The organism is Butyrivibrio sp. VCB2001, assembly GCF_000423965.1.
Taxonomy (GTDB): domain Bacteria; phylum Bacillota; class Clostridia; order Lachnospirales; family Lachnospiraceae; genus Butyrivibrio.
Genome location: NZ_AUIZ01000020.1, coordinates 1 through 57671 on the forward strand (window position 1 = coordinate 1; position 57671 = coordinate 57671).

Here is a 57671-nt window from a genome sequence, read left to right on the forward strand (position 1 = left end):
TTAAGTTCAGAGAACTTATCAAAAACTCACTTCTCAGGCAATCCATGTCCAGAAGAGGAAATTGCTGGGATAATGCTCCACAAGAGAGCTTCTTCGGACATATGAAGGATGAACTTGACCCTTATATAAAGGCCTGGGAGGCATTTGATGATGTCCAGTACAGAATAAATGACTGGATCAATTATTATAATAACGATAGGTATCAGGTGCAGTTGCAAGGAATGGCACCAAATGAATACTATCACTATAAAGTAACCAATCAACTACCATCAGCATTGACAATGAAATACAGCCCAAAATAATTGCGTGTGTCCTTGACATGGGGTTCACTTTACATGAGGCACTACTGTCCTAGAGCAAAATCTTCATATATACCGTAAGGACAGGCTGATGGGCGCTTGAGCGACTACTGTCCTAGATTAAAAATCTTCAACAAGCAGTAATGAATTCGATATACAGTGTCCCATGCTTGATTTTCTCATGTCCCGAAGGCTATAACCTACCGTTCTGCCACAAATTTCAGCCTGGAATAACTCCTTGTGCTTGCTTTTCTCATGTCCCGGAGTCGATATCCTACCTTTCTGCCACAGAATCTACCTTGCCACAATCCCCTTTTAGCCAGCCCCGCTTAGTGACCGTTATGTTCAAAAGGATACCGGAGTCAAGGGACAGTACGCTGGGCGCTGCATTTCAAGCGCCCGGGCAGCCCTTGGCTCCGGTATCCTTATGAACTACAATTTCTTCCAGCGGGGCTGATTGAAGGATTATGCAATAAACCTCATTTAACAGCGCACGGGGCTGAAAAAGCAAAAAAATAAATCCCCCCAGCTGCATCATGCAGCCAAGAGGACTTATAGCAAATTAATGAATCAATTATTTGAGCTGTCGGAAGCACCTGTATCTGATGAGAAGATATCAGCCATGGCTTCCTGAGCACTCTTAATGTCTGTCTTACTAAGTGTATAATCCTGAAGAATGTTGGTATCGAAGGTAACAAGATTGTCTTCCTTGGCTGTTACGCAGGCATATTCTGTGTAGCCTGAATCCTTGTCACCGATCAGGATATATACTTCTTCACCCTTCCTGATATCCATGGTAACTTCCACAACAGCTCTGGATGTCAGAATGGCCTTCTTTGAAAATGTTATTTTATAGCTATCGGGATAAAAATCATCCTGAATCTTTGTCACTGTTCCACCGGAGATAACAGCGCCGTTATCTGTGGTTACAATAAGCTTCTGCGATAATCTCTTATCGCCCAAAACATCACCGGCCTCATTATCCAGATCAATGCCTGCCAGTCCGAGAAGCGCTTCTGTAACTGCGTTATAGGAATCTCCGTCGTTATTTGTGCTGGTCTGTTTATCAGCATAAACTGCAAAACCTGCAAAAGATATGCATCCGATAAGGAACATGACAAGGACTGCAATAGCCGCTTTCCTCGTCCTATTCATAAGACTCTCTCCATTACTTAAACGTTCTAGTCTCAAAAACTTTTATAAGTTTATCACAATTTGGACACAATTAGCAATGGCTTTTATAAAAATAGTTTATAGATTTTTTATATTTGTTATCGTCTCCATGTTTTCGGTTTCATGATTATGAAGAACGGGAGCAGTTCCAGTCGTCCCGCCAACATATCAAACATTAGCACGATTTTGGCGAAATATGAGAACTCAGAATAGTTACCCATAGGTCCAATCATACCAAGTCCGGGACCAATGTTATTCAGTGTAGCAATTACCGATGTAACAGTTGTCTGGTAGTCAAAGTTATCAAGTGAAACGAGGAAAATCGAAACCACCAAAGTGATAACATACAGACCCAAATAAGCTGATACAGATTTAACTGTGGTTCCTTCAACAGCATGGCCGTCCATGAACACCCTCTTTACTGCCTTGGGGTGTACCAGGAAATTCAGCTCGTTTCTGGCATTTCTGATAACGATAAGAGCTCTTGAGAACTTAAATCCACCTCCGGTAGATCCTGCGCAGGCACCTACGAGAGCAAGTCCCATCAAAAGAACTCTTGAAAACTCCGGCCATTTATCAAAGTCCAAAGTTCCGAATCCTGTAGTAGTCATGATTGATGTAACTGCAAACAGTGCGTGGTGGAAACACATTCCTGCTGAATCCAAAACTCCTGCCCTGTAGATATTAATGGCTATAAGACATGCTGCCACAGCCATGGTTCCGAAGTAGTACTTGACCTCATCTATGGCAAAAGCCTCCTTAGGCTTTCTGTTGATGAGGAAATAATAAACGGTAAAGTTAACTCCGCAAAGAGCCATGAACAAGATGATCACAGCCTGCGAAACCGTTGAATATCCACCGATTCCTGCATTTGTTACAGCAAATCCTCCGGTACCTACTGTAGAGAAGGTGATGGTTGCTGCCTCATAAAGTGATAAGCCTGAAATCTTTAAACTGATGATCTCCAATACAGTGATTCCAAAGTAAATAAGATATAGGATCTTAGCAGTATCCTTTACCTTGGGAACAATCTTACCTACAACAGGTCCCGGGCTCTCTGCCCTCATAAGGTGCATGCTGTAGCCGTCCGCCATGGGAACAACTGCAAGAAGGAAGACCAAAACACCCATTCCACCGATCCAGTGAGTAAAGGTTCTCCAGAACTGAACGCTCTTCTCAATCTGCTCAACGGATGTAAGGATACTGCCTCCGGTTGTGGTAAAACCTGATACGGTCTCAAAGCAGGCATCAATATAATTGGGAATTGTTCCTGTTACAACAAATGGGATTGCACCGAGCATACTCACTACTATCCAGGCAAGGGCAGTGATGGTAAAGCCCTCCTTGGCATAGATAACAGTATTTGCCGGCTTTTTGAACGATCCTAAATATCCAATGAGAATGCTGATAAGTATCAGCACAAAAAACGCCTCTGCGCTGTCATATTCCTTATAAATCAGCGCCACCAAAAAAGGCAGTACCAAAAGAGCTCCAAAGACTCTGAACAATCTAAAGAGCACAAATCTGATCATCGAGTAATTCATGTCAATTCTCCAATATGTCGCTTATATCTTTTAATCCTGCCAGTGTGGTTACAACGATGACAGAATCTCTGTCTCTTATAACGCTGTCACCGGAAGGTGAAATGATCTCGCCGTAATGGTTGATGCATGCGATAAGAACGCCCTTCTTGATCTTCATCTGTGAAAGTGGCTTGCCTATAACAGGGCTTCCGTTTCTTACGATGAACTCAAGGGCCTCAACCTTGTCGTCATTGAGCTTGTAAAGAGTCTCAATGTTGCTGTCCTTGGATGCTGACATACCACGAACAAACTGAACAATCCTGTCAGCTGTGATGTTCTTGGGATAAATGATACTTCCAATATTAAGAGAACCGATGATTTCACCGTAGGTAACCCTGTGAACCTTGGTAATGAGCTTGGCCTTGGGGTTGATGCTCTTTACATACATAGAGAGCATGATGTTCTCCTCATCCAGGTTTGTGAGGGATACGAATGAATCAGTTCTTGTTACACCTTCCTCAAGAAGCATATCCTTGTCGGTTCCGTCTCCGTTTATGATAAGTGCCTGAGGCAAAATGTCCGTGAGCTCCTTGCATCTTACAGGGTCCTTATCAAAGATGGTAACCTTAATACCGAGGGCAATGAGCTGCATAGCAAGGTAATAGGCAGTCTCACCTCCGCCGATGATGATGGTTGAATGTACCTTGGCTGAAGGAAGACCCAGCTTTTTAAAGAAGCTTACGGTATTCTTGCTGGATCCGAAGATTGTGATCTCATCCCCTGCTCTTAAGATAAAGTTACCATCCGGGATGTGAACTTCGCCGCCTCTTGTAACAACAGCAATGATTACCTGTTTCTTAAGATCTGATGGTATATCTTTAAGCGCAAGATCACAGAGCCTTGAGTTCTCGTCGATCACAAGGCGCACAAGCTCTGCCCTTCCTCTGGCAAAGGTCTCGATTTTAGTTGCTGATGGAAGTTTAAGGAGTCTGCCTGCCTCAGAAGCTGCTGCTTCCTCAGGGTTGATGACCATGGAAAGTCCAAGCTCCTCCTTGATGAAATTGATCTCGTTGTTATAGACGGGATTGCGGACTCTGGCAATAGTATGACAGTTACCGGCTTTCTTGGCAATAAGACAGCAAAGAAGATTCAGCTCATCTGAATCTGTAACTGCGATCATAAGGTCGGCTGTCTCAATGCCTGCATCCTTCATTATAGAATAACTGGCGCCATTTCCTACGATACCCATGACGTCCAGGTTGTTTACTACCGCCTGTACAACACTGCTCTTTTCCTCGATGACAGTGATGTTGTGGCCTTCCTTGCTAAGCTGCTGTGTAAGTGTAAGTCCTACATTTCCGCAGCCCACAATTATAATCTGCATAACATGCCTCCGCTGATAAACATAATAATACGAATATCATTATAGGCTCAATCAGTGTTTTCTTCAACTTCAGAAGCTTCTCTCTCGTAATCCCTTGCCTGCTCCTCATTACCAAGCTCGTGGTAGCACCTCGCAAGCGCAAGACGTGGAAGGCTTCCGCTCTTTTTTATATCAAGAATACTGCTGCATTCATAGGCTGCATTGTAGTACCATACTATGGCTTCGTCGATATCTTTTTTGCCAAAATAGTAGTCCCCGAGCTCGTAGCACATCTCGCTGCTCATCTCGGTGATCGCATCCTTCAATGTGTACTTAAGAAGCGCTGCCGGGTCATCTTCAATAACAGCGATGTGGGCAAGGACACAGCTGGCTTCCTTGATCTCATCAACTCCCCTTGTGGTATCCAGTGCGGACGCGACAAAAAACTCTTTTGCCTTAAGGAAATCTTCGTCGGTTCCGGCCATAAAGAGCTCCCTAGCATACATTCCGTGAAGTCTCTTGGACAGGCGCCTTCCGCCTGCGATGGTGCGCCTGAAGGTCTCGAGGTCGCGCCCTGCGTGGTTCTCCTTGGGGCTATGGATGATCTCGATCTCACTGTTGCAGATAACAGGATCAAGGATCACCTGCTCATGGATCGGATCTTCCCAAACAAAGTGCCTTACTCTCTTAAATAGCTTAGGGCGAAGTTCTCTGTCAAAGTTGTAAACCGTGCGGTACTGAAGCTGATTGCAGTAGTACATCTGCACGATATCTATATCAAGCTCGGAGAGGTCAGCCTTTAATTCCATAAAGCGCTTCCTGTTGTCCTCATCCAGCTCCTCATCTGCGTCTGCAGAGTATATATAGTCACAGTTTGCCTGGGAAAAAGCGAAGTTCCTGGCATCGCTAAAGTCTCCGGTCCAGGTAAAGTCAAGCACCTTAGCGCCGCACTCTTTTGCAATTTCCTTAGTCCTGTCGGTGGAACCCGTGTCCACCACGATCATCTCATCAACAATGCCCTCCAGACTCTTAAGGCACCTTTCGAGACAACTCTCCTCGTTTTTGACTATCATGCAAAGACTGATCGTAACCATATACACCCTCCTGTCTGGCTAACAACCTATACCCGCTACATTAATCATACCATGAACTTACTATGTTTTGTGCACTTTAGTTGTGCTAGAATAATCATATGCTTACTAGGAAAAAGACATTTCAAATAAATAAAATATTTACCTCTATTGCGACAGGTCTTTTGCTGTGCGTCATGCTTACCTGTTGTGCAAAAGAGCCTTCTGCTCCCGAAAAAGCTGCTCCCTATGACGGAAAAGAGTATCTTCAGGAGTCAGAGCTGACAGCTGCCGGCGAAGATCCTGACAGTGCCTTTGCTTCATACACCGTCGTTAATAACTATGACACAGCCCTGAGTGTTCCGACCTATGTAACCAAAGCTGACGATCTGTGGTTTATCGTTGACTGCTATCACAACAGGATCATCTACACCAAGGAACTTGGAATCCCCTTAAATGAATGGCAGATCATGTGTGATCAGGCAACCCAGCCCCATACCATGGCCAGCGACGGGATCGTCTATATGGTTGAGGATACCGAGAATAACAGGGTCCTGGTCTTTGAGAAAAGAGATAACAAATTCATCAACACTCAATGCTTATATGAAATCGGCAACAGGCCTCACTTTACCGTATATGACGAGATTTCTGACACTTTCTATGTATGGAGTTCTAGCACAGGCGAGCTCTATTGTTTCAGGCATAAGCCGGAAGATACCAGGATGTATCTGACCGAAATCAGAAAGATCGATCAGCTCTCCGGGCTCTACGTCAGGTCTTTTACCATCGTCGGAGACGACATTTACTTCGTATCGGGAGTATCAGCTACAGGTGCTTCGCCACAGATACTTCAGTGCGACCTTAAAACCCTAAATATAAAAAAGAGCTATCCGGTCCCGGACGAGCTTGCCGGAATGGTACAGATAACTCCCATTGACGATATGTTCTACATCACAGTATCCACGGATATAAAGGGCAACCAGGATTATGCAACGCTGATCCGCACCTCTTCCCTTGATAAGCTCTCAAAAGGGGATTATGAGGACATTTACGCAAAGTATTTTGTAGGCGGCGGAACGCCTTATAACATCTCAAAAGTGGATGACACTTACTTTTTAACAGAGCACAGGCTCCAGGGTCATTCCATCTGGAGTTTCAAGGTAAATGGCGGCGAAATAACCGATGTTACTGCGCTCTACTAAATAGCACTCATCACATGACAACGACTTTGTTCTTTCCGGTATTCTTGGCCTTGTAAAGAGCATTGTCCACGTTCTGAAGAGTCTTTGAATAATCACCTGTATAGCATGACACACCTACCGAAATTGTAAATGGTACCGGTGTGTCTTTTGCATTCGCAATGTCCTGCCTGAACTGCTCCATGCGCGCACAGGCATTGTTGACGTCACAGTTTCGTAAGATGACCACGAATTCCTCGCCGCCGTAGCGGATTACATAATCGTTGCCGTGGGTCTCCTTGGAAAGCTTCTGTCCCATGTATAAAAGAGTCAGGTCGCCGGTGTAGTGGCCGTTCTCATCGTTGATCTTCTTAAAGTCATCAATATCTATAAGAGCTACAGCTATATGCTCTCCCGGCATAACGTCTTTGATCGTATTCTCGGAAATGATCTTCTCCAAAAGATGTCTGTTATAAACCTGAGTCAGGGGATCGGTAACCATGGCGAGTTCGAGCTTCTGGGTCACTCTGTAATGGTCAAGATAGTAAGCGGTCATTACGTAATGAACGAACATGATTCCGATGATGATAGGGATCTCAAGCGCCATGATAAGGCTATAGTTTGTATAGTGATTGAAAGTGTTGGTGATCACAATCTCTATGATAAATATGATGCCATTGATTATGGTATCACGCGTGGTCGCAGCAAATCCCACCACAAGCCAGATCAGGTTGACTATGATGATTCCTTCAATGGAATTACTTCTGTCCACGAGATTATACGCCGTCCAGCTGGCTGCGATGACCATACCATGGCCAAGGAAAAAGTCCATGATAACTGTTATTCGGTGATTGTTTGGAAAGTAATGTGTAACAAGAAAGAATATTGCAACATAGATAAGGATCGATAGTCTGGGAATCAGCGTAGGAAGCACTGATCCGTTAATCATATAATCAGAATAGATAAAGAAAATAGTCGTAACCGCAGACACAACAAGGCCAAGCTCTACTATGCCCTGATAGTAGTCACACTTGGACTGATAGAAGTCGGCCTTCTCCTCACGACTCATTGACCTTAAGTCGTTTACAAGGCTCATTATCGTTTTGGCGGCTTTAATTGTTCTCATAATTGATACTCCTTAAATGTAATTGTATCAAAAAATAAATCATAGGTGAATAAAAAGGTAATAAAAAATGCAGCCCTTACGGACTGCATTTTGTCTAAATCGATTAAGCCTCTTCTGTCTCTCCAACAGGCTTACCACCTGTTGCAAGCCACTTAAGATATGCATTTATAAACTGATCAAGGTCTCCGTCAAGTACGCCGTCGGCATTGGATGCCTTGTAGCCTGTACGTGTATCGTTAACCATGGTGTATGGCTGAAGTACGTAAGATCTGATCTGGCTGCCCCAGGCATTATCCATGACATCACCACGGATTCCGGCGAGCTTGGCTGCCTGTTCTTCCTGTTTCATGACAAAGAGCTTGGCCTTGAGCATCTGCATAGCCTTGTCCTTGTTCTGGAACTGTGAACGCTCATTCTGGCAGGCAACTACAACACCTGTAGGGATATGTGTGATACGTACGGCAGATGATGTCTTGTTGATGTGCTGTCCGCCGGCACCACTTGATCTGTATGTATCGATACGAAGATCATCAGGATTGATGTCGATATCAAGGTCTTCTTCGATATCAGGCATTACATCGCAGGATACGAAGGAAGTCTGTCTCTTAGCCTGTGCGTTGAAAGGACTGATACGAACAAGTCTGTGAACACCGTGCTCTGACTTAAGAAGTCCGTAAGCATTGGTTCCTGAAATCTGGAAAGTAACTGACTTGATTCCTGCCTCGTCTCCGTCAAGAAGGTCGAGAGTCTCGATGGTAAAGCCCTTTCTCTCTGCCCATCTTGTATACATACGATAGAGCATGCTCGCCCAGTCACAGGCCTCTGTTCCGCCTGCTCCGGCGTTGAGACGCAGGATTACGTCATATTTATCATAAGGTCCGTTGAGAAGGTTGCTGATACGGATGTCCTCAAGAGTCTTCTCAAAGTCATCAAGCTCAGCTCTTATCTCTGCAGCCATGTCCTCATCATCGACACCCTCGGCGTTCTGCATATCGATAAGATCGATGATATCGCCGTACTGTGTGTTGAGGTGCTCAATGTTTTCAACAAGATCCTGCATGTTCTTGAGGTCCTTGGTCTTCTTGTTGGCCTTCTCTGCGTTGTCCCAGAAGCCCGGCTCCTCCATCTCACGGGAAAGCTCCTCGATGATCTTTTTCTTGGTATCAAGGTCCAGTGAAGCCGTTACTTCTTTTAATGTATCCTGAAGGTTCTGGATCTCAACCTTCATCTGATCTAAAACTACCATAAAAATTACTCTCTCCTATAAATTAACTACTAAGCGCCGGCGCTCAGGCCCTTCCGTGACAGTTCTTGTACTTCTTGCCACTTCCGCATGGGCATGGATCGTTGGGATAAATCTTGGCTTCAGCTCTCTTGATAGGAGCCTTGGGCGCAGAATCATCCTTGTTGGTACCGGTAACCTTGGCTACCTGCTCACGCTCTACTCTCTCTTCAATGTGGACATGGAACAGAAGTCTTACTGTATCCTCCTCAATGTTCCTTGTCATGTCGTCGAACATCTCATAACCTGCAAGCTTGTACTCAAGCTTAGGGTCTCTCTGGGCATATGACTGAAGTCCGATACCCTGACGGAGCTGATCCATGTCATCGATGTGGTCCATCCACTTTCTGTCGATGACCTTAAGAAGGATGACACGCTCGATCTCACGGATGGTCTCGGGCTCAGGGAACTCTGCTTCCTTGGACTCGTAAAGCTTAACTGCTTCTTCCTTGAGCTGCTGCAAAAGACCTGCCTTGGTGAGATTATCAATTCTTCCTCTGGTGATCTTCTTAAGAGGAACAGTAGGAAGAAGAAGTTCATTGAGCTCTGCGATGTTCCAGTTATCGGGATCGTTCTCCTCACCCACAACTGTCTCAACTGAGGACTCAACAATATCTGTGATCATCTTGTAGATGGAATCACGCATGGATACTCCATCCAGAACCTTCTTACGCTCTGCATAGATGATCTCTCTCTGCTCGTTGTTGACCTGGTCATACTCAAGCAGGTTCTTACGGATTGCATAGTTGTTGGACTCGATCTTCTTCTGGGCTGATTCGATAGCCTTTGAAAGAGATGAGTGCTCAATCTCCTGTCCCTCAGGAATCTTCAGTGCATTGAACATTGAAATGAGTCTGTCTGAACCAAAGAGTCTCATGAGGTTATCTTCAAGTGAAAGGTAGAACTTGGACTCACCGGGATCTCCCTGACGACCGGAACGACCACGCAGCTGATTGTCGATACGTCTACTCTCGTGTCTCTCTGTACCGATGATCTTAAGTCCACCAGCTGCCCTTGCTTCGTCATCAAGCTTGATATCAGTACCACGGCCGGCCATGTTGGTGGCTATGGTAACAGCGCCGTGCTTACCTGCATCTGCTACGATCTCAGCTTCCAGTTCATGGAACTTGGCATTTAAGACGTTGTGCTGGATGCCTCTTCTCTTGAGCATTCTTGAAAGCTCTTCGGAAGATTCAATGGTAATGGTACCAACCAGTACAGGCTGTCCTTTGGCATGAGATTCTGCTACTGCATCGCAGATTGCGTTAAGCTTTTCTTTCTTGGTTTTATAAACCGCATCCTGATGGTCAATTCTCTGAACAGGCTTGTTGGTAGGAATCTCGATAACGTCCATTCCGTAGATATCACGGAACTCCTGCTCCTCTGTGAGGGCAGTACCGGTCATTCCGCACTTCTTGTCAAACTTGTTAAAGAAGTTCTGGAAGGTGATGGTTGCAAGAGTCTTGGACTCTCTCTTAACCTTAACGTGCTCCTTGGCCTCGATAGCCTGGTGGAGGCCGTCTGAATAACGACGTCCGGGCATTACACGACCTGTGAACTCATCTACGATAAGTACCTCGTCGTCCTTAACAATGTAGTCGTGATCCTTGAACATAAGGTTATTGGCACGAAGAGCAAGGATAATGTTGTGCTGGATCTCAAGGTTCTCGGGATCAGCAAGGTTCTCTATGCGGAAGAATCTCTCAACCTTAGCAACGCCCTGCGCTGTAAGGTTTACGATCTTGTCTTTTTCATTGACGATGAAATCGCCTGTCTCTTCTCTCTCAACACCCATGATGGCATCCATCTTGGTGAGCTCTTCCATGTCCTCACCACGGGTCATCTGCTTGGCCAGAATGTCGCAGGCCTCGTAGAGCTTGGTAGACTTGTCGGACTGACCTGAAATAATAAGAGGAGTACGCGCTTCATCGATAAGGATTGAGTCTACCTCGTCGATGATACAGTAGTTAAGACCTCTCTGAACGCACTGTTCCTTATAGATGGCCATGTTGTCACGAAGATAGTCAAATCCGAGCTCGTTGTTGGTAATGTATGTGATGTCGCAGTTATAAGCTGCCTTTCTCTCCTCACTGGTCATGCTGTTAAGTACGCAGCCAACAGTAAGTCCTAAGAATCTGTGTACCTGACCCATCTGATCAGCATCACGCTTAGCAAGGTAGTCGTTTACTGTAACAACGTTAACGCCCTTACCTGTCAGAGCCTCAAGATATGAAGGAAGTGTAGCAACAAGGGTCTTACCTTCACCGGTTCTCATCTCGGCAATTCTGCCCTGGTGAAGAATGACTCCGCCTATGAGCTGAACCCTGAAGTGCTCCATACCAAGAACTCTCTTGCCGGCTTCACGCACAACCGCGTAAGCCTCGGGCAAGATGTCATCAAGAGTCTCGCCTTCTGAGAGTCTCTTTTTAAACTCGTCTGTCTTAGCACGAAGCTCCTCGTCTGAAAGAGCCTGCATGGTAGGTCTCAAGGCTTCGATAGAATCAATGATTGGGTTGATCCTGCGAAGCTCCCTCTGTGAATGTGTTCCAATGATCTTATCAAGAATACTCATATTTTATCTCCTAAAAAAGGGCATACTAATCCCTTTATAATAGACAAAGTCTAAAGGACATTGTAGCACAAAAAAGCGCTGTCGGCAAATGCCGGCAGCACTTCTGAAAATCTATCTGTGAGTCAAACTGAAACGTCCCCAGTGACTCATTAAATTAGTAGGTCTGAGCCTTCTCTTCGCCGTTAAGTACGCGGATAGCGCCCTGAGCCAGAGCCAGGAGCTCGTCCTCACCGGGATAAACGGTTACAGGAGCGATCCAGTCTACTCTGTCCTTGATGGCGTCGGTGATAACCTGGCCATAAGCGATTCCGCCTGTAAGGATGATCTGGTCAACCTTGCCCTTAAGAACTGTAGCGCATGCGCCGATGTTCTTGCAGATCTGATAGATGAAAGCGTCACGAACAAGGATTGCCTTCTCGTTGCCCTCTTCGCACATCTTGTTAACTTCTCTCATATCATTGGTTCCAAGATAAGCATTAAGTCCGCCGTAGCCGACGATCTTCTTCTTCATCTCATCATAGGTATATTTGCCTGAGAAGCACATATCTACAAGTGCCTTGGCAGGAATGCCGTTAGCTCTTTCAGGTGAGAATGCACCGTCTCCGTTGAGAGCTGCGTAAACGTCAATCATCTTACCGTTCTTGTGAACACCTGTTGATGTACCGCCACCCATGTGAACTACGATAACGCTGATCTCGTCATATTTCTTGCCGATCTCTTTAGCATATCTTCTGGCAACTGCCTTCTGGTTAAGAGGGTGATCGATTGATACACGCTCGATCTCAGGAACACCTGAAATTCTTGCAACTGGCTCCATCTCGTCAACTACTACAGGGTCAACGATGTATGAAGGAACACCGATCTCGTCACCGATCTCTCTTGCAAGGATTCCGCCAAGGTTAGATGCGTGCTGACCCTGAACGCCCTTTCTAAGGTCCTCTAAAAGTGCATCTGTGCACTCGTATGTACCGCCGGGAATGGGACGAAGAAGTCCGCCTCTTCCTACGATTACGTTAAAGCTCTTAATATCAATGCTCTCCTTCTTAAGGAAATCAAGAATGATATTCTTACGGAAGTCCTTCTGGTCAATGATTGATGCATAGGACTCGATCTCCTCTGTGCTGTGACGGAGAGTCTCTTCCTTAACGAGGGTCTCATCCTCAAAGATGCCGACCTTGGTTGATGTTGAACCGGGATTGATGATCAAACTCTTTATCATTATAAAACTCCCTTCTTCTTATCCTCAGCAACTACTGCTGCGAGTGCAATTGAATTAACCTTAACATCAACAGAATCAGATCTTGATGTAAGGATTACAGGTGCCTTTGTTCCTGTAAGGATGTTACCGTTCTTAACAGTTGCAAGTCTTACGATTGTCTTGTATGTAAGGTTTCCTGCGTGGATATCAGGGAAAAGAAGGATGTCCGCATCACCTACGATCTTACGGTCAAGAGCGCCTGCCTTATGCTTGGCTGCCTCAGGATCGATTGCAAGATCCATTGAAAGAGGTCCGTCAACGATGCAGTTCTTGATCTCACCCTCTTCGCACATTCTGGTGAGCTCAGCTGCCTCAACGGTTACAGGCATCTTGGGGTTAACAACTTCTACTGCAGCAAGAGGAGCTACCTTAGGGCACTCAACGCCACATGCTCTTGCTACTTCTACTGTATATTCAATGATGACCTTTTTATCCTCAAGTGTAGGATATGGCATGAAAGCAACGTCTGTAAGGAAAAGAAGACGGTCGATACCGGGAATCTCAAACACACATACATGTGAAAGAGGACGGCCTGTACGAAGACCCACTTCCTTATCAAGAACGCTCTTAAGGAAGTCCTTGGACTCGAGAGCACCCTTCATGTAGATGTCAGCCTTGCCATCATGAACCAGTGATACAGCACAACGTGCAGCCTCGATATCATCCTTAACATCGATGATCTCGTATCCGTCAAGGTTCATGCCAACTTCTGCTGCCTTCTCCTTAATCTTGTCAAGGTCACCTACAAGGATAGGCTCAACAATCCCTCTCTCCTTGGCTACCTTAACTGCCTCCAGGACATGAGTGTCCTGGGCTACAGCTACAGACATCTTCTTGGTATCAGCTGTCTTAAGCTTAGCTAAAATGTCATCAAAATTCTTACTCATTGCGGAATAACCTCCAAACTATTAAATTGAAAACGCCGACTGACAAAATTTTAACACTATCAATTAATAAATGCAACGAACTATTATTAAGTTTTAGAATCCTTCCATCCTGCGCTGGCGCCTGAGTTCACGTCTCTTCAAAGCGCCCTCCCACTCTGCCTTCTCGCTCTCGGTGCGCACATTAAGTCCGTAAGGAACCAGTACGGGAGTATCGTCCTCATCGATGCACACTTCGGTGAAGTATGCTCTGTTCATGATGTGTCTCATTCCGTTTCTGCGGTCCTCAACATAAGTATCAACTCTAACTTCCATGGAAGTCTTGCCGACGTAGGTGAGCTTACCGATGATAACGATGATGTCATCGAGCTTGGCTCCCTGCTTAAACTGCATGTTGTCGACAGCCGCTGTAGCAACGGGATTGCCTGAATGTCTTACTGCAACTACTCCTGCCACCTCATCTATCCAGGACATGAGCTGTCCTCCAAAGAGTCTGTTCTCGCTGTTGATGTCCGAGTACTTGACCACCTTGGTGCATTCAGTTATGGAATCCTCCACGTTCTTGTTGGCTATCTGGTGATCAACATGAAAAACCTTTCCCATAAGCATTCCTCCTAAGGATTTAATATATCAATTCTACCATATTTCAGAGCTGATTAGTCTTTTTGTCATAGTAATTTATGAGAGCCTTGGACACTGAAACATTGAGGGCGCTCGGGTGCTTCATCGTGAAATACAAGAGCTTGTTGGCCCTTTGTCCCACGCCTATCCTGGTGTTCTCGATTTTCTTTCTGATATCCGGGCGAAGGAAAATCTCTTTTACCAAAGAAACCGTATCCTTCCTGTCTGCGCGAAGTACATTTCTCATGACCACAAGCAGCATTACCACAAACTCCCTGTCCATCTGGGCATCGGCGTTAAGGACGTTCTTGTCCCAGAGGATGTTTCTGAAGGTTTTGTCGGTGAGCTCAAGATTCTTAAGCAGTCCCGGATTGTAGTCGTGGCTCATGGAATCCCACACCAGCCTGTAGTGGTAGAAGTAGGAGTCCTTCATGATGACCAGCCTCTTGCAGTCGCAGAAAACCGGCAGCATTATATTCACGTCCTCACCCATTATGATGGTCGGATCGCAGTATTTGATGTTGTCCAGAAGAAGCTTTCTCGATATGAGCTTCATGCACCTTGACATGGTTATGGGTCTTACCTCGTTGCCTAGGAGGTTCCTTTTGATCTCATCAAGAGAAGAGCCGGAATATACTCCCGGCGCAAGGCCCTGAGCCTCTTTTCTGCGTTCTCCCGCCTTCTCCACGATATAGTTGGCCGAGATCACCTCTTTTTCGGCAAAAGAGCTGTCGGTCTGTGCATACATCTTCTCGAGCATATCAGGATCGATCCAGTCATCGCTGTCAAGAAAAGCAATGTAGTCAGCTCTGGACTCAACAAGGCCTGCTATCCATGCGGACTGAAGGCCTCCGTTTTGTTTGTGAATGACCCTTACTCTGGTGTCGCGCTTACCGTAGGTATCGCACATGGCAGGACTTACGCCGTCGGTGGAGCCATCGTCCACCAGCATTACCTCGAAATCGCTGAAGGTCTGGGCAAGCACGGATTCCATGCACTTCTCCAGGTATTCAGCTGTGTTGTATACGGGAATTATTACGCTGATTTTTGCCATGATTCTTTCCGCCCTTTCTGGGTTTTTTATCACTGTTATTGTTGCTGCTCTGTGGCTTCTTAGCTACGCTGATTCCAAACTTTCCGATCTTCTCTCCCAGTGTAAAATACTCACCGTGAGAATAGGCGATGAGATCCGCTGCCCGAAGGTCAAATCTCTTTTTCTCATCCATGTACTTATTATCTACCGCAACACAGAGAACTTCAGCCACAAACATGTCGTGGCTTCCAAGCTCCAGTATCTGTTTGGTCCTGCACTCGATGTTGACAGGGCTCTCAAGGATTCCGGGTGCCTTGACCATCTGTGACTTCTGTGGCGTAAGACCCATCTCCTTAAACTTGTCATAGTCCCTGCCTGATCTTACTCCGCACCAGTCTGTGGCTTTCATGAGCTCACGATTTGTGAGGTTGACCACGAACTCTCCGGTCTCCTTTAGAATGTCGTAGGAGTAGCGCTCCTTGCGCACGGATATGGAGAGCATTGCCGGAGAACTGCAGACATTTCCCGCCCAGGCAACGGTTATGATGTTGGGCTTTTCTCCTTCACGGCCGCAGCTCACCATGACAGCCGGGATCGGATAGAGCATATTCCCGGGTTTCCAGATTTCTTTTCCTGTGTTATCACTCATTAGCTCAGTAATTCCTTTACATTTGATACTTATATAATAAAACATCTGCGACTTATTATAAATAGCCTTGCAATTTAGTGTGGTAGTGTGGTAAAGTAGTGAATATGCTTAAAAAACATCAATTAAATTTTTGAGGAGAGATCGTATGAAAAAGAAAATTTTTGCAACTTTACTTGTGACTGCCATGCTTTCACTGACAGCCTGCGGAGCAAAGGCTACAGAGAGCGACCTTGACTACATCAAGAACAAGGGTACACTCATCGTTGGTATCACAGATTTCGCTCCAATGGATTACAAGGACGAGAGTGGAAACTGGATCGGTTTTGATGCCGACCTTGCAAACAAGGTTGGTGAGTCACTTGGAGTAAATGTTGAATTTGTAGAGATCGACTGGGATAACAAGATCCTTGAGCTCAACAATAAATCAATCGACGTTGTATGGAACGGAATGACACTTACAGATGAAGTTAAGAACTCCATGGAATGCACCAAGCCATACCTCAACAACGCTCAGGTAGTGGTTGTTAAGGCAGACGTGGCAGGCCAGTACCAGGATGCAGAGTCAGCCAAGGCCCTTAGCTTTGCTGTAGAGGCAGGTTCAGCAGGAGAAGCTGCTGCCGAGGAGAACGGCTTTAACTACACTTCTCTCCAGTCACAGGCTGATGCGGTAATGGAAGTTGACGCAGGAACATCAGATGCCTGCATCATCGACCTTCTCATGGCAGGTGCCATGATCGGTGAAGGAACAAGCTATCCTGATCTTGCTCACACTGCAGAGCTTACAACCGAGGAGTACGGTATCGGCTGCCGTAAGGGATCTGACCTTGCTGCATACATCAACGATCAGCTTGATAAGTACTACAAAGACGGAACAACAACAGCCATCGCTACAACCTACGGCGTACAGGATGCTGTTATCGCACCATAATAAAGGAGCTTAAACTACTGATGTTTTGGACTGTTACTTTGTCTCTTTTGGAAGGCTTTTGGGGAACGCTAAAGCTCTTTTGCCTGACTCTCGTGTTCTCCCTGCCTCTGGGACTTGCTATATGCCTCTGCTCAATGAGCAAGGTCAAACTCATAAAACTCCCCATCAGGCTGATAATCTGGGTCATCAGAGGAACTCCGCTCATGCTGCAGCTCCTTGTTATCTATTACGGCCCCGGAATCTTTCTTGGGATCAACGTCTGGGGAACTGATAACAAAGGTCGCTTTCTTGCGGCGCTGATTGCTTTTGTCATCAACTATGCCTGCTACTTTTCCGAGATCTACAGGGGCGGAATACAGTCCATTCCTGTGGGTCAGAGAGAAGCCGGCAAGGTTCTTGGTATGAGCAGGAGCCAGATCTTCTTTAAGATCACCATGCTTCAGCTGATAAAGAGGATCGTTCCTCCCATCTCCAACGAGATCATCACTCTGGTAAAAGACACTTCGCTGGCCAGGGTTATCGCAGTATACGAGATCATCTGGAACGGTCAGTCATTCATAAAGAGCAGCGGAATTATCTGGCCTCTGTTCTACACCGGTGCCTTCTACCTGATCTTCAGCGGACTGTTATCGGTCCTCTTTGCCAGGATTGAAAAGAGACTGGATTATTTCAGATAAAAAGTTTTGCTTAGACTGGAAATATAAATATGCCTATCTTAGAAGTTAAGAATATAAAAAAGAATTTTGAAAACACAGAGGTTTTAAAGGATATCAGCTTTGACCTTGAAGAGGGACAGACTCTGTCCATCATCGGGTCCTCGGGAAGCGGTAAGACAACACTTCTTCGCTGCCTGAATTTCCTTGAGACTCCTGATGAGGGAACCATAACCGTACGTGGCAAGCTCCTTCTTGACGGGGCTAATCCCATAACAGACCAAAGGCAGCTGCGAGAGAACAGGAAACACTTTGGCCTTGTCTTTCAGCAGTTTAATCTGTTTCCTCAGTACACAGCTCTTGAAAATGTCACGCTTGCTCCCCTTCTTCACTCGGATCCTTCAATGAAGGATGAGATCGTAGAAAAGGGAAAAGCTCTTTTGGCAGAAATGGGTCTCGCGGACAGGATGGGTAATTATCCTCATCAGCTCTCCGGTGGCCAGCAGCAGCGTGTGGCTATTGCAAGAGCACTTGCCATGGAGCCTGACATTCTGTGCTTTGACGAGCCGACCTCTGCCCTTGATCCCGAGCTTACAGGAGAAGTTCTCCGCGTTATCAGGGAACTGGCAAGTCGCCACACCACCATGATCATAGTCACTCACGAGATGGCTTTTGCCAGAGATGTGGCTGATATCGCAATCTTCATGGATGATGGTATAATCTTGGAAAAGGGTTCTGCAAAAGAGCTGATCAACAACCCTAAAGAGGAGCGAACCAAGCAGTTCCTATCAAGCCTAAGCAGCAGATAACCCGAATTCACTTGAGGTTTATCCATCATGCCCGGAGCAAAAAGTTCAACCGCAAGAGATATGACAAGCGGTTCAATAATAAAACAGATACTTCTTTTTTCACTTCCCTTAATGTTCGGGAATATATTCCAGATGCTGTACAACACCGTGGATTCCATTGTGGTGGGCAATTATGTGTCCACCCAGGCCCTGGCTGCCGTGGGATCCACGACAATGATAATAAACATGCTGGTGTTCTTCTTCAACGGATTCTCTGTTGGCGCCAGCGTTGTGATCTCGCGCTTTTTTGGGGCAAAAGAGATTGACCGCCTCCATACGGCTATCGAGACCACTATGGCTGCGACCTTTATTTTCTGCATAGCCTTTACAATTATCGGAACCAAAGGCGTCGGACCAATGCTAAGGTTCATGGCAACTCCGGATGATGTTTTCGCAGATGCTTCCAAATATCTTACAATCTATTTCCTGGGAATCACTGGGCTTTTAATCTACAACATGGGAAGCGGAATATTGCGTGCCGTGGGCGATACCATAAGACCGCTCTTTCTGCTTATCCTCACCAGTGTAATGAATATCATATTAGACCTCACCTTCGTAAAGGTCTTTCACTTCGGTATCGAGGGCGTTGCCTACGCAACCATTATCTCCCAGTTCATCTCCGCTGCGCTTATCATGTGGCTGCTTCTTCGCACCGATGATATCTACAAGCTGACGTTTAAGGACCTTAGGATAAATCCGGAGATAATGAAGCTGATCGTCCTGATAGGTCTTCCCACAGGTATTCAGTCCGTCATTACCGCCTTTTCAAATGTCTTTGTCCAGTCTTATATCAACTACTTCGGCTCAGACTGTATGGCAGGATGGAGCAGCTACAACAAGCTCGACTCCTTCATAATGCTGCCTCTGCAGAGTATGGCCATGGCCGCCACGACCTTTGTCAGCCAGAACATCGGGGCCGGTAAGGTTAAAAGAGCTGAAGAAGGAACCAGAACGGTTATAATAATGGGCGTTCTGACCACCGGCGTTATCGCCCTGTTTCTCTACATCTTCGCAAGACCCGCCATCAGGATGTTCTCCGCCGAGCAGGCAGTTATTGACTACGGAGCACTGTTCATTCATACAAATGTCTTTTTCCTGATGTTCAACTGCGTTAACCATACGCTGGCAAGTAGCCTTAGGGGTCGCGGAGATTCAACGGGACCGATGGTGATAATGCTGTCGACCTTCGTAGCACTCAGGCAGACCTACCTTTATATCCTGACTCACTACATAGCCAATACGCCCAAACTCGTGGGCTTTGGATACCCTGTCGGATGGATGAGCTGCTGCCTTGTGGAAGTTACTTACTATTTGATTAAATATAAGCTGCTAAAAAAAGGGACGTCTTAAGACGTCCCTTTTCTGTCATATACACGTTTTACAACTATCGCAAGCACAACTCCAAGTATTGAGAGGATAAGTCCTGCAAGTAACCCGGGGGTGTGATATCTTAGCTCTATCTCATGGTAACCTTCAGCTAAAGGCAGCGCGGTGAACATTGTGTTGGCGCGCAGCAGCTCTGTCTTTTTGCCATCTACGTATGCTGTCCAGCCACTAAGATACGGAGTGGACAAAAGCATTATCTTGGGCTCTTCAAGGTTGATATCACCGGTAACTTTGTTTGTCGCAAAGCTGATGGGATTCTTGTGCAGATCAAGGTTCTCCAAAGTATTCTGCGTGAAAGCAGAAAGCTTCTCCTCAAGCCCATCAAGCGGCTGGAACAGCACTTCCATGGAATCATAAGTGTAGGTGCCTGCTCCAAAGGTTATAGTGTAGTAGCTCTTTGGCTCCTGACTGTATCCCATATTGATGATATAGTCATGCCATCCGCTGTAGTTTTGAGATTGTTTGGTCTGATAATCCAATTGCTTTTTGATCTCGGTTCCGTCAGACAGCTGCGTTGAGGCCGTCAAAGAAACAACCATCGTATCCGCATCTATATTCAGATTCTTGAAAAACAGATAGTTCTCAGCATTCTCTCGGCCCTCAAACTCAATGGTCATGTTAGAGCCTGCTTCTGCCTTAAAGCCGTTGTCAAAAAACTCTATTCCCTCAGAAGCTGTGACCTTATAATCAGCAGAGGATGATGTAAATACCGGCTCAGCTTTTTCAAACCTTTCAGCATCCTTGTCATCAAGGACTATTCCGTAAAGCAGAGCTTCCTGCCTCTCTATCACAGACATCTTTTCAAAATCAGATCTTGGGATCACCTTATTGCAGGTTGAGCCATAAGGCAGAGCCCGGTCATTTCTAAAGATCGCAAAATTATACTTGCCATAATCCTCGTAGTAACTATAGGGAACAAAAGCCCTTTCCTCAGGGGTGTTAAATCTTAAGGAGAAGTAATTCACACCGCCCATGAGATTAAGTATGGCCCTGTCATCAAGAGCATAATATGCGTGACTCTCCTGATCGGTTACTCCCATGTCCCTTATATAATCCGACACTCCTCTGTCATCAAGAGACCAGAAAAACTGTGTCGAAGTAATACCATCAAGAAGTGATGCATTCCAGACAAGATTCCTTCCGCTGTACCTGTAGAAATCATTAACAGCATCAAGGCCGTCCTTAGCAGCAGCTTCTTCCACCACCTGAACTTCCGTGCTCTGAAGCTGAAGGTACATATCTTCGGTGGATGCCATGTCCAGATAGTCTCCAACCATGTTGCCGGCTTCAGGAGAATATCCTGCATAGGCGTTCTTGCCGATAAGACAGATCGTCAGTGCAAAAACAACAACCTGTGAGACGGTGATCACTGCGTTCTTAAACTTAAATGACAATTTAGTCGTTAAGCATCTTATAAGATCATCCGTAAATACAGCCATTGCATAGCCTGCAAAAACAGCACAGGCAAAGGACCATCTGTTTGATACAAAAGCAAAGCCCGAGAACACATATCCTGCATAAGGGATGCACAAGCAGACTGCCATAATGACCATAAAAACAGTTGCCTGCCTGTCTCTCTTATCGAAAAATCCTTTATACAGAACAAAGAGCATAGCCGGAATGATGAGTACTGTAAATCCAAGCTGTGTCTCTGCTTCACCATGTATGACAAAGGATATCAGATTGGCTGCAAGCTCTTTATAATACGCGGGAGAATACAGCATCTGAAAAATAATATCCTGATCAGATCTTGAATTGTGCATAAACGCAAACAGGACCGGAAGCAGAATGACCATGGACATCATTGTTCCAACAATTCCGCCAAGCAGAAATGTTCCGACAGTCTTTAAAAGAGCCGGGAAGTCTTTTCCATACAGGAAAAATGCCCTTACGATGCAATAGATCACTGTCAAAAGAACTATCAGATAAAAGAAATAGAAATTGTTTATGGCCGAAAGGAAAATAGCAATTATAAAAGTGAGAGGTTTCTTTTCCCTGAAGATCTTCTCTGCTCCCAGAAGTACCAGTGGAAGATAGATCAGTGGATTGGCAAAATACGGATGCCAGGTTCCGTAGTACATAAAGTATGTACCGAAGGCATAGGTGAACATGCCACACATAACGGAAATCCAGGACAGCTCAGGTCTTACGTACCTCAGGTACAAAGAGATGGCTATGCCGGCCAGATAAGGTCTTAAAATAGTGGTGATCTGAATATAAATATAAATATTTTCAACTTTAACAAATACTGAAGGAATGTTTAATATGTCACCGATGGCATAGTACTGAAGTGTAGGATAAATGTCGTTACCATAGCCCATTCCGTAAGAAAGTGTCTGAGGCAAAAGACTCTTTTCCTTGAACAGGTGATATATAAAGCCACGCATCCACTTGGAATTGTAAGCTACAGCTTTTATATACTGTCTCCACGTATCCGCATGGTTTATCAGGAACTTGTTATTCTCAGGAAAGAATCTGAAAACCATGTAGGAAACAAGTATAAAAAGTATCGAATATACTACATACTGCAAAAAGATTTTAGTTTTGGTTGACATGGCAATAAATACTTCTCATTTACCCTTTCGTATAGTTACTTCCGTATGATTTGTAATAGTTGTGACTCAGAACTTCTCCGGTCTCATTATCGTAAGTGATTATCTGGATATCATAATCAAGTTTTGAATCATCATAGAGATAGTTGGTATCAGGATCTTCATCGGCGTACAGAAGTCTGAACAGATGCTCCACAGGGATGTAATGCAAAGTTCCAATACTGGTGCTGACACCATCCAGTACTTCCTGGCCACTCGCCTCATATACTTTGCCTGATGCAACATCATTGATCATGATGTATGGTCCATCAGTATGGTATATCGTCGGCGTTACGGTAAAATTATGTATCAGCCTCTGCATCTGATTGTCGCCAAAGGCCTGTGATCCGTCGTTGATATAAAGGATCGTGCTGACATCACTCTCGGTAAGGTAATCAAGCTGCTGATAAATACTGGAAGAATTGAGCTCCTTGTCTACGATGCTGCTGCGGAACGCCTCAGCGCTTTTCTCCCAATCGCTGTAAGCCGGATCGCCTCTGTGATCAGGAAGATCTCCGGACTCTGCGATGATATCTCCTATACATTCGGTAGCCTTGATAGCCCCCAGTGCATTCATATGCCCTGTATCATTAAGGTCCGTATAAAGATCAACAACACCCATTTCCTGCATGTTGATAAAAGGAACTCCGTACTGATCGCAGATGATCTGCGCGCTGTCGATAGCTCTTTTATCATCAGTTGTTGCGCTGCAGGTAAGGAAAGTCACATAGATGTCTATTCCCCTGCGCTGGCACTCATCGATTATCTTGCGAAGATATTCCTCTCCGATCGTGTGTCCGCCAAGACCGTTCTTGTCCTCGGGGGCAGGATAAATTCCGGGAGTCAGCTCAATGCCATATCGCATCTCTGCTCCGAAAAGATTGTTCTTGTCCGCATGTCCGAAAAGAGTCTTGTAATCATTGCTGTCAAGCTCTTCCCACCTGTTATGGTACACATAGAAGTCTGCGAGGAACTGCTTCTGTATCTCAGGGTCCTTGATAAGGTCTTTTACAATTGCAATCTTGAGCTTATCAAGTGGCCAGCAGTCCATGTTAAGGTGCAGCTGCGAAATAGAACTCTGTCTGTCCGCATCGGAATAGCTCTCATCCATCTCATCCAGATACTGATAATTCTTCTGAAGCATGAATGAATCGACAACTACACACTTGGGATTACAATACTGAAGTGCCTCGATGAGCTCCCAGTAAGTAGCCTGCATTATTGATCCGTGTCCGCCCATGTTGTAGGATGTGATCCCGTGCTTCTCATATAAAACCGCAGGATTGAGTGCGTTGATAACATGGGAAGATCCCATGAACAGAACATCAATCTGATCCGATTTTTCAAAAAAGCTCTTATATTTATATTCACTTTCCTTGCTGCGTAACACAACTGTTGCAGCAAACACGCAGACAAGCGTGACACACAGAAATGCTATTGTTTTTATAATGCTTGAAATCTTAATCTTCATTTGATCCCTCAGAACTGTTGATATATAAAACTAGACGCATTGTATCCTGCGCCCCATATTCCAAAGATAAGAATTGCCAGAATAGCTCCGATCATAATGATCCAGCGATACCAGATGCTCTGGCTTAAGATCTTATCCCTGATCTCAATGTCTTTGAAGTTCAGAATATCCATTGCTATCAGCAGGATAAGACTGATCATTGTAATCTTAAAGTCACCCTGAGTAAATCCATAGCCAAGCAGCGACTGGTCTGTGAAAACCCATGGGGTAAATTCAAAGCTCTTTTTAATGATGACTACAGCATGCTCAAGAGATGATGCCCTAAAGAATACCCATGCCAGATTAACAAAGAAGAACGTGAGGATTGTTTTGATGGTTCTGTGAGAGAGGCCCTCCCTGTCTATCTTCAGCAGTTCTACGATCTTGTCCCTTACAGGCATTGTGATGTATCCAAAGACCTGATACAGAGCATGAAGCAGTCCCCAGATCAGGAAGGTAAGAGCTGATCCGTGCCAGATTCCGCTGACTATAAAGACAATGATAATATTGAGATATTTCCTGAATGTTCCCTTTCTGTTTCCGCCAAGAGGAATGTAAACATAGTCTTTAAGCCATGTTGAAAGAGATATATGCCATCTTCTCCAGAACTCCGCAACGGACTTAGCCATATATGGGCTGTCAAAGTTCTTCATTACATCTATTCCGAGTATTTTAGCTACTCCGATGGCGATGGACGAGTATCCTGCGAAATCGCAGTAAATCTCAAAAGAATATAAAACAGTTGCGATAGCGACTATTGTTCCCGGACAATTCTCCGGAGCGTTATAAACGCTACCCACATAGATTGCAAGCCTGTCTGCGATAACAAGCTTTAGAAAATACCCCCACAGGATCTGCAAAAAGCCATCCCTCATCCTGTCAAAATCCACTGTGACAGGATATGCAAACTGGGGCAACATATTTCCCGCTCTCTCTATAGGTCCACTGATAACCTGCGGGAAGAAAGAGACAAATAATGCCAGCATAAGCGGATTGTGCTCAGCCTTTTCATCTCCTCTGTAAACATCAACCAGATATCCGATTGACTTTAACATGTAAAAAGAAATACCGATGGCGCCAAGTATCTTGCCGCTTCTGAACACAAGCATAGCTGCAACTTCAATTGTCACAGCCAGTGCCAGTATAATCGCAGATTTTTTGGATGCAGGCTGATCGGCACCTGATGATGCCTTCTCGATCAAAAGAGCTGCAAAATAAGTTATTACTACAGTTCCTGCCATAACAGCTGCAGCCTTCACATCAATACTTATGTAGAACGCTGCACTGATAACAAGAAGCCATATATATCTGAACTTGCGCGGGATAATGAAATTTACGATTGCCGCAAAGGGCAGAAAAATCAAAAAGCCTAAAGAAACAAACTGCATATCTACAATACCTTTTTCCGGTTAATCATTAAAACAACAGCCTAATTATACTTTAGCAGCACCTATTTGTATAGTTCCGCCAGCTGCTGTTTGCTCCTGGCGCTCTTAGCCGCCGGGTGAGAGCTGTCGATGGACACACCATTTGGAAGAATCTTTTTGGCCGAAACTGCCATGTCCTTGGTCAGACTCTTTAGCTGCTGCGTGATATCTACATCAGCATCCATTCCTATGGATAAGATCTCAGGAACAAAGCCGAGTGTTGCTGAGGTGTACCAGTCGCCGTCGAACTTGTTGGCATCCTTTTTTACGTTGGTCACACGGGAGTTTTTCTTGTTGGTCAGATATGCGATAACAAGATCTCTTTCAGGGTCTATCATGACAATGGTTCCCGTCCAGCCCTGATGGCCGAAGGTCCCTGATTCTGACTGCGTTCCAAAGTACCATACTCTCTGGTTCTCACCCTGTCTCCACCAGCCAAGTCCCCAGTTTGCTGCATCCTCTTCTTTTGGTGAAGTAAACATATCTATAATATTCGGGGAAAAGAAGCTTAGCTCGCCGTAGCCTCCTGTAAGCATCACAGAAGCAAGCTTTGCAAGGTCTGTGGCGTTGGAGAAAAGCCCTGCATGTCCACTTATTCCATCCATGCTGTAAAAGGCTTTTTCATCGTGAACTTCGCCCTGAATGGTCTCAGTCCTGTACCCCTCAAAGTTAAGGAGTCCGTCCCTGGTATTACCGTTTAACTCCGTTGCTGCGCAGTCATCTTTTGAAAAACCATTTCTTAGCGGATTGTAGGTTATATGTGTAAGACCCATGGGCTCGTAAAAGGTCTTTTTAAGATAAGTATCAAGGTCTTTTCCCGTCACCTTCTCAACCACAAGTCCAAGGATCATGTAGTCTGCGTCGGAATAAACTGTCTTGGTTCCCGGCTCGTAGTCAAGAGGCGTCCTGCAGATCATTTCAACGGTTGCCTGCTTGGTCTCTTCAGAGGGCACATTTCCTGCAAAAAGCGGATTCTCGGGATAGTCCTCTCCGGGTTTTAAGCCATCCTTGTATAGCTTTGGTGCGCAGTACTTGGGGTCTGCAGGGAATCCTCCCTGGTGCTTTAAAAGCTCTCTTATGGTAAGCTCTGACTTCCACTTCTTGAGCGTATCAAGATCAATGAGGCTCGCAGGATCCTTGGGGTCGCCCTTGGAATCGGTGGTTACCTGGATGGTTTCTGTAACAAACTCATCCCCTAAGAACTTCGTGATCTTATCATCAAGATCCACTTCGCCATCCGTGACGAGCTTCTGTATCGCATAGTTTACGGAAAACATCTTGGTCACGGATGCAAGGTCATATAGCGTATCCGTTGTGACATTCGGACTGTCTGTATTCGGAAGTCCGTTTGGCTGGTAAGTATTGGTCTTGCCCCAGGCGTTTTCATAGACCAGTCTTCCGTTTCTTACAACGGCGAGCTGAGCGCTGGTAAAGCCGTTCTCGATGTCAGTCTCTATAAGGTCTGAAATGAGCTTCAGAGCCTCAGGGTGAATGCCTTCCTCCTCAGGAGTTCCGGATATGACTTCCGGGTAAGGAATGCCTACGATCACAGCCTCTTTTTCGCTTGAAGGAACGATGTTTGAGACCTGCACCGTGTTCTCACCGTTCTTGGTAACGGATGAAATGTCTATCCTCCAGTCGCCAAGTGAGGTTATCTCCTGCGTATCTACGGGCGTTCCGTTTACAAACATATCAAAGCTCTCAACTTTACCCGATATGGTTAAAAAGAGCTCTCCCTGGCCGTGGTAACCTTTGAAACTATACATGCTGTTCATGGCAAGGGTGTTGTCGGTATAGCCTTTCCAGTCGGGAAAGCTGACCCTTATGGGGAGCTTCGGTGCAGAGCCGGCTACAAGCTCTGGTTTAAGCGGGCCTTGCGGCGCTTTTACTTCTTCGGTTTTCTCTGATTCTTTTTGCTCAGCCGGAGCCTGGGCTTCCTGAGCCTGCTGCTGTGGCTGGTCAACACTATCTTGCACCTCTGCCTCCGGCTGAAGCGTTTCTATTTGGATACCTGCCGGGGCGTCCTCTATGTCTTTTGTCCCACAGGCTGCAGTGCTAAAAGCCAGTACTGTAGCGGTTGTGAGAGCAATCAATTGTCTGTATTTCATTAAACCCAGCCTCCGTAATTTACTAAATATTAATTATAAATACACCCCGACCTGATATGCAAGTCGGGGTGTATTCATCGTGTGTAGGATGTATTTGGATGTAATTAGTTGTCTTTCTTTGCGGATTCTTCGCGAATCTTTTCCTGTCTTCTTCTGTAGTACTCTTCTACTGAAACACCTGTGATAGATGCAAGGATAACAAGTATCCACCATGGGAAGCCCTTCTTGGCCTCCTCAGGAATTGATGATGAAAGAGCTACTCCTTCGTCCTCAATTGCTACTGTATCAACGATGGTCTTTTCTTCCTTCTCAGGAGAGATTGTCTCAGAAGCATCAACGATTGTTGCATCAACTGCTTCGCCTGTACCAACCTCAGTAGCTGATCCGCCTCTGCCTGCGCCAAGAACTGCTGTAGGAGCTGCTGCCTCTACTGTTGTTGCAGCTGCTGTGTTTGTTGCTGCTCTTGCAATGTTTGTGATGAATGTATCATCAGTATCATCATCAGCGTTATCATTCTGCTCATAATATGTTGAAGGAATAACAACTCTGAAGCTGCCGTTTGCCAGTGCCTCTACTGCTGCATCAGCGTATCTCTGTGCTTCATCTGCATTTGTCTGTGCATCTGCTGCATCCTTAGCTGCTGCCTTGTATGCATCATTTGCCCTATCGTAAGCTGCCTGAAGTGCATCAACTGCTTTTGCGTTAATACCTTCCTGAGCCTTGAGCTCTTTGAGCTTCTTAGCCATTGCCAGAACCTTATCATAAGCGTTCTTAACCTTAGCAAGCTTATCCTGAGCTGCATCATTTGCATCCTGAGCTGCTATAAGGGCATCTGCTGCGTTTGCTGCTGCTCTCTTCTTAGCTGCTTCGTTTGCATCTGCAAGATCTGCTGCGAGATCAGCAACATACTTGTTAACCTCAGCGAACTCTACATATCTGTCAGCATCATCCTTCTGGCGCTGTGCCTTATTGCGCGCTACTGTTGCATTGTAAAGATTATAGTACTTGGAATTTCTCTCAGCCTTAGCCTGCTCAAGGGCAAGGTATGTATCAATTACATCTGCCTCAGCATCTGCCAGTTCAAGGCCGGTTCTGATAACTTCAGCTGCTGCCTTCTCAAGCTCTTTCTGAGCCTTTGCGAGATTATCTTTAGCTGCCTGAAGCTTGAAGTAATCAACAAATTCTGTTGCTGCGGCTTTTGCGAGATCTTCAAGAGCCTTCTCTACTTTATCCTCTGCATCAGACTTAGCTAAATTAGCATTGTCAGCAATAGTCTTCTTGTTATTTCTGTCGATAACAGCATTATCATATGCTGTTGAAGCACGGCCTGCTGCAATAACTGCATCATCATACTCGCCCTGTGCTGCTGCCTGCTGAGCAACTGCTCCGTTCTCTCCATTGAGAGCGATATTGGCTAATCTCTGCTCTTCCTGTGCTGCTTCAAGCTGAGAATTTGCTGTACTGAGGCCTGTGTTTGCATTATTAAGATTACTGTTTGCTGTATTCCATGCTGTCTGTGCTGCTGCCTGCTGAGCAACTGCTCCGTTCTCTCCGTTGAGATTAGCATTGGCTACAGCCTGCGCAACGGTTGCATTTGAAAGTCTTCCATTTGCAGCATTAAGTGCTATCTGTGCATCAGCGAGTGCTGAGTTTGCACCATCAAGATCTGACTTGGCTGTCTCAAGTGCACTGTTCTTCTGGCTAAGAATTCCCTCTGCTCTTGTTACAGCTGCCTTGGCATCATTAAGTTTCTTCTCTGCCTTCTTTGCTTCAGGTGAGTCTGCTCCAAACTCTGCAACTGTCTTGTTATATTCTGACTGGAGACCATCTACAATGCCTTCCTTCTCAAGGAGGGTCTTCTTTGCTTCAGTTACCTTGTTAGCTGCATCGTTGTATTTATCTACAGCTGTGTTATATTCCTTTTCTTTTCTGCTTACTTTTCCTCTTGCGTCTGCAATAGTCTGATCTGTGAACTTGAATGATGACTCATAGAACTGGGTCTCGTAGTAGTAAGGGGTTGTCTCGGTTACGAGTTCTTCTTTATATTCAGTCTCGTATACAGGTGTATCTTTTCGAACAATAATGCTTCCCACATATTCTTTAGAATCATAAGGTATTATTCCAAACCATTTCTTCTCTATTGTATAGTATGATCTAAGAATATAACCATTCGGATAATTTATATCATCATAATTAAGACCACTAAACACTGAAAGTTCACTGACATCAAGCTGTCTACCGGTTTGAATGCCGTCACCCCTAGCCGTTAATTTAGGTACATAATACAAATCCTCATAACCAACTAATTTATCATAAGGAACCTGACCCATCTTTTCTGTCTCTTCCTGGATAACCAGCCAGTGTGAAGAGAGATCAAGATTATTATAGTTTTCCTTCTCCTCTACAGTGTATGAGAATGTCTTTGTATGCTCCTTGCCTTCAGCATCTTTGTAAACAGCAACAAACTTATCGCCCTGCTGGGTAACAGAGATGTCTTTCTTCTCAAAGCCTTCCTCATAGAGTTTGAAGATTATAAGATTCTTGGCAAGCTTATCATCAGCTTCTTTGATTTTTACTTCATCATTAACCCTGTAGCCGTCCTTGTCTCTCCTGTCGAACTCTTTAATTTCTTCCTTTTCAATCTTCTTTACTTCAACAATGAGTTCAGCTTTTTCGAGATCATTCCTGGCATTCTTAAGGGCAGTATCAGCGTTAGTCTTAGCTTGTTCCTTCCTGCCTAGTTCTTCATTGGCGGTCTTGAGCTTGCCATCTGCAGTCTCTACTGCACCATTAGCTGTATTAAGCTCACTCTCTGCCTTTGTCTTAGCCGCATTTGCCTTATTAAGTGCCTCAGTTGCCTTATCAAGGGCCTCTTTTGCTGCTGCAAGCTCTTCTGAACCGGCTTCGTACTCTGCTTCTGCCTTTTCATAAGCTGCCTGCGCTGCATTCTTCTCATTAAGTGCTGCCTGTGCTGCCTGATCTGCTGTATCAAATGCTGCCTTCTTACCATCTCTGTCAGCTACTGCCTTATCATAATCTGCCTGTGCCAGATCTGCTGCTTCCTTTGCAGTATTATAAGCACTCTGTGCAGTGTTTACATCGCCCTGAGCTGTTTCAAATGCGCCTGCTGCCGCTGTCTGAGCCTGCTGTGCTGCAATAAGCTCTGCATTTGCAGCTTCAAGTTCAGCAGTTCTGGTTGTAACCAGTCTATTGGCATTTGTCAGATTAGTATCTGCAGTATCAAATGCACTCTGAGCCGCCTCAAGTGCAGTTGTTGCAGATGTTACTGCGCCTTCAGCAGTTGTAACTTTTGAATCAGCAGTATCCTTATCACCCTGAGCAGCTGTAAGAGCTGCGTTTGCAGCTGCAAGCTCGGAAGTTTCTCTCTCAAGTGTAGCAGCTGTTGAATTCTTTGTAGCCAGTGTGCTGCTTACAAGAGCTTCAGCAGTAGCCAGTTCCTTCTTTGCTGTCTTAGCTTCATCAGATTTTTCGCCATACTTTTTGATTGCATCCTGAAGATCAGACCATGCCTGCTGTCTCTTTGATACTGCATCGTTATATGCATTCTGGGCTTTAACCTTCTTTCCTAAAGCCTCGTTGTATTCTCTTGTCTCTCTCTTAACATCATCTACAGCATTCTTGAAGTTAGTTGCTGCTTCATTTCTTGCTTCGATTGCGTCGTTAAGATCTTCTTTAAGGTCGGAAACCTTCTGCTCAGCTTCCTGAACATCTGTCTTTGCCTGATCATACTTTGTCTGTGCAGCGTCAACCTTATCCTGGAGGTCAGATGCAACCTGCTCTGCTCTCTCAAGCTCTTTTGCAGCATACTCTGCATTCTTATCAGCAACATCAGACATGTATGTTGCCCAGTTTGCGGCTGCATCAGCATTTGCCTTTATTGCCTGAGCCCATGCAAGATCCTTGCTTGCAGATCTGGCTGCCTTCTTAGCCTTATCAAGAGCTGACTTAGCGTTCTCAAGCGCTTTTTCTACATCGCCGTCAAACTTTGCATCGTCATCTATTGTAATGTTTCCGTCCTTGTCAACTGTTCCGAGGCCGTACTCTACAACTATTTTTTTAAGTTCTGCCTGTGCATCAGCAACTGCTTTCTCTGCAGCCTCTTTTGCCTCAGTAGCATCATTAAGTTTCTCTTCTGCAGCGTCAAGGTCAGCCTTTGCATCATCTGCTGCCTTCTGTGCTTTTTCAGCTTCTGTCTGTGCCTCATCTGCTGCTGACTGTGCCTTGTCAGCATAAGTCTGAGCATCTGCCTTTGCTGCGTTTGCTGCTGCCTGTGAGCTGTATGTAGCATTTGCTGCGCCGATAACATCCTCTGCTGCTGACTTAGCTACTGCCTCATCCTCTATTGTTACAGTAACTGCTTCAGCTGCATCCTCTGCCTTATCCTCTGCATCATTAGCAGCTGTCTCAGCAACAAATACTGAGCCTTCTCCGGTTGCTTCTTCATATGTATTAACTGCTTCAGTAGCTGCCTTATTCAGCTCATCATAAGCAGTAACTGTCTCTTCAATTTTTCCAAGTGCTTTTTCAGCCTTCTCAAGCTTGTTGTCAATTGCACTCTTCTTTGCTTCCTGCTCACCTTCCTGAATAGTAGCCTGATCCATAGCATCGGTAACTGCTTCCTGTGCAGTATCGATAGAATCAGTAACCTCTGTATTCATAGAAGGTGTTTCCTGAGTAACTTCCTGAACATCTTCTGTTGTAGGGTTCTGTGGAAGATCCTGCGAATTATCAGGGTTTGCATCATGAGCAAACGCTGTAACGGGCTGGAGCGCCATGCTTGCGCTAAGTCCGATTGTAAGTGCTTTTAAAATCTGCTTGTCTAATGTATTTCTCTTCATAAATCTTAATCCTCACACGAATTTTTATCTTTAAACTAATTATTGTTTCCTATATATAAAAGAGCTTTAAGCCTCAGCCTCAATACCGATCTGCTGGAACAGATAACCGAGTACTTCGTTTGTGAATTTCCTTGATGAGAATGCTACAGTTCTTTTACCATCTTCCATCTCATCTTCTCTGACAACGTCTGCGTACATGATAAGTGTCTCAGCTACAATGATCACATCCTTGCCAAGGAGCTTTGGTGTATCTCCTTCAACATCAATTGCAATTCCCAGAGGGCTGATGTTCTTAACCTGTCCGTAGTACTTTTCGAGTGTCTCTCTGTCTACGATGATGCTGTTTGCAGTGTAGGCTACTCGGTTTATTTTTCTTCTTTCTTCCATGAATTTGCTTCGCTCCTTTTCCATCAAAAAAGTCGTCTTCAACTACATCCAAAGAAGACTATAATCATAAATTCAATCATGTGCAACAGAAATTCAGTAGTTTATGATTTATTTCAGTATTGGTTTATAGTCTTTAGATTCTGTTTATATATTGAGAAGTTTTTTCATTTATAAATATTCCATTAAACATAATCTCAAACATAGACATTCACTATTCCGTTTCATATACTGTATGTGTAACCATGTGTTTTTTGTATATTTATGAGGGCAAAATCATGGCAAAAACAGATACAAAATCAAAATCAACAAGGAACTTTTTCACCGGCCTGACCCCTAAGCTTCTTGGGCCAATCATTCTTATCATCGTTTTTCTGATCATCACCCTTGTTTCTACCCAGATACGTACCATTAAGATCAAGAATGACCTTGGAGTTCTTCAGGATCAGACAATCATAGCCATGGAGATCGCTGAGGATATCAGATACTATGGTCTTAATACCTGCGAACTCTTTACAGATATGTCCGCAACTCACGACCGTGAGGTACTTGCGGAAGTTGAAGAAGTAAGAGACAGCATCTATTCCTGCTTTGACCAGATGAAGAGCGTCAAGCCCGAGACTGCTGCAACCATGAACGAGCTCAAGACCTCATATGATGCTTTGTATTCCCTCTGCTCGCATATGGCCGATGAGTATATTGATGTAGGTATTGATGCTGGAAATGTAGTTATGGAAGAGGTGGATGGCGCCACTGAGGCTTTCTCCGAAAGAGTAGATGCCATGGTTGAAGAAATGGAGAACGATGTAGAGAGCGAAGTTGCAGCCATAAACAAGGCCCAAATCTCCATGGTTACAACAAATGTAATTCTCTCCATTATCAATATCCTTCTTGCTATATGGATCGCAGTTGTTGTAATAAGACAGGTTCTTAAACCTATCCTTAAAGTCAGCAGCGCAATCTCAATCCTGTCACAGAGAGATCTGACCGCGGATAAGATTGATATCAATCAGAAAGATGAGATTGGCGATCTTTCAGAAGCTTATAACACTCTTCTTGAATCCACCCGTGAGATCATGGGAGATCTTTCAACATCTACCGACAAGCTCGGCGGAATGTCTGATGAGATGAGCAAGAACTCCGATACGATCGTTAAGAACGTCAACGAGATCACCGGAGCAGTGAACAACGTCGCTGAAACTGCCGGCGAACAGGTACAGGATATCAATGATTCCATGAAAGAGATTGATAATCTCAGAGACATCATCAGGCAAAACGAGACTACATCCGAGAATCTGTCAAAGGCCAGCAGCGAGATCGGTGAAGCAAGCAAGGCCGGAACCCTCGTAATGAACGATCTTTATGACATAACAAAAGAGAGCGAGAAATCCTTCTCAGAGATATTTGACAGCATTAACAGCATCAACGAGAGTACCACCAAGATCGGACAGTCTTCCGAGATGATCCAGAGCATCGCATCACAGACCAATCTTCTTTCACTCAACGCTTCCATCGAGGCAGCAAGAGCCGGAGAAATGGGAAAAGGCTTTGCGGTTGTTGCCGATGAGATCAGACAGCTTGCAGAGAATTCTGCAAACAGTGCCAACGAGATCACTCAGATGTTAAAAGAGCTGCAGGCTAACGTTGACAACGCAAACCAGCAGAGCGACAGCGTAAAAGAAGCCGTTAATCGCCAGGTACAAGGCGTTGATGATGCCAGAACAAAATATCAGGATATTTCCGACAACCTGGAGATCATCGAAAAAGAAGTTAAGAGCCTTGGCGAAGTAAGCAGATCCATGACCGACAGCTGTGAGAAGGTCGGAACAGCTATGGAGCGCCTGTCAGAAGCAGCCCAGACCAATGCTGCTGCCACCGAGGAGACAAACGCATCAATTCAGGAGGTTCTTGCACTTGTTAACGTCATTTCAAACGGATCCTCAGATATCAACTCTCAGTCCGGAGAGCTTGATGAGATCGTTAAGAAATATAAACTATAAAATGACACCTTAATATAAAATGTCCCCTATTATGCAAGAGTTGTTTTCACTATTCTTGTATAAGAAGGGGACTTTTTTATTATGTTTAAAAAGAAATATTTAGTTTTATTGGGGCTTGTTGCATTTACAGGACTTTTTGTGGGATGCGGGAAGAATAATATGGAGATCAAAGATTATCACACTGATATTTTGGGAGAGAATGTTTATATCTTTACTCCTGAAGATGAACAGACCAAGATACAGGAAACACTTGATAGGATTTACAGTGTTCAGGAAACTGCTCAGTTTGAAGATAACAGGTACGCAGTTTATTTTATGCCGGGAACTTACAATGTTTCCGCTGATGTCGGCTTTTATACTCAGCTGTCCGGGCTTGGGGTTCTACCTACTGACACTAAGATAGCTGCGGCCAATACCTATGCCAGATGGCTGTCGAATCCGCAGAATCTGCACAATGCAACCTGTAACTTCTGGCGCAGTATTGAGAATATTGAAATGCAATCAGATACAGTATGGGCTGTGTCCCAGGCCACAGATATGAGAAGAGTTCAGGTTGACGGAAATCTCACTCTTCATGATGATTACGGCTGGGCCAGCGGAGGATTCCTGGCAGACTCAAAAGTTACAGGATTGGTGGATTCGGGAACCCAGCAGCAGTGGCTTTCAAGAAACAACAGCTACAGCTCATGGACCGGCCAGAACTGGAACATCGTGATGCTGGGTGATGCGCCTTTAGGCGTGCCTGATAAGACCTGGCCTGAAGCTTCCTATACTGCTGTTTCACAGACGCCTATAATTCGTGAAAAGCCATTTCTTGTATATGACGAGAAGGATGGACTTGGAGTTTTTGTTCCGGAGTGGAAAGAAGAAAGTATGTCTTTTGCCTGGGAAGGTGATGCTCCGGAAGGGAAAGTCCTGCCTCTTAACGATTTCTATGTGGCAAAAGAGAATGTGGACTCGGCTAAGAGTATTAACGAGGCGCTGACGGATGGAAAGAATGTTCTATTTACACCGGGAATTTATGAGCTTGATGAGGCGCTTAAAGTGCAAAAGTCAGGAACAATTCTTCTTGGAATGGGGCTTGCAACGCTGCGCTCTGCTGCCGGGAATGAATGCGTTGTTTCTGAAAATGCTGATGATCTGATTCTGGCAGGGCTTCTGTTTGATGCCGGAACTGCAGAGTCTGAGAATCTGGTTTGCCTCGGGGCCAAGGAGGGGGCTAAGCCTTCTCTGATTGCAGATGTGTATTTCAGAGTAGGCGGGATAGCTTCAGATGAGCCTTGCAAGACAAAGGCCTGCATCACAATTGATCTTGATAATGTAGTTGGCGATAACCTCTGGGTTTGGAGAGCCGACCATGGTGATAATGTGGGTTGGGATCTGAACACCTGCGAGAATGGCATTATTATAAACGGCGATCATGTCACGATGTATGCGCTGATGGTGGAACACTTTAACGGTTATCAGACCATGTGGAACGGCAATGCGGGAACATGCATCATGTACCAGAGCGAAGTTCCTTACGATGTGCCGGACAGGGGACAGTGGATCAATCCCGACGGCAAGAGATTCGGATATGCTTCGTTTAAAGTTGCGGAAGATGTCAGCTCTTTTAACGCAGCAGGACTTGGAATATATTTGTACAACAGAGATAATACCATTCCGATGTACTGCGCCATGGAAGTTCCCGACGTAGAGGGCGTGCATGTGCACAATGCAATTACCGCGTATCTTAACGGATTCCCGGGCATGAAGTGTGTCATCAATGAAGCCGGCGACTCACTTCTCAGTGCAGGGCAGACTGCGAAGGTGCTGGATTATGAAAACGGACAGTGGAGGTAGACTCCGCTGTCCGTTTTTGATTGCTTATATATGTCAGAACTGCCAAGGCAGATAGGCAGCGATGACAGCCAAAACTACTGCCGGGAGCATGTTTGCTACTCGCAGTTTCTTGCCCCAGACGAGGTTGATTCCTACGCAGAAGATCAGGATTGAACCAATCAGCGAGAGGTAGTTTATTGCCAGATCAGTCATAATGGGCGAGATGAGTTTTGCAAGAATTGTTATGGTTCCTTCGAAGAGGAATATGGGAATTGCGGAAAATGCACTTCCCTTTCCCATGGATGATGTCATCATGACTACGATGATGAAGTCCAAGACTGACTTGATGGCAAGCGTCGTATAGTCGCCGAGAACGCCGTCCTGGATTGCTCCGACGATGGCCATGGCTCCTATGCATATGGTGTAGTGGTCCTCTCTTAGTTTTTTGGGTCCTTTCGTCATGTCCCGGGGGTTGTAACCTACCATTCTGCCACAAATTTCAGCTTGAAGTAGTCAGCCGCTTGTGCATATCCATACTTTGTTACGGTATTTTAAGAGTTTTTCTTCTGATACAGCAATCACTTAGACCCCCATCTTGTATTCGTTACTGTATTTTGAGCTTTTTTGTTCTGATACATTAGCCCTTAGCGAATCTCTATGTCTTCCCTTACGGTAACCATGAAGTTTTTGTTCTGTTACAGTAGGTCTTAGTGAATCACTCCGTTTTCCCTTACGGTAATCATAAAGTTTTTGTTCTGTTACAGTAGGCCTTAGTGAACCACTCTGTCTTCCCTTACGGTAATCACGAAGCTTTTATTCTGCTACAGTAGGCCTTAGTGAACCACTCTGTCTTCCCTTACGGTAATCATGATGTTTTTGTTCTGCTACAGTAGGCCTCAACGTATCGTCCATATTCCCTTACGGTATTTTTACAGTTTCCCCTCTGGGGCAGTAATGCTCCATGCTTCTAGCAACCTATCCATGTTCCAGGCTGCATTTGCAGGGCTGGTTGATGGAAGGCAGATGGCAGGTCTTTTGATGACCGGCTCAGTATACTTCTCGTAATACTTGAGCGCTGTCTTGCCGTTGACGTAGATTGCTCTGATATCTGCCATGTCAAGAATAACCGAAAGGTCATTTGCAACAACGTTACTGATGCTGGAGTCCGATGATCCAACGATGTCGCAGGACTTTATCACATCCCACAGCGCAATATGATTTCTTAGCAAAAGAGCTTTCTTCTCCTCGATACTCTTCGGCTCTTCTTCGCAAAAAACCGCAGATATCACTTTCCAGAATCTGTTCTGCTTATGCCCATAAAAGAAGCCTTCCTCCCTGGATTTCACAGAAGGAAAACTTCCTAGGATCAGTATCTTGGAATCCTTGTCATAAACAGGTTTAATTGGGTGTATTACCATTTTCATATCCCCACATCAATATTCATAGAACTCCAGCGCAAACAGGATCGCCAGAATTGAAATGCCGTCCTTGGTCCTGTTTTTCTTCAAAAGCTCTTTTACCTCTGAAACAGGCATCCACTGCTTGTAAGCAACTTCGTCCACATCCTGAATGCTGTTTTCGGTATCGACTTTTGCAGCAAATACATGTGCTGTGCAGTCTGACATTCCGTTAGTCGGATTCTGTGAGCACAGGAATTTCAGGTCTTTCAGAGTGCAGCCGGTTTCTTCCATAGCTTCTCTTCTGGCCGCTTCCTCTTTTGTCTCACCATCCTCAATTCGACCTGCAGGAATCTCCCACTCAAGCCTGTGAACAGTATATCTCTTTTCCCGGATCATCAGTATCTCATTCTTCTCGTTGAATATAACGATGCTGACTGCCTCGTGCGGATAGTGGATCTGATGATACTTATCGATCACATGGCCACTGGGGAGCTTCACCTTGTCGGTGTAAAGACATACGTAGTCACTTTCGTAAATGGTTGTCCGCTCAAGTCTTTCAGGGAGCACCACATTTGCATCATCCATAGTTTCTTTCTCGGACTCTGCAGTCGCATTCTTATCGCCCGTTTCCGGCTCTTCAGTTGCGCACATTACTACGCCTGTTGATTTATGAATGAAGAAATATCCGTCTTCATCCATTTTCGACTGAACGCGTTTGTAGAAAGACTCTTTGTCGCTATTTACCAGCTTACTAGCCTCCTCGGAATAAGAAGCCACATAATTAAGGATCAGCTCTTCGTCCGGCACATAAAGATCATTTTTCTGTTCTTCAACTGACATTACATTAAAATAAGGTGCAAGCTCTTCCTTGGCAGTCTCAAGCCAAATGTCAAATCCACTTGAAGGATACTTCACGCTTGGATAATACTCATTTATAAAATCGTGGAGCTCGCGCATGTGCTGCTGCCCGATCAGGGTACAGGAGAATCTTCCGCCCTTTGCAAGCAAGCTCTTAATTTTTTTGTACAATTCAAGTCTGCTCTCTCGCGCCACATGATAGAGCATATGGTTGGCCATTATAAGGTCAAAGCCCGATGTTGGATAAGAGAAATCCGCAGCATCGCGCTTCTCAATCATGAAGCGAAGGTTCTTTTCAGGATATTTATCCAGGATCTCCTTTGCCACATTTCTTGCACTTGCAAGCATTCCATCTGAGTAATCCACCAGATGAATTTCAAGATTATTAGGTAAAAGATCTGCCACCCGGCTCCAAAATGTTCCGGCTCCGCAGCCAATGTCCAGGATCTTCATTCCGGCTTTTATCTGTTCCCTCTCGAAAAGCCAGTGAAACCACTCGGTATCGGCAGTGCTGTAATCATGAATGGATATTCTCTTTTTCAGGTTAGTGTCGCTCTTGTACTGCTCAATGACTTCTTTCCTGTATCTTGTAAGCTCGATGACATGGCGGAGATTGTCCCAAAACTCCTCATCTCCGGAATCATTCGTTTTCCTTATGGCATCGATCAGTCTTGTGATGTGCTCTTTCTTATCCAGAAGCAGCGCTTCCTGTTCCTTCAAGGATTTCTGCATGTCGGAGCTGTCATCTCGCATCATCTCAGATATCTGCTCCAGCGAAAAATCCATATACTTGAGCATCAGGATCTTCTGCAAGCGGACAACGCTGTCCTCGTCATAAAGCCTGTATCCGGCTTCGGAGTACTCACAGGGCCTGAGCAATTTCTTTTCATCATAGAATCTTACAGTACGCGCAGAAACACCAAGTTGTTTAGCCAATTCCCCAGCTGTATACCTCATCTTTCATACCTCTCCTTGTCCTGTTTTTTCTGATTCTATGCCTTTACGTTACGTCAAAGTCAACACTTTAATTTATAGCTGTGCTGTTGCCAAGCTGCTTCTGCAGTTTCTCGTAGAAACCTTTGTAATATGCGATTCGCTCAGCCCAGATTTTTTCTGCTGTTTTGGTGCCAAGCTCCATTTGCATCGCTTTCCCCAGCTTCTTAATCCTGGTGTTTACGAAATTAACCTTTTCTTCAAAGCTCTTTTCCAGGAATTTCTCATAGACAAGGCCTTCGTGAATACGGTATGCGTCAAACCTGTCGATGTTGTCAGCGTCCCCTACCGACAGCGCAAAAGGAGTTCTCTCTCCCTCAAAATCAGCCTTGTCGTCAACATGAATCGCAATTCCATAGCACATGTCATTCACCCTGTCTTCAGGCAGGCCAAGCTCCAGCAGGAATGGACGCGCTATCTTGGCAGCGTTTCTCCCGTGGTCCTTCCAGCCATCATCATCGAAGTCCTCGCAATAAGACACATCATGCAAAAGACATGCTATCACCATCTCAGTTACATCAAAGCCTTCCTTCTCGGCGATCTCTTTTCCTATATTTGCAACCCTGTATGAATGCTCAAGCCTGTAGGCCTTCTCATCCGGATGGTCTTTGAAATATGCGCTATTGTCGAATTTCTGCTTGAGGAAATTCTCGGTCTTAGTTATAAGGTCTGTGTTCATGTCACTGCTCCCCAACTGTTTTTTCAAAACTTCAAAACCATGTAGATATCATCACTGTATGAGCCGTCATCATATTTGTTGGCGTTAGGCATGCGTCCGCACTCCTTGAAGCCAAGGCTCTCGTACAGATGATATGCCTTGTCGTTGCCGCTTACGACTGTTAGCTCTGCCTGCTCGTAGCCGCAGTCTTTTATCTTTTGGATCAGCCTCTCGAGCATCAGTCTGCCAAGGCCGAAACCAGTATACTTCTGGAAAAGAGCTATTCCGATATCCGCTCTGTGTCTGGCTCTTCTACTGCTTCCTCTGCTGGTAAAAGAGCAGTTTCCTGCATATACGCCATCTACAAAAGCGCACATTACAAGTTCATTATCCGACTCGTTGTGGCTCTTAATGAATTTGATTTCATCTTCTGTTGTGTACTTAACTTCGTCCGGATTAACCAAAAGAAAATTTGTCTCTCCGCATACTGTCTTAAGATAATCTATGAGCATGTCAGCTTCATCTTCATGTGCACTGCGCAGTACAATTTCTCTTTTCCCCAAAGTATACTTTTCTTCTTCAAAGATCATTGTTGTTCCTCCATATGTCTGCCATTAAATTCCATATACTGCCACTCCTACTACTGCTGCGATGCATATGAGTCCTATTGGTGATATGCCGTTTTTCCTTATCCTTCTCGCGCCGTAATATACTACCGCGAGGCCACATGTTATGAGGATCGCTGTAACATCGATACCGTTTTCATTCATAAAACCGCAGTTGCCAAGAATCATGTATGCTCCGGTCGCCAGAATGACACCGATAACACAGGACTTAAGCCCCGTAAGTATTGCCTGTGCGTAAGGGTTCTTTAATAAATTCTTTGCAAGCCCCAGTATGATCAGTATTATGAAGAACGCAGGAAGCACGACTGCTGTCGTTGCAATCACAGCACCCAAGAGTCCGCCTTTGTTGCTTCCGATATATGTAGCCAGGTTCACCATGATGGGACCGGGAGTACTCTCGCTGACAGCTATCATGTAAGAGATCATCTCATCATCCATCCAGCCGTGGGCCAGCACTACATCTCTGATAAGCGGAATTGCTGCATACGCACCTCCAAAGGAGAACAGTCCGACTTCCAGAAATCCAATCAAAAGATCAAGGTAGATCATACCTGTCCCTCCTTTCTCCTGAGCTTATCAATCTGAAAAAAGGCCAGACTAACAAGCGCTGCAGTCAACATAACAACTATGGATGACAGATGGATTTTCAACACATTTATAAGCATTAGTACAACAAAAGATGCAGCAAGAATTCCCATTTGCAAAGGCTTTTTTGGCATCTTCTTTATCATCTTAAGCGCCGCATCAAGAATCAATATCCCTACTGCAATCTTAATTCCCTGAAAAGCATGAGCAATCCATGTGATTTCCAGAAATCCTTCAAGGAACATAGATATAGCAAAGATTATGATAAAAGAAGGCAATACCACACCGAAAGTCGCCAGAATCGCTCCCGGCACCTTTGCTTTTTTGTAACCCACAAATGTGGCACAGTTTATCGCTATCGGCCCAGGCGTCGACTCAGCAATAACCGTGACATTCATCATCTCATCATGAGTGATCCATTTTTTCTTTTCCACGCAGATGTTCTCAATGATCGAGAGCATCGCATACCCTCCGCCGAAAGTAAAAAGTCCGATCCTTACGAAGGTCAAAAATAATTCAATAAGTATAGGCATGGGTACGATCTTTCTATTATTTTTCCAATTAGTTTTTACATACTCTTCTATAGTACAGGATGGCAACAAAAAAGAGAACCGTATTGCTACGATTCTCTTGTCTTTGCTCCCATGTTCTTTAATTCTTTTTTGCGGTCATACATCATATGATCCGCTCGTTCAAACAGATCATGTACCTGTTCATCATTCGGCTGAAGCGTTGTATAACCGATAGAAACAACAGGCTCATTTGTCTTGATGTTCTCTTCCACCTGCCTGTTAAAGTCGGCAATTGTTTCATCTTTGGTATCATAGCCTTTTCCTGACAAAAGAACTACGAACTCATCACCACCGGTTCGGTAGACCGAACCATGGCTGAAAACATTACAGATAAGAGAACATGCGTCTTTGATAAGTTTGTCACCGGCAGCATGTCCCTGCGTATCATTGACATACTTTAGACCGTTTATATCACATACTATAAGTGCCAGCTTATCGACAGCGCCTTCGCGAATCCAGCTGTTTAGCTGGGCTTCCGTCTCCATGTAAGCATGTTTGTTTCTGACTCCCGTAAGCGAATCAGTATTTGCCATGCTCTTGAAAGCTTTGCTGTTTTCTTTTTCTTCTTTCAGTTTATCGTTGGCGATACGCCTCATCATGTAGAATAATAAAGTCGAGAATAAAGAAGCCACTACAAGGATGAATATTATTTGCCTACGATTAGCAGTAAGACTCTTTTTGCTGATCTCCTGAAACTGATCCTGAATAACACTCTCGCGAATCATTACAACCAGTTCCCATCCGGTGTCAGGCACAGGTTCATAGAATATAGTATCTACTACATCATTTATGGTAAAAGTCAGAGTTCCTTTTTTACCATTCGCAAAATCATCGCGAAATGAATTACTCTTCCTCGGATACATTCCCGTTTGTGGCATCAAAAATGTTTTTTGTTCCAATAAATTGGCCAAGCTCTGTTTCTGATATATTTCCGCCATTTTCCGAATACAGCGCAAAATGTGTACTTTCCTGATCATCAAAAGCAAGCAGACCAACTATATCATTGATATCTATCTGGACAAAACATGCTTTAAACTGTTTGCCCATTATCTTGATATCTATCGGGATTGCCAGACACAGATCCTTGGATGAACCATAACGAAAAACAGTGCTTATCATTCTGCCATCCAGGGTCTTATTCGCAAGGAAAGGATGTCTGCTACGGCCGGTATACGTGGTGTACTGGGTATAAACTATATCTTCCTCATCTACCAGAGCAAAACGGCTAAGAGACAAAAGGTTCTTCATTCTACCAATAGCAGCTCTAAGATCCTCCTGGGATTCTATCTGCTCATCATCTATTACGCTTACAGCCTTCTCCATGTAGTCAAAATTATTGTTGATCAGGTTTGTAATTGTCTTGGCACGTCTGTCTGCCATCGATTCGAGATAAAAAGCACTGACGGCAGAAACTGCCTGATTTGTAGACTCAGTAGCCTGCTTATAAGCCCAATAAGTATTGGCGATCAGCATTATCAAGATAAGAACACCACCTATCGCCGCAGTTATAATTACTGCCTTTTCAGTAATCTTCCTGCTCTTCATTGCGTAACATCTCCATACAAGACTTCAAGCATTGGTTCTGCATCTTCCTGATAAATTATAGTTGTACTTTCATCAGTCTTGTCAGGGAAAAGATCTCCCGGCAGATTTCCATCTGCAATCTTAACCGCGACTTGCAACGTATCAAATCCAATTGAATAACAATCCTGTACACCAAGGCAATAGATAACACCATCCTTGAGATAATGGAGCGCCTCCTGATCATGGTCCATTCCCACAATCACTGCGCTGCTTCCAAGCTCAGTTACTGCTCTTGCTGTTCCGACAGGATTACTCATATTGCAGCATACAAAACCTGCAATATCCGGATTGTCCCCAAGCATCTGCTTAGCCAGATCGTATGCCAGATCAATGGAGTCCTGGTCATACTCAACTGCAACTATCTCCATATTTTTATATTTGGCAATAGTGTCTTTTGCTCCCTTTGCTCTGTCTTCATGGCAAGGAGCTCCGTTACTACCAACCAGGATTCCCACTTTGCCCTTGTAACCAAGTTTTTCACAAAGTGCTTCTGTTAAATCTGCTCCGTCCTGATAGTTGTGGGTATTTCCGACGTAAGCAATCCTCTTGCAATCAGGAGCTGCATCAGAGCTGGAAAACGTCATGACCTTGTTGCCTGCAGCAACCATTTCGTCCAGTACAGGAGATATCTTCTCCTCATCTGCCACATCCACTCCGATTACATCATAATCACCTTTCTGCGCCTCTAATAATCTTTTGGTCTGATCTTCATAAGAAGCTGCATCCGGAGCCATATACTCATAAGTAACGACTATACCCTTATCAAGATATTTTTGCTGAGCATCCTCCATTCCAAGCGCAACAGCGTCCCACCATGGATGGACTATCTTGTAAGTAAAGTAGAAATTATATCTATTCTTAGCCGGCACATAATCATCGAGGCTATGCTCAAAATCTACAACGTCCTCGGTATCGTCCGCTTTTATCTCAGTATCATTGGAATATCCACTACTTGTACCTGCAATCACAAGACAAAATGCTACGATCAGAATCTTGCGAAATATATTATTTATCTTCTCGGACATAACATACCTCCTAAAAGACATAATTATCAAAAGAAATAATCACCTACTATAAATAATACTATATTTCGCTAATTTTTATTCTTAAATATATATTAAAGATTTAGCTTGTCAATTACTCTTTACCCATGCTTCTCGGTGAAATACCATAAAACTTCTTGAATACATTTGAAAAATAGCTCACATCATTATAGCCCACCCTCTCAGCTACCTCTGTAAGTTTATAGTCGGTACTCGTTATCAGCCTCTTCGCTTCCTGCATACGCAGCTGTGTAATATATTCTGTTAGAGTCATGTCCGTTTCGCTCTTGAACATCTTTCTTAGATATGTCTGATTAACACATAGCTTTTCCGAGATATCCGAGATTGAGAGCTCATTGTTGCCATAATTTTCTTCAATATACTGCTTTGCAGCCTGTGCCGTTGAATGTGTCTTTGACTCTCTTTTCCCTTTTTCAAACTCGATGCGCTTTTTATAAAGATATATCACATTATCGCGCATTTCTTCGGAAGACTTGGCATCAGCCATAAATTTCTCGGGAGAAAAACCTTCGCCGTAAATTCTCTCAATTGAAAAACCTGAGCTTATTATATTTGTCATCAAAATACTGATGGCGCTTGTGAGAAGATTCATGTCAGAAATAGAAACTTTGCCATCCACAGACTCTTCATGAAGCCTCGTCCATAACGTACTTATCACAAACTCCGCATCGTCAGCCTGAAGCGTCTCAATGTCCTTGTTGAGCCTGATTATTGCATCGAGGGAAGCATATCCCTTTTCATCATTGCTCTTACGAAGATCCCATAGCTGACCATAGCCCTTTTGTGATAAAAAGCTAAGACACCTTTCATAGGCTTTTTTAATATCTCCTAAACCGGCTGCCTTCTCGATAGCCACAGAACTGCTGATCTCAAGCTGACTTTTTACTACCTGAATGATATCTGTAAACTCATATCCCTTATAGTTATCAAGTGCTGTATCCGAATCGAAATCCATTAAAACAACAATATTGTTCTCGAAATCATGGAATATCCTAAAAGATCCTTCAAGCTCAAGCATATCGCCAAGAAGCTTTGCGATAAGGTTTTCCCAGTTCATGAGTTTTTCTCTTGCATCTGTCCTTCCTTTGGTATATCCTGCAGTATCAAATCTGAATAAAGCCAGAAGATATGCACTTCCAACTTCTTTTTTAGGGAAAAGATGCTTCTCAATCCCGGCCAGTACATCCTTGTCATTATTACCGGCGTAGATTACAGTCTTTAGTTCTTCATCAAGTTCTTTTTCAGCTTCCCCATCCTGAATTATCTGGGTTTCAACCGCCTTCCCGATATTGTCATGCAGTTTAAGAAGGCTAAGTATCAGTTCCTCTTTTTCAAATGGTTTGACAATGTAATCGCAAACTCCGATCTTAACAGCTTTTCTGGCATACTCAAATTCATTGTTTCCTGTTATGAGTATTACTGATATGTCAGGGTAGTCTGAAGTTATGCGTTCAGCAAGTTCAAGACCATTTATATAAGGCATGGTTATATCTGTCAGAACCACATCAGGATAGAACTCTTCAATTTTTTCAAGCGCCTCTTTTCCATCACGTGCTTCACAGCAAATCTCAAAGCCGTATGAATTCCAATCTATACAACCTCTTAGATATTCCAGGAAAATAGGCATATCATCGACAATCATAATTTTGATCATGCAACAACGCTCCCTGTGGTACACGAATTATTATTGTGGTACCAATGTTTTCTTTACTCTCTATTGATACGCCAAATTCTCTTCCGAAGTAGAGCTTTATTCTTCGCGCTACTGAATAAAGTCCAAAATGAGAACCACCTTTTGTTGAGTCATGAGAGGTTATCTCCGCTTCCTGACGCAGTTTTTTCTTTTCGTCATCAAAAAGCTTATCATCTTCAAGGAGTTGTTCCAGTTTATCTCGCTCGTCTTCACTCATACCAATGCCGTCATCGGAAACTTGTATCAGAGCCACCTCTCCATCTGCTCTTCCTGTCACGGTAATTTTACCCCAGCCTTCTTTGTTTTTCAGGCCATGATATATTGCATTCTCAACAAGCGGCTGAAGTGTCATCTTGGGAATACTTGCATTTTTTATTGCATCCTCAACATCAATCTCATAGCTGAATTTATCATTGTAGCGCATTGTCTGAAGGTCCAGATAATCCTGTATTATCTGAATTTCCCTCTCGATAGTCACTATCTCTTCACTTCCGGAAAGAGAATTCCTGTAATAGTTGGCAAGCTTTTTGGTGACGCGCGAAGCCTCTTTTGCCCTGTTCATCTCAATAAGCATGATTATAATGTCCAGGGTATTATATAGAAAATGTGGCTTAACCTGCTCCTGTATCAAAGCGAGCTCATATTCACGCTTCTTTTTGGCCTCCTCATCAACCTGTTGCAAGAGTTCTAAATTGCGCTGCGTCATATAGTTAAAAATCCTGCCGAGTCTTCCTATCTCATCCTTATACTTAAATCTGAACCTGAAGCTCATGTCCCCCTCAGCAATCTGCTCAGCGCCGTCATGAAGGATTTTTAGCGGATGGGTGACATAATTAGTCGAGAACAGAACTGATATGAGAAGCAGGATTGCCGTCACTGTACCTGTCGTCAAAAGAATGAACTGCAAATCCTTACCTGTAACATTAAATCTGTTGAGATTAGTAATACCTACTATTGTCCATGTAAATTCCTTTACCTCATCCTTTGCTATGAGATAGGACTCATTGTTGTACTTGATAAGGTTCTGCTTTGTGCTAAAAAGACTTTCAATGAGCTGTGTATCTTCATAGATCTTATCTTTTTTTTCTGTCTCCGAAACAAAATTCCCATCAGTATCATAAAGAAAATAATAGCTTATCTCGCTCTGCGAAGACTCAATGAGGTAATTCTTATCCATGTTTATAAAAATGTAGCCAATAGGTACACCTGTTACAATATTTATCACATGTTTCCCCATTGTTATTATCTCTTTACTCTCACGGTTCATGGGGTTTTTTGCCTGCTCCATCATTATTGTCTTGCCGCCCTCGCCGGAGAGCTTTTTCACATAATCTGAATCAAGTATATCCATCTTTAAATCTGCAAGTGCAGGATCAGTCGTATACATTCTGCCATATTTGTCCAAAAAGACTATAGAAGAAATCCCGTTATAGATAAGCAGTGACTGAGAAAGCTGGCTTATTATCTTATTGTCTCTTGTGACCTGCTTCATAGATTTGTCATTGTAATATCCGCTGAATTCAATGGTGAGATTGTTGGAGCAGAGTTCACCATTTGCAAGAACTGAAGAGATTCTGTCAGACATTATGCGGATATTTTCATTGATCTGATTATCCGCTCTCTGCATTATCGCTCTGTTATAGAAAAAAAGCATCAAAGCAGTAAGCACTATCATAGGTATCAGTGCCACCAGAATTGTCATTGATGCAATTTTATACTTGATGGACATGTTCCTTGCCTTTTCTCTTCCGGAAATCTTACGTCCGGCGTCGAAGGCTTCCATGTCCCTGATTGTCATATCTTTTGGATTCTTATTTTCCATAAAACTAATTGTAACATACAAAGGGCCTTCTATCAGCTTTTTAGCCAATAGAAGGTCTTGTAAAAGTCTATTTTGATCACCCTTTTACTGCGCCACCGATTGTCATAGCGTTCTCAACCTGCTCGGAAAAGATTGAGTATACTAAGATTGCCGGGAATGATGCAATAACCATTGTTGCGCCCATTCCGCCCCAATCAGTAGTGAACTCTCCCTGGAAGAACAAAACTCCCAGAGGAAGTGTCTTAAGCGCCGGAATACTGCCTACTACTACATTTGCAAGAATGAACTCATTCCATGCATTGAGGAAAATGTAGATTACAAGTGTAACAGTTGCAGGACGAACAAGTGGCTCGATAATCCTAAAGAAAGTCTGATAAATTGTTGCTCCGTCCATACATGCAGCTTCTTCAAGCTCAATCGGAATACCTTTAAAGAATCCGTAATAAACCATACATGCAAATGCCAGATTGATCGCTATATACGGGAAGACCAGTGACCATCTCGTTCCCATCAGGTTAAACTTCTGTACAACCTTAACAACCGGGATCATAATAGCCTGAACCGGAATGAACATTCCAAGTCCAAGGAAAAGTCTTGTAAAAGTCTTCATTTTCCACACCATACGGCTTGTGGCATATGAGAAAAGAAGCGCACATACGATAGTTATTGCAACTGTTCCAATTGAAACAAGTAAGCTGTTCAGAAAATAAAGCGGCACATCATACTTGGTCCATGCTGTTATATAGTTCTCATAATGAAGAGGCCATGGAAATCCAAATGGATTAGTGACAAATATTTCCTGATTGGTCTTGAATGAATAAAAAAGCATCCATATCAGTGGGTAAAGTGAAAACGCTGCATAAATCCAGCAGAATACCACGAATATATAATGCAAAGCTGATTTTTTGCCTTCTTTACGCATTTCGTCTCCTCCTTGATTTCTCCTCTTCTTTCTTCTGGTTCTTTTCTCTGAAAATGAAGTTGATCACCAGCATTACAAGCATACACTCAATTACCATTACAGAAGCAGCTGCAAGACCGTATCCATAATCTGACTTCTTAAATGCTGCATTGTACATCATATATGTGAGTGTGAAAGTTGACTTGTTCGGGCCGCCGCCTGTCAGGATATTCATCTCAGTGAAGGCCTTGATACCTCCTGTAAGTGAAATGATAAGGCAGAACTTGTAGGTTTCTGCAAGAAGCGGAATCGTGATCTTAAGGTGTGCAAGAACATTTGAACATCCATCTATTCTTGCAGCCTCATAGTAGTCAGCAGGGATTGACTTGATACCTGCAACAATAAGCGCAAACTGATAGCCCATCCATTGCCATGCATTAACAAAAGCAATTACATATATGGCTTTATATCTGTCTCCAAGCCAGTTCTGTGAAAAACCGGAGCCTGCAGCTTCAAAGAGCTTATTAAGGAGTCCCTCTCCGCTGAGAATTGCGCTCCAGAGCTGACAGACTACTGTTACAGACAAAATAACCGGGATGAAATATGCAACTCTCAGGAACTTTCTGCCCTTCATCTTTTTATCAGAAATTGTAATAGCAAATACTGTAGCAAAAAACATCTGATAAACAGTGATCACAATGGCAAAGATCAGCTGGTTCCTATTTGACGTGTAAAATACTCTATCTGTGAACAGATCTAAGTAGTTTTTTAGACCTGTAAAATTCGGCATCGTAAGACCATTCCAGTCTGTAAAACTGTATGCAAATACCTGAATGATCGGAATAAAATCGAATGTAATAAAGATTGCAAGGGCCGGCAAAATAAAAAGAATGATAGCCAGCTTATTTCCCATGTATTTTTTCATTGGGTATCTCCCATTTTTCTCATAAACATGGGGCGGACTTTTTCCCGCCCCACGTAATTACAGTCATTATGTAATCTATATTCTTAACATATATAGACTATGTTTTTTATCACTCCATAATGTCGTTCATATCCTCAATGAATTCATCAGCTGTGAACTGTCCGGAAACAAGTCCCTGTGACTCAGACTGAATGCCATCGTTGAATGTAGAATTTGTAAGTCCCCATGTGAACTTTGTTGTTGATGTTACTGAAGGAAGTGTATCAGAAAGCTTCTTCATCATTGCAGGATACTCTGAATCAGGCTCTTTACCTGTATTGAGTGCTACAAGAGGATTGTGTCTGTACATAACCTTAGCTTCGCAGTACTTCTCTGTGATGAACTCAGCAACTTCTGCAGCAAGTTCAGCATTAGCTGAATCAGGATTTACAGCAAAGCCTGAAGCAGAACCGCCGCCTGAGAATGCAGCCTTACCGGCTTCGTATGAAGCAGCATCCTCTGCAGGATAGAACATCCAGTCAACATTTTCACCAAGTGCCTTAGTTGCATCCTCGATGTACCACTGTCCGTTGATGAACATAGCAGCCTCACCTGAAAGGAATTTCTCAGAAGCCTGGTCATAGTTTGTTGTTGTAGCATCTTCCTGGAAAAGACCTGCTGCAACGAGCTCCTCAAGTTTCTTTGCTGCTTTTACATAACCTTCGTCAGTAACCTTTGCAGTTCCTTCATCAAGAGCCTTTATTCCGCCTGCAGCATATCTTGTAGCAACTACATCATAAGCTGCTGCCGTGTTCCAGCCTTCCTGTCCGAAAAGTGCAAGAGGTGTGATTCCCTTTGACTTGAATACTTCGATACAGTTCAAAAGATCATCGTATGTCTCAGGAACTGATAATCCGTTCTCCTCGAAAAGAGCCTTGTTGTAGTACCAAAGAACATATTCCTGACCTGAGAATGGGAATGCATAAATGTTGCCATCCTCTGCATAAGCAAGATCCTTATTTGCATCATAGAGCTTATCAAGGAATCCTGTTGACTTTGCAACATCGTTGAGTACCATGATCTGGTTTGACTCACGGAATGTATTAATAAGATCTGTACTTGCCTGATAAATATCAGGAAGCTGACCTGTAGCAGCCAGAGTCTTGAGTGTCTGTCCGTCATCCTGTGCCTGTACAATAAGGTTGAGCTCAACGTTTGGATAAGCCTCTTTAAGCTGCTCTACTGCGTAATCATAAGGAACCTTTGTGTCATCATCTGCATACTGTGTATAGATTGAAAGTGTAACCTTATCCCCTGAAGCATCAGCTGTTGTATCGGCAGCCTTCTCTTCTGTCTCTGTTTCTGCAGCTGCAGGTGCCTCGGTAGCTGCAGGCGCATCAGTTGTTGTCTGTGCCTCTGTGCTGCCGCATCCGATAAGAGATGTTACTGCAACAGTAGCACACATAAGAGTACTGAGTATTCTCTTTTTCATAATATATATCCTTCCCTTCTCTTTTTCAGGTTTCAAAATCACTGGCGAAACCTGTTTGCTATTTACAGTACTCATTATAGAAATCTTATGAAGGCAAAAAAATGAGGAATTCAAAATTGTTTTTGTAAATTTCGAATTCCTCACTTTTTGCTTGTTTTTATATAGCTTATCAGTTCCTCTAAATCATCAAAGCCATCTCTTTTGCAGTCCTTACAGGTTACATTTTCAGAACACAGACAACATGCTAATCCACAACGCGCTATTCCTAGTTCTCTTTTCATATTCTCTCCCAACCTTTGTCTTAAACAAACTACAGTTTCAGCCTCATATCCTTATACTTCTGATTTCTTTCTTCAAAGCCAATCTTTTTATAAAGAGAATAACCTTCCTCTGTAGCCTTCAGATCAATATAACACAGACGATTCTCCTTGGCATAGCTTACTACGTCATTCATTAAGCGTGTGCTGATGCCTTGTCCACGATACTCTTTCTCAGTGAATACGCTCAGCACTTCGCCAACTAATCCATTTTGCATAGATGGATTTGCCGGTTTTTCTATGAGCAAAAGATATGCCGTTGCAACAAGCCGTCCATCAGCCCTTGCCACAAAAGCAATAAGATCTTTACCAAGTTTCCTCTCAAAATAACCGGGTAGTTGTTCTTCCATAGCATGTTTATCAGTTTCGCTGATTGAACCATAATCATCCATTATATATGCAATACGAAGCCTGGTCAGTTCTGATATATCTTTGTTATTAGCAGTGTCAAATGTTACACTCATCATATTTCCCCCTGCTTTCAAATATCATATTACTCTATACTATATGATACAACAAAAAAGAGAAGCATCTCTGCTTCTCTTATACTGCTAGCGACCGGGATCGAGCTTTCCTGCGCCTTTCAAACACAGATAGAAAGGAGACTGGCGGTTTCACTTTATTTTCTGAACCCACTTTTGAACCTAGTTGTAGATATACATCAAATGTGTTTAAACTACTTTATTCTTTATAGTTTCTATGTGTAAATACAGGTGTCGCAGTACCTGTAACCTTGTCGCGTTTTTCAACCTTAAGAACTGTATACTGTGTCTGTCCAACTGTGTAGTCATTCATTCTTGCCTCAGAAGAAAAGATAGACATTTCACTGATAAATATTATCCCTGCCAGATTATTACTTTTCTTATATAGCATTAGATTTTCAAATCTCTCATGATTGTTTATCAGATAATCTGCATTGATGCTTGTCCAAGGACACTTCTTTTTACTAAAGCCAAAAAAGCTGTACTCTTGGTTATCCAGCTTTTCTATTATGTCCGCAAGCTGTCCGAAAAGCTCTACCCTTAATTCCATTTCATCTGTATAATACCTTGATTTTTCAAAGTCAGCATTTTCATAAGTTCCTGCGATGATTTCATCATATAAAGATTCTGTTTGAGCTCCATGTACGTTTAAGAATTCAAGATCCTTCAGATAATGCAATCCCATTGTGTGGAACCAATCAACCTTATCAAAAACCAGACAAAGAACGCTAGCCTTTCCTTTTCTGCCAATTTTTATAAAATATTCCGTGTTTAGCAGTTTGTCATATGAGCTTAAAGATTCTAACACTCCCATTGTATCTCCAAAAAATAAAGACCTTGTATTTGGCTACAAGGTCTTTTTGATAATTTTCTTTCGGATAATCCTATCTGGTTTGTGGTTATTTATCGAACCCACCTAGAACTCCATCAAAGAAAGCGTTCCAGAACCCTCTTTGATTTCAACGTTCAAACGAACCTCAAGTGTCCGCTGTTAAGATTATAGTATTGTAATCAAAACCTTAAGTCAAGAATATAAAGAGATAATTCATAGAAAATTCATTGCACATTTTTATGCTCCCAATTCATAATCCTGAATCCTCTCTTTCCACTTTTTATACTTCTTGTACTGAATATCATCCAATTCCCAGAAGTTTACTCCAGGGTCACATTCACCCACTATTTGCTTTTCACCAACCAGTTTATAACCTAGCGCCTCAAAAAAGTTCTTTATGTAGTCATACCAGACAGAAGGTTCAGCAAATTTACCAGCTATCGACTCTAATCGATTATCCTCATTAAAAAACCACGGATTTGGAAAGTTTTCATCCATTTTTTCATACGGATTGACCCTATTTGAAAACTTTATGTACTCCTTAATCAATGTCTCATCTGGCGCAGGAATTATCTCTAATTCACCTGCCCCAATCATCCAACATCCCATTTTTATTCCTCCTTGATAAATGAATAATTTAGGTTATAATATAACCATCGGTTATTGTATAATACATAACCATTGGTTACTTGTCAATAGTAAAATGAGGCACATATGAAATTCAAAGCTGAAAGAATAATCCAAATTCGTGAACAATTAGGTATGAACAAAGCTGAAGCAGCAAGAAAACTCAACATGTCTGCAATGGGTTACGGGCGTTATGAAAATGGGCAAAGGGAGCCATCATTCCAAACAGTATGTTTCATAGCGTCAACGTTCAACACTACTTCTGACTATCTTTATGGCTTAACAGATGATCCAAATCCAAGTACAATAACGATTTCTTCATCTGAAGACCCAGAACTTTTTTCTTTTGTAAACTCTCTCCAGAAGGATAAATCCTTAGAAAAAAGGTTATTAGAATACTTTAATAAACTGACTCAGCAAGATAAATGAACGCAAAAAAGAGAAGCATCACTGCTTCTCTCTTACTGCCGGCGACCGGGATCGAACTTTTAGTGGTCTCACAAAGCCGCAGAGAAAGGGGCTTCGCCGACCCTGCTTTTTATTTGTACCACTTTTGTACCACTTTCACAAAATCAAAGAGGCTGTGTAAGTGATGTATATTATTCACGCTCAACTCTGAAAAATACTTTAATTTGCATTTCTTAATCAATCATATTTATAAAATCCTTCTCCGGTTGAAACTCCAAGCTTACCATCTTCTATATAGGTTTTAAGCATTCTCGCCATGCCTTTGAAGTTATAGGGAGCCAGGAATGAAGGTGTTTTCTCATACTCATGTACAATGTTGTAAACAGTATTTAGTCCAACAATATCAAGAATCTGAAACGGTCCCTTCGGTGCTCCTGTACCAAGCGTCCAAGCTCTGTCTATGCTCCTGGAATCAGAGATTTCATTTACATACAGATCCATCCCGGAAAATAAAAGCGGCACGAGCATAGAGTTTAACAGATACCCTGATTTTTCTTTTCTAACAGGTAATGGGATCATATTGATCTCTGTAGCAAACTCAATAATGTCATAGAAGTACTTCTTGTCTGTTCCATCATGCGTCATTACCTCAACCATATTATTCTTCCAAATAGAATTTGCAAAATGCATTGCAAGAAATCTATCCGGTCTCTTTGTGTAAGGCGCAAGTTTTGATGGCAGTAGAGTAGATGAATTTGTTACAATTACTGTTTTTTCAGGCAGTAGTAGTGCCATCTTTTTATAAAACGATATCTTATCATCAAGGTTCTCTGCCATTGATTCGATAACCAGGTCCGCGTCATCAACCGCACTTTCCATATTTATAGTCATTTTTATATTTTGATATGCATCCTGGGCTCTGCTCATGCACACGCTTTTACTGAAGCTTTCATGTTCAGAAATTCCACGCGCCCAATTTTCAGCAAGTTTTCCATCATCAGTTGCCATGGCTTCTATTGTATTGCAATATGTCTCATACAGCTTTGTAAGCTTGGGAGTGGTGCGACCCATACTATCCTCGCTTCTAAGCCATATGGTGACATCAAAACCACAATATGCTGCCTGAAATGCGATCTGACTTCCAAGCACTCCGCCTCCTGCAACTACTATCTTCCTGTAATCCATTGTATTTCCTCCGTTCTGTTTTATAAAAGAGGAGCAAACAGCCTCCAAAATGCCTCTAATGCGCTCTCCATAAGACCTGTTTTTCTTAAATCATCCTTTGTGATATTACTTGAAGCTGAAAACATATCATCGAAGTCATCTGAAACTGTTTTTGCAAACATACCATCATAAATAACCGTTCCATTTTCAAAATGATGGTAAAGACTCCTGTAGTCCAGATTGACTGATGAAACTACTGTTACAAAATCATCACACAAACACATCTTTGCGTGGTTAAAGCCAATATTGTACCTGTAGACCGATACTCCTGCCAAAACAAGTTCTCTGGCATAGGACCTGGTCACATGATATATGAGCCTTTTATCAGGTATCCCGGGAATTATAATTCTTACATCGACGCCTCTTTTTTTAGCTGAAACAAGTTCTTCCTTAAATTCATCTGTAATAACCAAATATGGCGTACTAAAATAAACATATTCTTTAGCTCCACGAAGAATATTCATGTAGACTTCGAATCCAACCCTCTCATCATCCAGCGGATCATCAGCATAAGGCTGTATGTACATATTTTGAATCGAGCTGTCTTTTGAATGTACCGGCAGAAAGAACCATGAGGGATTAACCTCTTCCGCTCCAATGGTATCCCACATCGATAAAAAGAATGCTGTGAGCGAATCCACTGCTTCACCTGTTATTCTCACAGCTGTATCTTTCCAATGCCCAAAAGGCTCCGTTAAATGAAAGTATTCTCTTGTGATATTGTATCCTCCGGAATATCCTATATTGCCATCCACCACCATTATTTTTCTATGATCCCTGTTATTCATAAAAACTTTGAATACTGGCGCAAGCGGATTAAATACCCTGCATTCTATTCCATATTTCTTCATATCCAGCATAAAACGCTTATTTAAAAAGGCTATGCTGCCAATATCATCATAAATAATTCTTATGCATACACCCTCAGAAGCTTTTTGTATCAGTACTGACTTAAGTTCTGCAAAGCATTCATCGTTTTCTATCTGGAGATATTCAAGAAATATAAAGCGTTTTGCATTCCCAGCATCTTCAACCTGCTGTTTATAACCCAAAAGCGCATCATTAATGTATATCACTCGGGAATCATCATACAGTGGAGCTCTTGCATAATGTGAAAGATAATATGCCTGGCCATAATGGTCTTTATTTTCCGCCTGAAACTTTTCCAAAGCAGCTCTGTCCTCGGGAAGATACTCTAAATTCTTTTCCTCTGACTCATTAAACCTTTCACCTATTCTTTTAGTTGCGGATTGCCTTCCTGCCAGCAGATATAAACACACTCCCAGAATTGGGAATGCGCTTATAAGAAGTATCCACATTATCCTGAACGAAGAATTTGATTGCCTGGAGTATATATATAAGGAGACTGCTACAGCAACATAGGGAGTTATTGTAAGAACCCAGGGAGATCTCGTTTGGAGTCTAAGCACAGTTAAGACTATGTACCAAACCTGTGCTATCAACAAAAGTGCGTATATGACACACTTTAATATTCCAAGTTTGGTATTGATGCGCTGCAGCAGTCCCTTATATTTCTCTTTCTTCATCCGCACACCGTTATCTCAAGCAGTCTTTTCACTACTCTTCCTTTTATTAGTTCCAGCAAGCTTCTCTGCAACAGGGGTCCAGTGTTCTGCATATCTGTCACATTTTGCGCATAGATGTTCACAGCTCTCAGGGCTGATCATATCAGTGCTCTTTGCTCCTGTTTCTTCTATGATTGCCCTTAATTTCTCAGGATTTTCCAGCATCGGACAAGGTCTTAGAGGATTGTCATTAAAAGGCTGTCCCTTTTGATATGCCCTGAAAAGTGGCTGCTTAAGACATTCTACTAAAGTCATGTCGTGTATATTCGCTCCGGAATAATGGATAAATACACAAGGTTCAACATCACCATTTGGATTAACATGGCAATAGTACTTACCTCCTGCGATGCATCCTCCAACAAACTCTCCATCATTTTGGAAATCCATGCAAAAAATTGGCTTGCCGCCTTTAAATGCCCTGATTTCCCGTATTCTGCGATACATATAAGCTCTCTGCTCGGGAGAAGGGATCAGTTCTTCTGAAGCATCCATTCCGA

Annotated in this window: 48 protein-coding genes and 1 pseudogene (1 of these 49 running past the window's edge); 9 read left to right on the plus strand and 40 right to left on the minus strand. The window is 43.6% G+C overall.

Going from position 1 to position 57671, the window contains the following annotated elements; genetic code table 11:
- Positions 1 to 302: IS3 family transposase (locus G589_RS20160; RefSeq protein WP_035776244.1), on the plus strand; the 302-nt coding region annotated here is incomplete at its 5' end.
- Between the two features lie 567 nt (positions 303 to 869).
- Here G589_RS20160 and G589_RS0114900 read toward each other — a convergent pair.
- The 4 genes from G589_RS0114900 to G589_RS0114915 form a co-directional block, all read right to left on the minus strand.
- Entirely contained in the window at positions 870 to 1454 is a 585-nt protein-coding gene (locus tag G589_RS0114900) for a hypothetical protein (RefSeq protein WP_026522678.1), read from the minus strand.
- A 116-nt stretch (positions 1455 to 1570) separates the two neighbouring features.
- A complete protein-coding gene (locus G589_RS0114905; RefSeq protein WP_026522679.1) occupies positions 1571 to 3016 on the minus strand; it encodes a TrkH family potassium uptake protein in 1446 nt (481 codons plus the stop codon).
- Between the two features lies 1 nt (position 3017).
- Complete coding sequence (gene trkA / locus G589_RS0114910; RefSeq protein WP_026522680.1) at positions 3018 to 4379, minus strand: Trk system potassium transporter TrkA; 1362 nt, start codon at positions 4377 to 4379, stop codon at positions 3018 to 3020.
- A gap of 47 nt (positions 4380 to 4426) precedes the next feature.
- Entirely contained in the window at positions 4427 to 5452 is a 1026-nt protein-coding gene (locus tag G589_RS0114915; RefSeq protein WP_026522681.1) for a tetratricopeptide repeat-containing glycosyltransferase family 2 protein, read from the minus strand.
- 98 nt (positions 5453 to 5550) lie between these two features.
- Between G589_RS0114915 and G589_RS0114920 the strand changes: the two genes are divergently transcribed.
- Positions 5551 to 6630 carry a hypothetical protein gene (locus G589_RS0114920; RefSeq protein WP_051192423.1) on the plus strand — a complete coding sequence of 360 codons (1080 nt, stop codon included), beginning with the start codon at positions 5551 to 5553 and terminating at the stop codon, positions 6628 to 6630.
- Between the two features lie 10 nt (positions 6631 to 6640).
- On the opposite strand, the gene G589_RS21360 is transcribed toward G589_RS0114920, so the two are convergent.
- The 8 genes from G589_RS21360 to G589_RS0114960 all read right to left on the minus strand — a co-directional run bounded on the left by G589_RS21360 (position 6641) and on the right by G589_RS0114960 (position 16031).
- Positions 6641 to 7732 carry a GGDEF domain-containing protein gene (locus G589_RS21360; RefSeq protein WP_051192425.1) on the minus strand — a complete coding sequence of 364 codons (1092 nt, stop codon included), beginning with the start codon at positions 7730 to 7732 and terminating at the stop codon, positions 6641 to 6643.
- 103 nt (positions 7733 to 7835) lie between these two features.
- Positions 7836 to 8978: a peptide chain release factor 2 gene (prfB, locus tag G589_RS0114930; RefSeq protein ID WP_022766830.1), complete on the minus strand. Its 1143-nt coding sequence runs from the start codon at positions 8976 to 8978 to the stop codon at positions 7836 to 7838.
- A gap of 43 nt (positions 8979 to 9021) precedes the next feature.
- Positions 9022 to 11586, minus strand: a complete 2565-nt coding sequence (gene secA / locus G589_RS0114935; protein ID WP_026522683.1) for a preprotein translocase subunit SecA — start codon at positions 11584 to 11586, stop codon at positions 9022 to 9024.
- A gap of 154 nt (positions 11587 to 11740) precedes the next feature.
- Positions 11741 to 12805 (minus strand): butyrate kinase, encoded by a 1065-nt coding sequence (gene buk / locus G589_RS0114940; RefSeq protein ID WP_035776246.1) that lies wholly within the window; start codon positions 12803 to 12805, stop codon positions 11741 to 11743.
- Positions 12805 to 13731: a phosphate butyryltransferase gene (gene ptb, locus G589_RS0114945; RefSeq protein ID WP_026522685.1), complete on the minus strand. Its 927-nt coding sequence runs from the start codon at positions 13729 to 13731 to the stop codon at positions 12805 to 12807. The genes buk and ptb overlap by 1 nt, the downstream gene beginning before the upstream one ends.
- Before the next feature lie 93 nt (positions 13732 to 13824).
- Positions 13825 to 14331, minus strand: coding sequence for an acyl-CoA thioesterase (locus tag G589_RS0114950; protein ID WP_022770629.1), 507 nt, complete (start codon positions 14329 to 14331; stop codon positions 13825 to 13827).
- A 43-nt stretch (positions 14332 to 14374) separates the two neighbouring features.
- A complete protein-coding gene (locus G589_RS21365) occupies positions 14375 to 15403 on the minus strand; it encodes a glycosyltransferase (protein WP_051192427.1) in 1029 nt (342 codons plus the stop codon).
- Complete coding sequence (locus G589_RS0114960; RefSeq protein ID WP_035776249.1) at positions 15360 to 16031, minus strand: flavin reductase family protein; 672 nt, start codon at positions 16029 to 16031, stop codon at positions 15360 to 15362. Before G589_RS0114960 ends, G589_RS21365 begins: the two co-directional genes overlap by 44 nt.
- Before the next feature lie 145 nt (positions 16032 to 16176).
- On the opposite strand from G589_RS0114960, the gene G589_RS0114965 reads away from it, so the two are divergent.
- Genes G589_RS0114965 through G589_RS0114980 form a run of 4 tightly spaced genes read left to right on the plus strand, consistent with a single transcriptional unit; the run spans position 16177 to position 19810 of the window.
- On the plus strand, positions 16177 to 16959 hold the full coding sequence (locus G589_RS0114965; protein ID WP_026522687.1) for a transporter substrate-binding domain-containing protein: 783 nt from the start codon (positions 16177 to 16179) through the stop codon (positions 16957 to 16959).
- 20 nt (positions 16960 to 16979) lie between these two features.
- Entirely contained in the window at positions 16980 to 17636 is a 657-nt protein-coding gene (locus G589_RS0114970; RefSeq protein ID WP_026522688.1) for an amino acid ABC transporter permease, read from the plus strand.
- A gap of 29 nt (positions 17637 to 17665) precedes the next feature.
- Positions 17666 to 18421, plus strand: coding sequence for an amino acid ABC transporter ATP-binding protein (locus tag G589_RS0114975; RefSeq protein WP_026522689.1), 756 nt, complete (start codon positions 17666 to 17668; stop codon positions 18419 to 18421).
- A gap of 27 nt (positions 18422 to 18448) precedes the next feature.
- Complete coding sequence (locus tag G589_RS0114980; protein ID WP_026522690.1) at positions 18449 to 19810, plus strand: MATE family efflux transporter; 1362 nt, start codon at positions 18449 to 18451, stop codon at positions 19808 to 19810.
- Here the strand turns inward: G589_RS0114980 and G589_RS0114985 are convergent.
- The 6 genes from G589_RS0114985 to G589_RS0115010 all read right to left on the minus strand — a co-directional run bounded on the left by G589_RS0114985 (position 19807) and on the right by G589_RS0115010 (position 32728).
- Complete coding sequence (locus G589_RS0114985) at positions 19807 to 22401, minus strand: YfhO family protein (RefSeq protein ID WP_026522691.1); 2595 nt, start codon at positions 22399 to 22401, stop codon at positions 19807 to 19809. The genes G589_RS0114980 and G589_RS0114985 overlap by 4 nt on opposite strands.
- A 19-nt stretch (positions 22402 to 22420) precedes the next feature.
- A complete protein-coding gene (locus tag G589_RS0114990; RefSeq protein ID WP_026522692.1) occupies positions 22421 to 23908 on the minus strand; it encodes a hypothetical protein in 1488 nt (495 codons plus the stop codon).
- An 8-nt stretch (positions 23909 to 23916) separates the two neighbouring features.
- Complete coding sequence (locus tag G589_RS0114995; protein ID WP_026522693.1) at positions 23917 to 25335, minus strand: MBOAT family O-acyltransferase; 1419 nt, start codon at positions 25333 to 25335, stop codon at positions 23917 to 23919.
- Between the two features lie 62 nt (positions 25336 to 25397).
- Positions 25398 to 27482, minus strand: coding sequence for a penicillin binding protein PBP4B (pbp4b, locus tag G589_RS20175; protein WP_051192429.1), 2085 nt, complete (start codon positions 27480 to 27482; stop codon positions 25398 to 25400).
- 104 nt (positions 27483 to 27586) lie between these two features.
- Positions 27587 to 32341 (minus strand): hypothetical protein, encoded by a 4755-nt coding sequence (locus tag G589_RS0115005; RefSeq protein ID WP_026522694.1) that lies wholly within the window; start codon positions 32339 to 32341, stop codon positions 27587 to 27589.
- Positions 32342 to 32407: 66 nt separating this feature from the next.
- The gene (locus tag G589_RS0115010) at positions 32408 to 32728 is read right to left on the minus strand and encodes a PilZ domain-containing protein (protein WP_026522695.1); all 321 of its coding nucleotides are present in this window, start codon (positions 32726 to 32728) and stop codon (positions 32408 to 32410) included.
- A 275-nt stretch (positions 32729 to 33003) separates the two neighbouring features.
- Between G589_RS0115010 and G589_RS0115015 the strand changes: the two genes are divergently transcribed.
- Together G589_RS0115015 and G589_RS20180 are read left to right on the plus strand one after the other, a co-directional pair.
- Complete coding sequence (locus G589_RS0115015; RefSeq protein WP_026522696.1) at positions 33004 to 34725, plus strand: methyl-accepting chemotaxis protein; 1722 nt, start codon at positions 33004 to 33006, stop codon at positions 34723 to 34725.
- Between the two features lie 81 nt (positions 34726 to 34806).
- Entirely contained in the window at positions 34807 to 36567 is a 1761-nt protein-coding gene (locus tag G589_RS20180) for a glycosyl hydrolase family 28-related protein (RefSeq protein WP_051192431.1), read from the plus strand.
- A gap of 33 nt (positions 36568 to 36600) precedes the next feature.
- Here the strand turns inward: G589_RS20180 and G589_RS20185 are convergent, their stop codons facing one another.
- From G589_RS20185 to G589_RS0115110, 19 genes and pseudogenes are all read right to left on the minus strand, one after another.
- Positions 36601 to 37008, minus strand: a complete 408-nt coding sequence (locus G589_RS20185) for a DUF554 family protein (RefSeq protein WP_242826460.1) — start codon at positions 37006 to 37008, stop codon at positions 36601 to 36603.
- A gap of 467 nt (positions 37009 to 37475) precedes the next feature.
- Positions 37476 to 37964, minus strand: a complete 489-nt coding sequence (locus G589_RS0115030) for a DNA-deoxyinosine glycosylase (RefSeq protein ID WP_081669076.1) — start codon at positions 37962 to 37964, stop codon at positions 37476 to 37478.
- A 15-nt stretch (positions 37965 to 37979) separates the two neighbouring features.
- A complete protein-coding gene (locus tag G589_RS21700; protein ID WP_081669077.1) occupies positions 37980 to 39761 on the minus strand; it encodes an NUDIX domain-containing protein in 1782 nt (593 codons plus the stop codon).
- Between the two features lie 67 nt (positions 39762 to 39828).
- Positions 39829 to 40476, minus strand: a complete 648-nt coding sequence (locus G589_RS0115040; protein WP_035776251.1) for an HD domain-containing protein — start codon at positions 40474 to 40476, stop codon at positions 39829 to 39831.
- Positions 40477 to 40499: 23 nt separating this feature from the next.
- Entirely contained in the window at positions 40500 to 41045 is a 546-nt protein-coding gene (locus G589_RS0115045; RefSeq protein ID WP_026522700.1) for a GNAT family N-acetyltransferase, read from the minus strand.
- Positions 41046 to 41069: 24 nt separating this feature from the next.
- On the minus strand, positions 41070 to 41630 hold the full coding sequence (locus tag G589_RS0115050; protein ID WP_026522701.1) for a chromate transporter: 561 nt from the start codon (positions 41628 to 41630) through the stop codon (positions 41070 to 41072).
- Complete coding sequence (locus G589_RS0115055) at positions 41627 to 42199, minus strand: chromate transporter (RefSeq protein WP_026522702.1); 573 nt, start codon at positions 42197 to 42199, stop codon at positions 41627 to 41629. Before G589_RS0115055 ends, G589_RS0115050 begins: the two co-directional genes overlap by 4 nt.
- Before the next feature lie 86 nt (positions 42200 to 42285).
- Entirely contained in the window at positions 42286 to 43101 is an 816-nt protein-coding gene (locus G589_RS20190) for a sensor domain-containing diguanylate cyclase (protein ID WP_026522703.1), read from the minus strand.
- Positions 43082 to 43783: a hypothetical protein gene (locus tag G589_RS22145; protein WP_026522704.1), complete on the minus strand. Its 702-nt coding sequence runs from the start codon at positions 43781 to 43783 to the stop codon at positions 43082 to 43084. The genes G589_RS20190 and G589_RS22145 overlap by 20 nt, the downstream gene beginning before the upstream one ends.
- On the minus strand, positions 43780 to 44847 hold the full coding sequence (locus tag G589_RS0115070) for a substrate-binding domain-containing protein (protein ID WP_242826461.1): 1068 nt from the start codon (positions 44845 to 44847) through the stop codon (positions 43780 to 43782). Before G589_RS0115070 ends, G589_RS22145 begins: the two co-directional genes overlap by 4 nt.
- 112 nt (positions 44848 to 44959) lie before the next feature.
- Positions 44960 to 46540 carry a response regulator gene (locus G589_RS0115075; RefSeq protein ID WP_051192433.1) on the minus strand — a complete coding sequence of 527 codons (1581 nt, stop codon included), beginning with the start codon at positions 46538 to 46540 and terminating at the stop codon, positions 44960 to 44962.
- Entirely contained in the window at positions 46515 to 48422 is a 1908-nt protein-coding gene (locus tag G589_RS0115080; protein WP_196811894.1) for a cache domain-containing sensor histidine kinase, read from the minus strand. Before G589_RS0115080 ends, G589_RS0115075 begins: the two co-directional genes overlap by 26 nt.
- Positions 48423 to 48477: 55 nt before the next feature.
- Positions 48478 to 49323 (minus strand): carbohydrate ABC transporter permease, encoded by an 846-nt coding sequence (locus G589_RS0115085; RefSeq protein ID WP_035771703.1) that lies wholly within the window; start codon positions 49321 to 49323, stop codon positions 48478 to 48480.
- Positions 49316 to 50227: a carbohydrate ABC transporter permease gene (locus G589_RS0115090; protein WP_026522708.1), complete on the minus strand. Its 912-nt coding sequence runs from the start codon at positions 50225 to 50227 to the stop codon at positions 49316 to 49318. Before G589_RS0115090 ends, G589_RS0115085 begins: the two co-directional genes overlap by 8 nt.
- A gap of 109 nt (positions 50228 to 50336) precedes the next feature.
- Entirely contained in the window at positions 50337 to 51698 is a 1362-nt protein-coding gene (locus G589_RS0115095; protein WP_026522709.1) for an ABC transporter substrate-binding protein, read from the minus strand.
- Between the two features lie 203 nt (positions 51699 to 51901).
- Positions 51902 to 51979 (minus strand): annotated as a pseudogene (locus tag G589_RS22460) (DUF3795 domain-containing protein); the annotation flags it as partial.
- A gap of 29 nt (positions 51980 to 52008) precedes the next feature.
- Positions 52009 to 52482: a GNAT family N-acetyltransferase gene (locus tag G589_RS0115100; RefSeq protein ID WP_081669079.1), complete on the minus strand. Its 474-nt coding sequence runs from the start codon at positions 52480 to 52482 to the stop codon at positions 52009 to 52011.
- Between the two features lie 214 nt (positions 52483 to 52696).
- Entirely contained in the window at positions 52697 to 53311 is a 615-nt protein-coding gene (locus G589_RS0115105) for a PBECR4 domain-containing protein (RefSeq protein WP_026522711.1), read from the minus strand.
- 255 nt (positions 53312 to 53566) lie between these two features.
- Complete coding sequence (locus G589_RS0115110) at positions 53567 to 53938, minus strand: hypothetical protein (protein WP_022766799.1); 372 nt, start codon at positions 53936 to 53938, stop codon at positions 53567 to 53569.
- Between the two features lie 105 nt (positions 53939 to 54043).
- On the opposite strand from G589_RS0115110, the gene G589_RS0115115 reads away from it, so the two are divergent.
- Entirely contained in the window at positions 54044 to 54385 is a 342-nt protein-coding gene (locus G589_RS0115115) for a helix-turn-helix domain-containing protein (RefSeq protein WP_022766798.1), read from the plus strand.
- A gap of 216 nt (positions 54386 to 54601) precedes the next feature.
- Here the strand turns inward: G589_RS0115115 and G589_RS0115120 are convergent, their stop codons facing one another.
- The 3 genes in view from G589_RS0115120 to G589_RS20195 are tightly spaced (at most 20 nt apart) and all read right to left on the minus strand, a layout consistent with a single transcriptional unit that may run on beyond the window.
- Positions 54602 to 55549, minus strand: coding sequence for a 3-hydroxyacyl-CoA dehydrogenase (locus G589_RS0115120; protein WP_026522712.1), 948 nt, complete (start codon positions 55547 to 55549; stop codon positions 54602 to 54604).
- 20 nt (positions 55550 to 55569) lie between these two features.
- A complete protein-coding gene (cls, locus tag G589_RS0115125; RefSeq protein ID WP_051192435.1) occupies positions 55570 to 57135 on the minus strand; it encodes a cardiolipin synthase in 1566 nt (521 codons plus the stop codon).
- Positions 57136 to 57150: 15 nt separating this feature from the next.
- Positions 57151 to 57671 carry the 3' portion of a radical SAM protein gene (locus tag G589_RS20195; RefSeq protein ID WP_035776253.1) on the minus strand. 865 nt of this gene lie beyond the right edge of the window, so 521 of the gene's 1386 nt are visible here — the last part of the coding sequence; the start codon falls outside the window, past its right edge; its stop codon occupies positions 57151 to 57153.

Excerpts from the sequence above, each read along its gene's own strand:
- G589_RS0114900 (WP_026522678.1), bottom strand. The coding sequence starts at position 1,454 with ATGAATAGGACGAGGAAAGCGGCTATTGCAGTCCTTGTCATGTTCCTT.
- G589_RS0114905 (WP_026522679.1), bottom strand. The coding sequence starts at position 3,016 with ATGAATTACTCGATGATCAGATTTGTGCTCTTTAGATTGTTCAGAGTC.
- trkA (WP_026522680.1), bottom strand. The coding sequence starts at position 4,379 with ATGCAGATTATAATTGTGGGCTGCGGAAATGTAGGACTTACACTTACA.
- G589_RS0114915 (WP_026522681.1), bottom strand. The coding sequence starts at position 5,452 with ATGGTTACGATCAGTCTTTGCATGATAGTCAAAAACGAGGAGAGTTGT.
- G589_RS0114920 (WP_051192423.1), top strand. The coding sequence starts at position 5,551 with ATGCTTACTAGGAAAAAGACATTTCAAATAAATAAAATATTTACCTCT.
- G589_RS21360 (WP_051192425.1), bottom strand. The coding sequence starts at position 7,732 with ATGAGAACAATTAAAGCCGCCAAAACGATAATGAGCCTTGTAAACGAC.
- prfB (WP_022766830.1), bottom strand. The coding sequence starts at position 8,978 with ATGGTAGTTTTAGATCAGATGAAGGTTGAGATCCAGAACCTTCAGGAT.
- secA (WP_026522683.1), bottom strand. The coding sequence starts at position 11,586 with ATGAGTATTCTTGATAAGATCATTGGAACACATTCACAGAGGGAGCTT.
- buk (WP_035776246.1), bottom strand. The coding sequence starts at position 12,805 with ATGATAAAGAGTTTGATCATCAATCCCGGTTCAACATCAACCAAGGTC.
- ptb (WP_026522685.1), bottom strand. The coding sequence starts at position 13,731 with ATGAGTAAGAATTTTGATGACATTTTAGCTAAGCTTAAGACAGCTGAT.
- G589_RS0114950 (WP_022770629.1), bottom strand. The coding sequence starts at position 14,331 with ATGGGAAAGGTTTTTCATGTTGATCACCAGATAGCCAACAAGAACGTG.
- G589_RS21365 (WP_051192427.1), bottom strand. The coding sequence starts at position 15,403 with ATGGCAAAAATCAGCGTAATAATTCCCGTATACAACACAGCTGAATAC.
- G589_RS0114960 (WP_035776249.1), bottom strand. The coding sequence starts at position 16,031 with ATGAGTGATAACACAGGAAAAGAAATCTGGAAACCCGGGAATATGCTC.
- G589_RS0114965 (WP_026522687.1), top strand. The coding sequence starts at position 16,177 with ATGAAAAAGAAAATTTTTGCAACTTTACTTGTGACTGCCATGCTTTCA.
- G589_RS0114970 (WP_026522688.1), top strand. The coding sequence starts at position 16,980 with ATGTTTTGGACTGTTACTTTGTCTCTTTTGGAAGGCTTTTGGGGAACG.
- G589_RS0114975 (WP_026522689.1), top strand. The coding sequence starts at position 17,666 with ATGCCTATCTTAGAAGTTAAGAATATAAAAAAGAATTTTGAAAACACA.
- G589_RS0114980 (WP_026522690.1), top strand. The coding sequence starts at position 18,449 with ATGCCCGGAGCAAAAAGTTCAACCGCAAGAGATATGACAAGCGGTTCA.
- G589_RS0114985 (WP_026522691.1), bottom strand. The coding sequence starts at position 22,401 with ATGTCAACCAAAACTAAAATCTTTTTGCAGTATGTAGTATATTCGATA.
- G589_RS0114990 (WP_026522692.1), bottom strand. The coding sequence starts at position 23,908 with ATGAAGATTAAGATTTCAAGCATTATAAAAACAATAGCATTTCTGTGT.
- G589_RS0114995 (WP_026522693.1), bottom strand. The coding sequence starts at position 25,335 with ATGCAGTTTGTTTCTTTAGGCTTTTTGATTTTTCTGCCCTTTGCGGCA.
- pbp4b (WP_051192429.1), bottom strand. The coding sequence starts at position 27,482 with ATGAAATACAGACAATTGATTGCTCTCACAACCGCTACAGTACTGGCT.
- G589_RS0115005 (WP_026522694.1), bottom strand. The coding sequence starts at position 32,341 with ATGAAGAGAAATACATTAGACAAGCAGATTTTAAAAGCACTTACAATC.
- G589_RS0115010 (WP_026522695.1), bottom strand. The coding sequence starts at position 32,728 with ATGGAAGAAAGAAGAAAAATAAACCGAGTAGCCTACACTGCAAACAGC.
- G589_RS0115015 (WP_026522696.1), top strand. The coding sequence starts at position 33,004 with ATGGCAAAAACAGATACAAAATCAAAATCAACAAGGAACTTTTTCACC.
- G589_RS20180 (WP_051192431.1), top strand. The coding sequence starts at position 34,807 with ATGTTTAAAAAGAAATATTTAGTTTTATTGGGGCTTGTTGCATTTACA.
- G589_RS20185 (WP_242826460.1), bottom strand. The coding sequence starts at position 37,008 with ATGACGAAAGGACCCAAAAAACTAAGAGAGGACCACTACACCATATGC.
- G589_RS0115030 (WP_081669076.1), bottom strand. The coding sequence starts at position 37,964 with ATGGTAATACACCCAATTAAACCTGTTTATGACAAGGATTCCAAGATA.
- G589_RS21700 (WP_081669077.1), bottom strand. The coding sequence starts at position 39,761 with ATGAGGTATACAGCTGGGGAATTGGCTAAACAACTTGGTGTTTCTGCG.
- G589_RS0115040 (WP_035776251.1), bottom strand. The coding sequence starts at position 40,476 with ATGAACACAGACCTTATAACTAAGACCGAGAATTTCCTCAAGCAGAAA.
- G589_RS0115045 (WP_026522700.1), bottom strand. The coding sequence starts at position 41,045 with ATGATCTTTGAAGAAGAAAAGTATACTTTGGGGAAAAGAGAAATTGTA.
- G589_RS0115050 (WP_026522701.1), bottom strand. The coding sequence starts at position 41,630 with ATGATCTACCTTGATCTTTTGATTGGATTTCTGGAAGTCGGACTGTTC.
- G589_RS0115055 (WP_026522702.1), bottom strand. The coding sequence starts at position 42,199 with ATGCCTATACTTATTGAATTATTTTTGACCTTCGTAAGGATCGGACTT.
- G589_RS20190 (WP_026522703.1), bottom strand. The coding sequence starts at position 43,101 with ATGTATCCGAGGAAGAGTAATTCATTTCGCGATGATTTTGCGAATGGT.
- G589_RS22145 (WP_026522704.1), bottom strand. The coding sequence starts at position 43,783 with ATGAAGAGCAGGAAGATTACTGAAAAGGCAGTAATTATAACTGCGGCG.
- G589_RS0115070 (WP_242826461.1), bottom strand. The coding sequence starts at position 44,847 with ATGTCCGAGAAGATAAATAATATATTTCGCAAGATTCTGATCGTAGCA.
- G589_RS0115075 (WP_051192433.1), bottom strand. The coding sequence starts at position 46,540 with ATGATCAAAATTATGATTGTCGATGATATGCCTATTTTCCTGGAATAT.
- G589_RS0115085 (WP_035771703.1), bottom strand. The coding sequence starts at position 49,323 with ATGCGTAAAGAAGGCAAAAAATCAGCTTTGCATTATATATTCGTGGTA.
- G589_RS0115090 (WP_026522708.1), bottom strand. The coding sequence starts at position 50,227 with ATGAAAAAATACATGGGAAATAAGCTGGCTATCATTCTTTTTATTTTG.
- G589_RS0115095 (WP_026522709.1), bottom strand. The coding sequence starts at position 51,698 with ATGAAAAAGAGAATACTCAGTACTCTTATGTGTGCTACTGTTGCAGTA.
- G589_RS0115100 (WP_081669079.1), bottom strand. The coding sequence starts at position 52,482 with ATGATGAGTGTAACATTTGACACTGCTAATAACAAAGATATATCAGAA.
- G589_RS0115105 (WP_026522711.1), bottom strand. The coding sequence starts at position 53,311 with ATGGGAGTGTTAGAATCTTTAAGCTCATATGACAAACTGCTAAACACG.
- G589_RS0115110 (WP_022766799.1), bottom strand. The coding sequence starts at position 53,938 with ATGGGATGTTGGATGATTGGGGCAGGTGAATTAGAGATAATTCCTGCG.
- G589_RS0115115 (WP_022766798.1), top strand. The coding sequence starts at position 54,044 with ATGAAATTCAAAGCTGAAAGAATAATCCAAATTCGTGAACAATTAGGT.
- G589_RS0115120 (WP_026522712.1), bottom strand. The coding sequence starts at position 55,549 with ATGGATTACAGGAAGATAGTAGTTGCAGGAGGCGGAGTGCTTGGAAGT.
- cls (WP_051192435.1), bottom strand. The coding sequence starts at position 57,135 with ATGAAGAAAGAGAAATATAAGGGACTGCTGCAGCGCATCAATACCAAA.